This is a genomic window from Streptomyces sp. NPDC049813 (assembly GCF_044465085.1).
Taxonomy (GTDB): Bacteria; Actinomycetota; Actinomycetes; order Streptomycetales; family Streptomycetaceae; genus Streptomyces.
Genome location: NZ_JBITLI010000009.1, coordinates 176926 through 233538 on the forward strand (window position 1 = coordinate 176926; position 56613 = coordinate 233538).

Genomic DNA, 56613 nt, shown 5'->3' on the forward strand with positions numbered 1-56613 from the left:
GGTCCAGCCGTGCGACAGCACCACCGCGGGCGCGCCGTCGGGGCCGTGCACCTCGACGTGCAGCCGCGACCCGTCCGCCGAGACGGCGGTCAGCTCGCGGGCGGCGGCGGGCGGTGCGAAGGGCCCGGTCCTCATGTGCGTCAGCCGGCTCACGCGGCGCTCACTTCCTTCTCCGTCGAATCCTGCTCCGCCGGACCCGCCGCCGCGGAGGCCCGCGGCGCCGCGGCCGGCGGCCGCAGCACCTCGTACTCCCCCACGTCCACATGGCGCGTGGCCTGCCGGAACTCGGTCGTGGTGCCGGGCCACACGGTCGTGTTGCGCCCGTTCTCGTCGAGGTACCAGCTGGTGCAGCCGCCGGTGTTCCACACGGTCCGCCTCATCCGGTCCTGGACGCGGTTGTTCCAGCCGGCCACGGCGCTCGGGCGCGGGGTCAGCGCGGCCCGGCCGCCCAGCACGTGCAACTGCCGCAGATAGTCGGCCAGGTAGTTCAGCTGGGCCTCGATCATCAGGATCATCGAGGAGTTGCCGAGCCCGGTGTTCGGGCCGATGACCGTCATGAAGTTCGGGAAACCCGCCGCGGTGGCCCCGCGCAGCGCGGCCATCCCGCCCTTCCAGCTCTCGGCGAGGCTGACCCCGTCCACGCCGATGACGCGCTGCGCGATCGGCATGTCCGTGACGTGGAACCCGGTGCCGAAGACGATCGCGTCCACCTCGGCCTCACTGCCGTCGGCCGCCACCAGGGTGCCGCCGCGGATCTCGCGCAGGCCGGACGCGACCACGTCGACATTCGGCTGGGCGAGCGCCGGGTAGTACGTGTTCGACAGCAGGATCCGCTTGCAGCCGATGCGGTAGTCCGGGGTGAGCTTCGCGCGCAGCGCCGGGTCCTTGATCGCCCGGTACATGTTCCGCTTGGCCAGCTGCTCGACCACGCCCAGCTCGTCGGGCCGCTTGGTGAACGCCTGGACCTGCAACTCCCGGATGCCCCACAGCAGTCCGCGCCGCGCCTGCGTGGTGAAGGGCAGCTGCCGGTGCAGCCAGCGCTCGGCCCGGGTGATGGCACGGTCGGCGCGCGGCATGACCCAGGGCGGGGTCCGCTGGAAGAGGGTGAGGTGCGCGACGTCGCGCTGGATCGCGGGCACGATCTGGATGGCGGAGGCGCCCGTGCCGATCATGGCGACGCGCTTGCCGCGCAGGTCGTAGCCGTGGTCCCAGCGCGCGGAGTGGAAGACCTTGCCGGGGAAGGTGCCGATCCCCGGGACGTCCGGCGTCTTCGGGTCGGAGAGCGGCCCGGTCGCGGAGACGACGACGTCGGCGGTGAGCGTCCCGGACGCGGTGTCGACCTCCCACCACAGCCGCTCGCTGTCCCACCGCACCTCGTGCACTTCGGAGTTCAGCCGGATGTGCGCACGAAGCCGGAAGACGTCGGCGACGTGCTCCAGGTACTCCCGGATGCGCTCCTGCCCCGAGAAGGTGCGCGGCCAGTTGGGGTTCGGCGCGAACGAGAACGAGTACAGGTGGGAGGGCACGTCACAGGCGCAGCCCGGATAGCTGTTGTCGCGCCAGGTGCCGCCGACGGCGCCGGCCCGCTCCAGCACCACGAAGTCCGTGACGCCCTCGCGGCGCAGCCTGACGGCGGCGCCGAGCCCGCCGAAGCCGGACCCGATCACCGCCACCCGTACGTGCTCGTGCTCCCGCTCGGTCATCCCGGCGCCTCCCTTGCCGCGCGACTCTGCCAGTGAACACTGGCGTGATTCGGAGCGTAGAGCAGCTCCGTACTGATGGGTAGGGGTCCGGCCGAGGAAACTTACCCGCGGTACGGCATAGGGTTCCGGGGTGGCGAAAGAAGTGACGGAACCCGGCCGCGCGGCCGGCAAGGCCGACGAGCCCGGTGCCCACGGCGGCGCCGGCGCGCTCCGCGAGTTCCGGATGGAGGAGCTGGCGCGGGCGGCCGGCACCACGGTGCGCACCGTGCGCTTCTACCGCGAGCGCGGCCTCATCAAGCCGCCCCGCCGCGAGGGCCGCATCGCCTGGTACGACGAGACGCACCTGACGCGGCTGCGCACGATCGCCGCCCTCCTGGACCGCGGCCACACCCTCAACGGCATCGCCGAGCTGTCCGAGGCCTTCGACCGCGGCCGCGACGTCGGCGAGCTACTCGGCCTCGGCGGCCCCACCGAGGAGACCCCGGTCCGCCTCACCCCCGAGGAACTGGCCGACCACTTCGCCGGCCAGGACACCCCCGAGAACCTCCAGGCGGCCCTCGACCTCGGCTACCTGGGCACCGACGGCGAGGAGATCGTCCACGTCAGCCACCGCCTGCTGGAGGTCTCGGCCGCCCTGGTCCGCGAGGGCATCCCGCTGGCCGAGGTCCTCGCGGCGGCGAGCCGGGTCCGCGAGCACGCCGAGGCCATGGCCGCCCTCTTCACCGAGATGGTCCTCGCCCACGGCACCCGGCACGACGTCCAACGCCTGCGCCCGCTGGCCAAGTCGGTGGTGGAGGCGGAACTCTCGATGGCCCTGGACCGCCACCTGAACCCCCACCCCGAGACCTGACCCGGGCCGGGCTCAGCATCCGCGGCCGGCATCCCGCCCGGCCCCGGTCGCCCCCGACGTCAGCCATGCCCTGTTTCGAACTGGCGCCTGACGCGATCGCCGAACTCACCAAAGCGCTCACACCTTCGAGGTACATCACACCTGTTCGAACCTGAAGCGGCATGCGCGCACCGAGAGTTGAGCCGACTGACCCCGGCGGCTGTCCGACCAGCCCCGGGGCACGGCCGACACTCCCTGGAGTCCCGACATGCCCGAGCATAGTTCTGGCCCGCTCCCGCCGACACCGGCTCCGGAGGCACCTCACAGAGCCCTTGGCGTCGTGCGCCTCAGCAACGTCACCACGGTGACCACATCGCCCGGCAGGCAACGAACAGCCATCCAGCAAGGCGCGGCTCGACTCGCCTTGACCGTCATCGCCGAAGCAGCCGACCTCGGGGTCTCGGCACGAAAGACATCCCCCTTCGAACGGCCGGCCCTGGCACCGTGGCTGCGCAAACCCGACGAATACGACGCCATCGTCTGGTCCCACGTGGACCGCGCCGTGCGCTCCGTCAACCACATGTCCGAGCTGCTCGAATGGGCGGAGGAGCAAGAAAAGACCCTCGTGTTCGTCATGCCGGGGGAGGAACGACCTCTCGTCGTCACGCCTCTGAGTGACGGCAGGACCATCCGACGGTGCATGGACCTGGCTTACATCGCCGAGCAGGAGGCTCACGCCCTTTCGGCGCGCCTCACAGGCGCTCATGAGGCGCTGCGAGCGACCGGTCGATACGGCGGCCTTGTCCCGTTCGGGTACCGCAAAGCGCCCCATCCGTCGGGCACCGGCTGGTGCCTCGCCCCGGACGTCGAGTCAGCTGCCCTCGTGCGCCACATCGTGGACCGCGTCCACCAAGGGGACTCGCTCACGGCCATCGCCCGCGATCTCAACGACCGGAACACTCCCGTACCCCGCGACCACCACGCGCTGCTACAAGGCCGCTCCACCGGCGGCGTCCGACACGGACATACCTTCGACAGATTCCGTTGGACGTCGGGGACACTCTCGAAGGTCCTGCGCTCGCCCTCGCTGATGGGACACCGCCTTCATCGCGGGCGCTCGGTTCTCGACGAGGACGGCCGCCCGGTACTGATCGGCGCACCGGTACTGAGTCGAAGCGAGTTCCACACCCTGCAGGACCTCCTGACAGCTCGGTCCCCTGGCCCCAGGCGCTCCAGGGGCGCCGGCTCCCATCTGCTGACTCGCGTCGCGCATTGCGGTGCCTGCGGCGGCCGCATGTACTTCAGGCCGCGCAAGCCCTACATCTACGGGGACTACGTCTGCGCCGCACCCGCGAACGGCCTGCGGTGCCCAGCGGCAGCCGCCATGCGATCGGACTGGCTGGAGACTTACGTGATCGACGGCTACCGAGCGGCGACAGGAGCCGGCGGACCGGTGAGCCGGGCAGACCTCCAGGCCGCCGGAGCACGGGTCACGGTCACCAAGGGCCGCTGCGGTGGAGGCGTGGACGGGCTCTCAGGACCGGACACCTCACGACTGACCTTGGCGATGGGCGCACCTTCGGACCCTGCAGCCTGACCGGTACCCCCTGCGGGGCACGCGACCTGCGCGCCCCGCCCCTCACCGCCTACTTGTCGAACGCCACCGTCACAGGCGCGTGGTCCGACCAGCGCTCCTCATGAGAGGCGGCGCGCTCCACATAGGCCTTGACCGCCCTGGCCGCCAGCCCCGGGGTCGAAACGATCAAGTCGATCCGCCATCCTGCATCGTTGTCGAAAGCCCGCCCCCGGTACGACCACCACGAGTACGGCCCCTCCGTGTCCGGGTGCAGGGCCCGGACGACGTCGACGTAGCCGCCGTCCGCCGCGTCGAGGACCCGGGTCAGCCAGGCGCGCTCCTCGGGGAGGAAGCCGGAGTTCTTCTTGTTGGCCCGCCAGTTCTTCAGGTCGGCCTCGGCGTGGGCGATGTTCCAGTCGCCGCAGACGACGACCTCGCGGCCGTCGGCGGCGGCCCGCACCCGCAGCTCCTTGAGGTACTCCAGGAACTCGGCCATGAAGCGGATCTTCTCGTCCTGCCGCTCCGTCCCGACCTCGCCCGAGGGCAGGTAGAGGCTGGCGACGACGACGCCCGGCAGGTCGACCTCCACGTACCGGCCGCTCGCGTCGAACTCGTCCGACCCGAAGCCGATCCGCACCCGCTCCGGCGCGCGCCGCGTGTAGAGCGAGACGCCGGCCCGCCCCTTGGCGGTGGCCGGGGCGTGCACGACGTGCCAGCCCTCGGGCTCCCGCACCCCGGCCGGGAGCTGCTCCGGCTCGGCGCGCACCTCCTGGAGGCACAGCACGTCGGCTTCGGTCCCGGCGAGCCACTCGACGAAGCCCTTCTTGGCGGCGGCGCGGAGCCCGTTCACATTCACGGTGGTCACTGTCAGCACCGGGCCACGGTACCGGCACACTTGGCGGGTACCCCGTACCGACCAGCATAGAGATACGATCGATCGCATGAGTATTCATCCCGTGTCCGCCACCGCGCCCGTGCTGCGGCGCGTCTCCTTCGACCACCCCGACGCGCGCGCCCTGAACGACCGCGTCCAGCTCGAGTACGCGGAGCGCTACGGCGATGAGGGCGATGTCACACCGCTCGACCCGACGATGTTCTCCCCGCCGCGCGGCCTGTACCTGATCGCGTACGACGCGGACGGCACCCCGCTGGCGACCGGCGGCTGGCGCGCCCAGGACGCGAACGAGGAGGAGTACGCGGACGGCGACGCCGAGCTCAAGCGGATGTACGTCACTCCGGAGGCGCGCGGCCTGGGCCTGGCCCGGCGGATCCTCGCGGAGCTGGAGACGGACGCCCGCGCGGCGGGCCGCACCCGCATGGTCCTGGAGACGGGGACGAAGCAGCCGGAGGCGATAGCGCTCTACGTCTCCAGCGGCTACGAGCCGTGCGCCAGGTTCGGGCTGTACCGCTTCGAGGAGCTGAGCCGCTGTTACGCGAAGGCGCTGTAGCCGCTCGACGGACCGCACCGGCTCGGGTGGCCCCGGGCGGCCTGCTCCGGCGGGCCGCCTCACCGGACATGGCGAGAATCGCACCGGGCACAGCAAGAACCCCGCCGGGGTGACCCGGCGGGGTTCTCAATTGCGGTGGACCTGTGGGGATTTGAACCCCAGACCCCCTCGATGCGAACGAGGTGCGCTACCAGACTGCGCCACAGGCCCTTGCAACGAGTGAAACTCTAGCATCCCGATCGGGGTGCTTGGAAATCCGTTCCCTGGCAGGTCAGCCGGGTCACTCGTTGGCGGCCCGGGGCCGCCCGTCGGAACCGGCGGCGCCGGCGTCGTACTGGTCGAAGAGCGGGGTGCGCCCGCGCTCGCGGGAGCGGCGCGCGGAGGCGGCGCGGCGGGCGTCGCTGCGCCCGTCGTCGGCGGCCGGCTCCTGCGCGGGTTCCGCGGCGGCCGACTCCGCGGCGGAGGAGCGGGCGGCGCTCCAGGTCTCGGGGGCGCCGTAGTCGATGCCGCCGCCGGCCCGCGGGGCGACGGGGGCGGTGACGTACGTGGGCAGCGGGACGGGGACGGGGTCCCAGCTCTCGCCGGGGCCGGGCCGGTGCTGGCGCTCGCGCTGCTGGTCGACCCACTCGGCGTGGTCGGTCTGTTCGACGAGCGCGCGCCGGTCGGCGGCGAGGGAATCGAGCCCGGTGCCGGTGCCGGTCTCGGTGTCTGGACCGTCCTCCGCGTCGTCGGCGGCGCCGCGCCGGGCGGTGGGCTGGCGCCGGCGCGGCTGGCGCTCGCGCAGGCGCTGCGCGGCGATCTCGGCGCGGCGGCGGTCCATGACGTAGGCGAAGCGGCGTCGCTCCTGGGCCCGCAGGTAGACGATGTAGGTGCTGAGCAACAGGGCGGGTGCGGCGGGTGCCCACAGGAACGCGATGCCGCCGACTCCGGCGACGACGGCGCCGATGCTGAAGGCGATGAAGAGCAGCACGGTGGTGCGGCGGCGGCGCGCGAGCACCTTGGTGCGCCGGGCGCGGGCCTGGGCCTCGGCGGAGGAGACGCGGGGGCGGCGGGGCGTGGCCGCGGGCTCCGGCTGGTGCTCGGGCTCGTGGCGCGGCTCGGGGCGGGCCTCGGGATGCGCCTCGGAACGCGGCTCGGGCCGGGCCTCGGGGCGCGGTCGCTCGGCGGGCGGGGGTACGACGGGGGGCCGGACGTCCACCGCTTCGGTGATCGCGTCCGAACCGTCCGGGGCGCCGCGCCGCTCTTCCGTCTCCGGCGAGCGCGTCTGCAGGTCCTTGGCGTACCGGCGCTCCATGCCCGCCCGTCCGGACAGAAGTCGGATGGCGGTGCTGAAGCGTTCCGTCGGACGGGCTTCGTTCAGCTCGTCCTGCCTACGGAGCCACATCGGCACCAAGTAGGCGGCCCAGGCCCCGACGATGACTGCGTAGATGAGGCCGCTGCTGCTCACGCCTCACACCGTAGAGGGGTTTGCGGGAAGCCATCCGCCAATTGAGCCGGTGTGTCGCACGATCTGGCTGATATTTCGAGCTTTTTTTGCGACTGGTGCGATCAACTGGCCGCCCGGGACGGGAATTCAATGACTCCCGCGGTCGCCCGCCGATCAATTTCGAACATTTATTTTATTTTGAGGAGGCGCCGGGGTCGATGGCGTTGGAACCCCCGGGACCTGCGGAGTTGCCGCGCTGGGCGCGCCGCAGGCGGCGCAGCAGCCCCTCGGGCACCTCCTCGGCGGTGAGCGCGAAGACGAGGTGGTCCCGCCAGCCGCCGTCGATGTGGAGATACCGTGGGCGCAGCCCCTCCTCGCGGAATCCGAGTTTCTCCACGACCCGGCGGCTCGGCCCGTTCTCCGGACGAATGCAGACCTCGATGCGGTGCAGGCCCACCGTGCGGAAGCAGTGGTCGACGGCGAGCGCGACGGCGGTGGGCATCACTCCGCGCCCGGCGACGCCCTGGTCCACCCAGTACCCGACGTGGCCCGAGCACATGGAACCCCAGGTGATCCCGGCGACCGTCAACTGGCCGACGAGGCGGCCCTGGTACTCCACGACGAAGGGCAGCATGCGGCCCGCGTTCGCCTCCGCGCGCAGGTGACGCACCATCTGCCGGTAGGTCGGACGGTGCGCGATCGGGCCGCTCGGAGTGGGCGGCGGGATGGTCGCCTCCCAGGGGCGCAGCCAGTCGCGGTTGCGGCGGTTGACGTCCCGCCAGGCGCTCTGGTCGCGCAGCTTTATCGGGCGCAGGACGACGTCGCCCTCCACCAGGACGACGGGCCAGGACGGGCTGTTCAGCGCGCACCCCCCGGGTCGGCGTCGGGTCTGGGATGGTCACCGCCGCGGAGCTGGTCCACGGCGTGGACGAGCAGCGGCTCCAGGACCGCGAGGCCGTCCCGCACGCCGCCGCTCGACCCCGGCAGGTTGACGATCAGGGTGCGGCCCGCGACTCCGGCGAGGCCGCGCGAGAGCGCGGCGGTGGGCACGTGCTCGCGCCCGTACGCGCGGATCGCCTCGGGGATGCCCGGGACGGTGCGCTCGATGACGCGGGCCGTGGCCTCGGGGGTCCGGTCGGTCGGGGAGATCCCGGTGCCGCCGGTGGTGACGACGACGTCGTACGCGGCCTCGACCGCGGCCCGCAGCGCGGCCTCCACGGGGTCGCCGTCCGGCACGACCTGGGGGCCCTCGACGGCGAAGCCCGCCGCGCGCAGGGCCTCGGCGATCAGCGGGCCGCCCTTGTCCTCGTAGACGCCCGCGGCGGCCCGGTTCGAGGCGGTGACGACGAGGGCGCGGTAGGACCCGGTCATGACCGGTCCCCGCGCTGCCAGGTGCCGGACTTGCCGCCGGTCTTCTCCTCGACGCGCACGTCCGTGATGACCGCGCCCTTGTCGACCGCCTTGACCATGTCGACGACGGTGAGCGCGGCGACGGAGACCGCGGTGAGGGCCTCCATCTCGACGCCCGTGCGGTCCGTGGTCTTCACGGTCGCGAGGATCTCCACCGCGTCGTCGGCCACCGTCAGGTCCAGCCGCACGCCGGAGACGGCCAGCGGGTGGCAGAGCGGGATCAGGTCCGGGGTCCGCTTGGCCCCCATGATCCCGGCGATCCGGGCGGTCGCGAGCGCGTCGCCCTTCGGCACGCCCTCGCCGCGCAGCAGTTCGACCACGCGCGGCGAGACGACGACGCGGCCACTGGCGCGGGCGGTGCGCGCGGTGACGTCCTTCTGCGACACGTCGACCATGCGGGCGGCGCCCGCCTCGTCGAGGTGGGTGAGTCGGTCCTGCGAAGTGCTCATGGTGCTGTGGCGCTCCCGATCCGAGCCGTGCGCGGTGCGGCGCGCCGGACTGTTGTGCGCGACACGGTATCGCGGGCGCCGCGGGAACAGCGGGTCCGGGCCGCCGGGAACCGGACGCGGGGGCCCGGCCGGGCGACGGGGCGCAGACGGGGGCAGAGAGCGGACGGGGGTGCGACGGCAGGCTCTCAGCCCAGCGGGACGACCTCCACCTCGGTGCCGGGCTCCACCGACGTGACGTCCTCGGCGACCACGATCAGCGCGTCCGCCTGGGCGAGCGCCGCGATGAGGTGCGAGCCGGAGCCGCCGACCGGGGCGACCGTGCCCGCCTCGGCGTCGTAGGTGCCGCGCAGGAACTGGCGACGGCCCTCAGGGGAGGTCAGCGCCTTGTCGGTGGTGAGCACCGCGCGCGTGCTGGGGCGGCGCAGGATGGCGTCGGGCAGGCCCATCAGGGCGCGGATCGCCGGCCGGACGAACAGCTCGAAGGAGACGTAGCTGGAGACCGGGTTGCCCGGCAGGGCGAGCAGCGGGGTGTGGTCGGGGCCGACGGAGCCGAAGCCCTGCGGCTTGCCTGGCTGCATGGCGAGCTTGCGGAACTCGACGCCGCTGCCCGCGCCGATGCCGCCCTCCTCGTCCGGGTCGCCGATCGAGGAGAGGGCCTCCTTGACGACGTCGTACGCGCCGACGCTGACGCCGCCGGTGGTGACGACGAGGTCGGCGCGGATCAACTGGTCCTCGATGGTGGAGCGGAGGGTCTCGGCGTCGTCGGCGACCGCGCCGACGCGGTAGCCGATGGCTCCGGCGTCCCGGGCCGCGGCCGTCAGGGAGAAGCTGTTGGAGTCGAAGATCTGGCCGTGGCTCAACGACTCGCCGGGCTGCACGAGTTCGCTGCCGGTGGAGACGACGACCACTCGCGGGCGAGGGCGCACGCGTACGGTGCCGCGGCCGATGGCGGCGAGCAGGGCGATCTGCGGCGGTCCGAGGACCGTGCCCGCGGTGAGGGCGCGGTCGCCGGCCCGGACGTCGCTGCCCTGCGCGCGTACGTGGGCGCGGGCCTCGGCCGGGCGGTGGACGCGGACCTCGCCGGAGGCGCCCCCGGGGGCGCTGGAGTGGGCCGTCATGGTGGTGACGGGGCCCGCGCCGAGCCCTCCGTCGGTCCACTCCACGGGGACGACGGCCTCGGCGCCGGGCGGCAGCGGGGCGCCGGTCATGATGCGGGCGGCCTGGCCGGGGCCGACGGTGGGCTGCTCGCTCTGGCCCGCCGCGACGTCACCGATCACGGTGAGCACGGCGGGGTACTCCTCGCCGGCCCCGGCGACATCGGCGACGCGCACCGCGTACCCGTCCATCGAGCTGTTGTCGAACGGGGGCAGCGCGACCGGGACCGTCACGTCCTCGACGAGCACGCAGCCCTGGGCGTCGAGGATCTGCAGCTCGATGGGGTCGAGCGGGCGGACGGTGCTGAGGATGTCCTCCAGGTGCTCGTCGACCGACCACAGGTGCTGGCGGCCGACAGGGGACGAGGTGGTCGCGCTGCTCAAGGTGCTACATCTCCTCGGTGACGTAACTGCGAAGCCAGGACCGGAAGTCCGGTCCCAGGTCCTCACGTTCGCATGCGAGTCTGACAATGGCACGCAGATAGTCGCCTCGGTCGCCGGTGTCATAGCGGCGGCCGGTGAAGACGACGCCGTGCACCGGGCCGCCGATCTTCTCGTCCGCGGCGAGCTGTTGCAGGGCGTCGGTCAGCTGGATCTCGCCGCCGCGGCCGGGCTCGGTCGTGCGGAGAATGCCGAAGACGTGCGGGTCCAGGACGTAGCGGCCGATGACCGCGTAGTTCGACGGCGCGTCCGCCGGGTCCGGCTTCTCCACCAGGTCGGTGACCTTGACCACGTCGCCTTCCTCGGTGGCCTGGACCGCGGCGCAGCCGTAGAGGTGGATCTGCGAGGGCGCGACCTCCATGAGGGCCACCACGCTGCCGCCGTGCCGCTCCTGGATGTCGACCATCCGCGCCAGCAGCGGATCGCGCGGGTCGATCAGGTCGTCGCCCAGCAGCACCGCGAACGGCTCCTGGCCCACGTGCGGTTCCGCGCACAGCACCGCGTGCCCCAGCCCTCTCGGGTCGCCCTGCCGCACGTAGTGCATCGTCGCCAGGTCGCTCGACTCCTGCACCTTGGCAAGACGCGCGGCGTCGCCCTTCTTCTGAAGCGCCGACTCCAACTCGTAGTTGCGGTCGAAGTGGTCCTCCAGCGGCCGCTTGTTGCGGCCCGTGATCATGAGGACGTCGTCGAGCCCCGCGGACACGGCTTCTTCGACCACGTACTGGATCGCCGGCTTGTCCACCACCGGAAGCATCTCCTTGGGAGTCGCCTTCGTGGCCGGCAGGAACCGGGTGCCGAGACCTGCGGCAGGAATGACAGCCTTGGTGATCCTGGTGTGCGCGTCAGTCATGCCGTCACCATATCCGGCACGTATGGGCGGAATCTGTGGGTCCGCTATGCCGGTACACATATGTACGGAATAGGAGAAACCTGTGAGTCGGCCATGAACCGCCACCCAGAAAGCGCACGCGCGGCCAACCCTGACAAGCGCACCTTGCGCAGGGCTTTCCTGGCGGTGAGGAGGACATTGCCATCGGATGTCGTACGGGAGACGGGGCCGGCCCTCGCCGAGCGGGCCTTCGAGCTGCCCGAGCTGGCCGGGGCCCGCACCGTGGCCGCGTACGTCTCGGTCGGCTCCGAGCCCGGGACGGGGCCGCTGCTCGACGCGCTCCGCGCGCGCGGGACGCGGGTCCTGCTGCCGGCACTGCTGCCCGACAACGACCTGGACTGGGGGGCCTACACCGGGCCGGCCTCGCTCGTCGAGATGCGGCATCCGGGCCGCATCGCGCTGCTGGAGCCGGGCGGCGAGCGGCTCGGGCCCGAGGCGGTGACGGCCGCGGACGTCGTCCTGCTGCCCGGGCTCGCGGTGGACGCGCGCGGGATGCGGCTCGGCCGCGGCGGCGGCTCCTACGACCGGGTCCTCGCGCGGATCGAGGCGGCCGGGGCGCACCCCGCGCGCGTGGTGCTGCTCTACGACTCCGAAGTCGTCGCGCACGTCCCGGCGGAGGCGCACGACAAGGCCGTGCACGCCGTGGTGACGCCTTCGGGCACGCGCCGCTTCCCACAGGCGTAAGGCCCAAGGCGTAAGGCGACCTATGCGAGAAGGGGCCTCCACGCGCGCGTGGAGGCCCCTTTTCACTACCGCTGTCCTACGGCTTGAGCACCAGGGTGTCGGAGGTGTCGGCGGCGACGGCCTTGTCCGTGAAGCGCCACGGCAGCAGCTCGCCCTTGACCCACTTGTCGGTCTGGTCGGTGTAGTGGGCGCTGTAGGTGTGGCCCGAAGCGCCCGTGAGGTTGATCCACTTGGACTTGTCGAGGTCGTCCAGGTTGACCACCATGCGCATCGACGGCACCCAGTCGACGCCGTAGCCGCCCGCCGCGTTCCAGCCGGTGGCGTTCACCGCCGCCTCGCCGCCGCCGAGCTTCCAGGGGCCGCGGTTGAGCACGTACTGCAGCCAGCCGGGGCCCTCGGTGCCCAGGGTCTGGTTCTTCAGCTCCAGCTTGTGCAGCCGGCCCCAGCTCCAGGTGTCGATGTCCTTGCCCAGCTTGGCCGTCAGGTCCCAGCGGGCGTCGTCCATGGCCCGCTTGAACAGCTGGTCACGGGTGGTGGTGGGGTCGTTGTTGCGGCTGCCCGGCGTCTTCCACCAGCCGTTCTTCTCATCGTCGATGATCTTGCGCACGACCTCGAACCAGCGGTCGCCGCCGTCCGGCTGCGCCGAGTGGGCGTCGCGCTGGCCGCACTCGCGGACCTTGCGGTCCTCGTCGGCCGGGCCGGTGTTGTCGACCGGCGTGACATACAGGCACTGGCCCTCGACCCGCAGCTCCTTGGGCAGCTTGTTGCCGAAGGCGAGCTTGAGGATGTTGCGCCACACGGAGTTGAAGTACGCGGCCGCGGCCGAGTCCGGGTTCTGGGTGTAGTCCCAGTTCTCCAGGAGCTGCTGCGCCTGGCGGACGTACTTGTCCTTGACGTCGATCTTGAGCAGCTTGGGCACGAGCAGCTTGGCGATCTCGCTGCTGTTGTCCATCTGCATCAGGCGCATGTCGTCGGTGGAGATCTTGCCGCCGCCGTCGATCTTCGACTTGATGAGGTCGGTGATCCGCTGGCTGCGGGTGCCGTAGCCCCAGTCGGTGGTCAGCGTGTGCGGGTAGTCCTTGCCGACCACGGCCTGGTTGGCGGTCACGATGTAGCCGCGCTTCGGGTCGTACTCGTAGGGCAGCTCGGCCTGCTTGACGTAGCCGGTCCACTTGTAGTCGGCGTCCCAGCCGGGCGAGGGCAGCGAGCCGTCGCCCTCGCCGCGCAACGGGATGCGGCCGGGCAGCTGGTAGCCGATGTGGCCCTCGGTGTCCGCGTACGTGAGGTTCTGCGAGGGCACCTGGAAGTCGGCGGCCGCCGCACGGAACTCGGACCAGTCCTTCGCCTTGTCGATCTCGAAGACGGCGTCCATGGTGTTGCCGGGGTCGAGCGCGGTCCAGCGCAGCGCGATGCCGTAGCCGTCGCCGCGGTCCGGCGCCGTGGCGCCCACCGGGGCCTTCTTGCCGACCTTGACGAGTTCGTCGTTGCGGTCGGACAGCAGCGGCCCGTTGTTGGTCTCGCGCACGGTGATCGTCTTGGAGGCGCCGCCGGCGACCTTGATGACTTCCTCGTGCGTCTTGAAGGGGACCGTCTTGCCGTCGTACTGGTAGCCGTCGCCGTCGAACCGCTCCAGGTAGAGGTCGGTCACGTCGGCGCCCGAGTTGGTCAGGCCCCAGGAGATGGACTGGTTGTGGCCGATGACCACGCCCGGCATGCCGGCGAAGGTGTAACCGCTCACGTCGTACTGGCACTTCGCCGAGACGCTCGTGCAGTGCAGGCCCATCTGGTACCAGACCGAGGGCAGTTGCGGCGCGAGGTGCGGGTCGTTGGCGAGCAGCGGCTTGCCGGTGATGGTGTGGTCGCCGGAGACCACCCAGGAGTTGGAGCCGATGCCGTTGCCGTTGGGTCCCAGGCCCGCGGAGTCGGGGATCTGGTCCAGGACGTCGGCGAGGCCGCCCAGCTGGCTCTGGAGGCCGCTGGGGGCCTGTGTGCCGCCCGCCAGGCCCGTACCGGCCGCCCCGGAGGTGCCGCTCTGCGTCTGGCTGCCGGAGGCCGTCGGGTCGTACGTCTGCGTGACGCTGTTGTAGCCGCCCTCCTGCACGATCGGCTTGTGCCGGTCGTAGGGGTACTCCGGGTAGAGGTCCTTGATCTGCTTCGCGGTGAGGCGGCTCGTCATCAGGGACCGGTCGATCTCGTCCTGCATGTTGCCGCGCAGGTCCCAGGCCATCGCCTTCAGCCAGGCCACCGAGTCGACCGGGGTCCACTTCTGCGGCTTGTAGTCGTTCTCGAAGCCGAGCGCCACGTACTCCGCGGAGATCGCCTTGGCGCTCTTGCCGCCCAGGTAGGAGTTGACCCCCTTGGCGTACGCCTGGAGGTACTTCTTCGTCGCGGGCGAGAGCGTGGAGTCGTACTCGCGCTGCGCCACCCGGTGCCAGCCCAGGGTGCGCAGGAACTCGTCGGTCTTGACCTGACCCTTGCCGAACATCTCGGAGAGCCGCCCGGAGGTCGTATGACGGCGCACGTCCATCTCGTAGAACCGGTCCTGCGCCTGGACGAAGCCCTGGGCCATGAACAGGTCCTCGTCCGAGGAGGCGTAGATCTGCGGGATGCCGTAGCCGTCCCGTTTGACCTGTACCGGCCCGTCGAGACCGTCGAGTTCGACCGAGCCCGTCGTCTGCGGCAAGGAGGCGCGGACGCTGTCGACGCCCCAGTAGGCGCCGTATCCGATGCCCGCGACGACGGCCAACACGAGGACGATCACGAGCAGTCGGGCTCGGCGCCCCTTCTTCTTGCCGGACTGGCGACCGGAAGGAGCGTTCGTAGTGGAGGGCATCGCGATCCTTGCTGTCCTTCGCTAGCGGCTGGCTGGAGCAACCATACGAGCAGTGCGGAGCGGGCCCGGACGCGGAGTCGGGATGCGGGCACCGGGCACGCGGGGCCGGGCCGGGGCCCGAGCATCAAGAAAGCGTTAACGATTAGGTAAGGTAACGAAGTACCTCGCTCGCGGAAGGACCGGCCCCTGACTGTCCACCACCTCAACCAGCTCCTGCTCGTGAGCGCGCTCGTGCTGCTCATCGCGGTCGCCGCGGTGCGCGTCTCCTCGCGCAGCGGCCTGCCCAGCCTGCTGCTCTACCTCGGCATCGGCATCGCCATGGGCCAGGACGGCATCGGCGACGTCTCCTTCAGCGACGCCGAGTTGACCCAGGTCATCGGCTACGCCGCGCTCGTCGTGATCCTGGCCGAGGGCGGCCTGGGCACGAAGTGGAAGGAGATCCGGCCGGCGCTCCCGGCGGCCGTGGCCCTCTCGCTCGTGGGCGTCGCGGTGAGCGTGGGGGTGACGGCGGCGGGCGCGCACTACCTCGTCGGCCTGGAGTGGCACCAGTCCCTCATCATCGGCGCGGTGGTGTCCTCCACGGACGCGGCGGCCGTTTTCTCCGTCCTGCGTAAGGTGCCGCTTCCCACGCGCATCACCGGCGTCCTGGAAGCGGAGTCCGGTTTCAACGACGCACCTGTCGTCATCCTTGTCGTCGCCTTCTCGACGGCCGGCCCGGTGGAGCACTGGTACGTCCTGGTAGGCGAGATCGCCCTGGAGCTGGCGATCGGCGCCGCGACCGGCCTAGCGGTGGGCTGGCTCGGCTCCTACGGGCTGCGGCACGTCGCCCTGCCCGCCTCCGGCCTCTACCCGATCGCCGTGATGGCCATCGCCACCGTCGCGTACGCGGCGGGCGCCATGGCGCACGGCAGCGGCTTCCTCGCCGTCTACCTGGCCGCCATGCTCATGGGCAACGCCCGGCTGCCGCACTGGCCCGCCACCCGGGGTTTCGCCGAGGGACTCGGCTGGATCGCGCAGATCGGCATGTTCGTGCTGCTCGGACTGCTCGTCACGCCGCACGAGCTGGCCGACGACATCGTGCCCGCGCTCATCATCGGGCTCGTCCTCACGGTGATCGCACGGCCCCTGGAGGTGGTCGTGAGCCTGGCGCCCTTCCGCGTCCCCTGGCGGGAGCAGGCCCTCATGTCCTGGGCGGGCCTGCGCGGCGCCGTCCCCATCATCCTGGCGACCATCCCCATGGTGACGGGCGTCTCGGGCAGCCGGCGGATCTTCAACATCGTCTTCGTCCTGGTCGTCGTCTACACCCTCATCCAGGGGCCCACGCTGCCCTGGCTGGCCAGGAAGCTGCGCCTGGGCTCCTCGGAGACCGCCGCCGACCTCGGCATCGAGTCCGCGCCCCTGGAGCGGCTGCGCGGGCACCTGCTCTCCGTCTCCGTCCCGCGCGGCTCCCGGATGCACGGCGTGGAGGTCGGCGAGCTGCGGCTGCCCAAGGGCGCCGCCGTCACCCTGGTCGTCCGCGAGGGCACGTCCTTCGTGCCCGGCCCCACCACGGTGCTGCGGCACGGCGACGAACTCCTCGTCGTGGCCACCGACCCGGTGCGCGACGCCGCGGAGGCGCGCCTGCGGGCCGTCGCGCACGGCGGCAAGCTGGCGGGCTGGCTGGGCACGGGGGGCGAAACCGCCCGTTAACATGGTCCGGTAGACAAAGTTTCACGAACCACCGACTCTGCCTGACGTAGAGCCGGCGCGACCGCAAAGCGGCCGCGGTCCCCTTGCGGCACCACGCCCACCCGGCGTGCCCGTCGCATGGTCCAGGGCCTCTCCTGGCGCGGGCCGCTGGTATCACTCGGTTCCCGGCGCATGTGAGGACGGCTCTCGGTCCTGCGGCCCCTCGACCAGGAGGCCGGCGGACTACCAGGCGGCAGAAAGGCGAGAGCCGTGCCACAGAAGGCCACGGTTCCCGGCACCTCGACCACCCGCCCGGGCTACGGACAGCTGCTGCGCACGCGCGGAGCCTGGACGTTCCTGCTCCCCGGCTTCGCGGCACGCCAGCCGTTCGCGATGCTGACCATCTCCATCGTGCTGCTCGTCCAGCACACCTCCGGCTCGTACGGGACCGCGGGCGCGGTCTCCGCGACGACCGGCGTCTCCATGGCGCTGTTCGCGCCCTACGGAGGCAAGCTGGCCGACCGCTTCGGCCAGCGGGCCGTCCTGCTGCCCGGCGTCCTCGTGCACAGCGCCTCGGGGCTCGCCCTGACGGCGCTGGCCCTGTCCGGGGCGCCCACCTGGACGCTGTTCCTCGCCGCCGTGCCGACCGGCGCGTCCACGCCCCAGGTCGGGCCGATGGTGCGGGCCCGGTGGGGCGTCACCCTCCAGGGCTCGCCCCTGATGCAGACCGCCGCGGCCTTCGAGTCGGTCACCGACGAGTTCACGTTCGTGCTCGGCCCGCTGTTCGCCACGGCCCTGTGCACCGGCGTCAACCCGGCCGCGGGGCTCGTCACCGAGGCCGCGCTCACCCTCGTCGGCGGCCTGCTGTTCGCCGCCCAGAAGGGCACCCAGCCGACCCCGACGGCCGGCTCCCTCGACGCCCACGCGCGCGGGGAGCACGTCTCCGCGCTGCGCGTGCCCGGCGTACGGGTGCTGATCGTGACGTTCCTCGGCATCGGCGCCGTCTTCGGCGGCATGCAGGTCTCGCTCGCCGCCTACACCGAGGCGATCGGCGAACCCGGCCTGAACGGCGTCCTGTACGGCACCTTCGCCGCGGGCAACATGCTCTCCGGCCTCGTCTGCGGCGCCGTCGCCTGGAAGGCCGCGCCGCAGCGCCGGCTGCTCGTCGGCTACACCGCCCTGGCGCTGACCGCGTCCGGCCTGTGGGCGGCGCACTCCGTCCTGCTCCTCGCGGGGCTCGGCCTGCTGGTCGGCGTCTGCATCGCGCCCTCGCTGATCACCGGCTACACCCTCGTCGAGTCGATCGTCCCGGCGAACTCGCGCACCGAGGCCTTCACCTGGCTGACCGGGGCCGTCGCGCTCGGCCAGGCGGCCGCCGTCACAGTGGCCGGACAGCTGGAGGACCGCTTCTGGGACGGGGCCGGATTCCTCGTCCCGATGGGCGGCACGGTGCTCGCCCTGGTGGTGATGTTCCTGCTGCGCTCGCGGCTGGTGCCGCCGGCCCCGGGGCGGACCGTGGCGCGTGGCGTGGGTCACCGCGTACCGGCGGCAGTGGACTGATCTCGCGGAATAGGTCACTATGGATCGTCGTTAGCACTCATCGAGTGAGAGTGCCAGGAGGAAGACACAGTGCCGACTTACCAGTACCAGTGCACCGAGTGCGGCGAAGGCCTCGAGGCGGTGCAGAAGTTCACCGACGACGCTCTCACCGAGTGCCCCCAGTGCAAGGGCCGCCTGAAGAAGGTCTTCTCGGCCGTCGGCATCGTCTTCAAGGGCTCGGGCTTCTACCGCAACGACAGCCGTGGCTCCTCGTCGAGCAGCAGCCCGGCGTCCGCGAAGCCGGCCGGCGAGTCGAAGTCCGCGGAGACGAAGTCGACGCCGGACGCCAAGCCGAGCTCCGCCGGCTCGTCGACGTCCGCGAGCTCCGGCTCCAGCAGCTCCACCAGCTCTTCCAGCTCGTCGTCGGCCGCCTAGCCGCGCGTCTGTCGTCGCCGGCCGCCTAACCGCGCGTCCGTCATCGTCAGCCGCCTAGCCGCACGCTTTCGCGCGAGACGTCTTACGAGACCCTGTCGTCCCCGACGGCGGGGTCTTCGGCGTTCCCGCCCTTGGCTACTGTGCTGACCATGGCGACCACTACGCACACACGCCCCGACGCCGAGATCGGTGTGATCGGCGGCTCCGGGTTCTACTCGTTCCTCGACGACGTGACCGAGGTCCAGGTCGACACCCCCTACGGAGCGCCCAGCGACTCCCTCTTCCTGGGCGAGGTGGCCGGGCGCCGGGTCGCCTTCCTGCCCCGGCACGGACGCGGGCACCACCTGCCGCCGCACCGCATCAACTACCGCGCCAACCTGTGGGCGCTGCGCTCGGTGGGCGTGCGCCAGGTCCTCGGGCCGTGCGCGGTCGGCGGGCTCCGGCCGGAGTACGGGCCGGGGACGCTGCTGGTGCCGGACCAGTTCGTGGACCGGACGAAGTCACGGACGCAGACCTACTTCGACGGGCTGCCGCTGCCGGACGGCACCGTGCCGAACGTCGTGCACGTCTCGCCGGCCGACCCGTACTGCCCCACGGGCCGCGCGGCCGCCCTGCGGGCCGCACGCGGCAAGGAGTGGGAGGCGGTGGACGGCGGCACGCTCGTCGTGGTCGAGGGCCCGCGCTTCTCCACCCGCGCCGAGTCGCGGTGGCACGCGGCGATGGGCTGGTCGGTGGTGGGCATGACCGGCCACCCCGAGGCGATGCTCGCCCGGGAACTGGAGCTCTGCTACACGTCGTTGACGCTGGTCACCGATCTCGACGCGGGCGCCGAGAGCGGCGAGGGCGTCTCGCACGACGAGGTCCTCAAGGTCTTCGCGGCGAACGTGGACCGGCTGCGGACGGTGCTGTTCGACGCGGTGGCGGGGCTGCCGGCCACCGCGGAACGGGACTGTCTGTGCGCGGGGGCGCTGGGCGGGATGGACCCGGGGATCCGGTTGCCGTAAGGGGGCGCGGGGGCACGGGGGCGTTGGCGGGATGGATCCGGGGATCGGGCTGCCGTGAGGGCGCGCGGGTGGCACCGGCAGGGGTGACGGGGTTCTCCGCGGCGGGCGGGCACGGCACGAGCCCGGGCGGGGACGAGGGCGGCGGGGTGACCACGTTGTCCACAACCGGCGGGTAGTGCACGGGGCTCAGCGGGGGTGAGCCCGGCGGTGGATCGTGGTCGGCGAGACGGGCGCACGGCCCGTCCGCACCCGACCCGACCGATCGGTTCGCGCGTCTTTTCGCGACGCGGGCGACTCGACCGGCGCGACCCACAGGCGGTGACAGCCATGTCCGTGACGACTCCCCCGGCCCAGCTCAGCACTCCCCCCACCTCCGAGGTGCCGTCCTTCCCTCCCGTGCGCGTCCGCGGTGCGCGGGGCCGGACCGGGCGCCCGGGCCGCCGCCGGCGCGGGCCGGCCGTGGTCGCGGGGCTCGCCCTGTCCGCGGTCGCGCTGGCCGCCGCGGTGCCCTCGTCCGGCGCGGGCCGGGGCCACGAGCGGGCGCAGGCACCGCCCCGCGAGCGGGCCCGGGGCCCCGCCGTGACCGTGTCGGCGCCGGTGCGGATCGCGGACGCGGGGGCGGTGCGGCTGCTGCGGCCGGGCGACCGGGTGGACGTGGTGGCGGCGCGGGCGGACGGCCGCCCCGGCGTCCGGGTGCTGGCGTCCGGTGCGCGCGTGGCGTCGGTGCCGGAGGAGGGGACGGCGTCCGAGCAGCCCGGTGATCCGGCGGCCGGGGGCGGGTCGCTGGTGGTTCTGTCGGTGGGCCGGGCCACGGCCGTGCGGCTCGCGGGGGCGGGTGCCGGGTCCCGGCTGGCAGTGACCCTGTGGTGAGCGCCGCCGTCCCGGTGGTGCGGGCCGGAGCCGGGGTGGGCGCCGGTCCTGGGACGGAACCCGGTCCTGGGGTGAACGGTGCGCTGATCACTGGGGTGACGGCCCTGGCGTCAAGTCCCCCGATCGAGCTACCGAATTGGACAGGTCTGACCCGTGCTGTCGTAGGTTGCGACGTCGTTTGCTCCGCATCCTGTGCACGTGAAGAGAGGCCGTCCGGTGAGCGAGAAGAAGGATCTGAGTCTGTGGGAAGGCTTCAAGGCCTTCCTGATGCGTGGCAACGTGATCGACCTGGCGGTCGCCGTCGTCATCGGCGCCGCCTTCACCAACATCGTGAACGCGGTGGTGAAGGGCGTCATCAACCCGATCGTCGGCGCCTTCGGCACCAAGGACCTGGAGAGCTACAAGTCCTGCCTGAAGGCCCCGTGCACCGGCGACGACGGCATCGAGATCCTGTGGGGCTCGGTGCTCAGCGCCGCGCTCGGCTTCCTCATCACGGCAGCGGTCGTCTACTTCCTCATGGTGATGCCGATGGCCAAGTACCTGGCCCGGCAGGCCGAGCGCCGGGCGGCGAAGGAAGGCGCGCAGGAGACCGTCGAGGTCTCCGAGCTGGAGGTGCTCAAGGAGATCCGCGACGCGCTGGTGACGCAGCGCGGTGGTTCGGGGCCCGCCGGGACCTGACTCCGGGCGACCGCCGGGACCTGCTCCCGGCCACCGTGGCGGCCGCGGCGTCTCAGAGGTGGTGGGGCGGCTTCTCGTCCAGGAAGCGGGCGAGGTCGGCCGCGCTGTTGTCGCCGGCGGCGGGCCGCTCGCCCCATCCGCGGTCACTGTCGTCGGCGGACTGTGCCGTCAGCGGGTCGTCGAAGATCAGCGCGTTCTTCGGATCGCGCGGCTCGGGGCGCTCGGCGCGCTCGGGGGCGGTACTCATGCCTCCAGGGTACGTGGGCGGCGCGGGCCGGGGCCCGGGCCGCGGTGCGGGCGGGCGCGGGAGCGGCGGCGTTCCGATCGGGCCCGCGCAGTTCACCGCCGGGCCGCCTGATCTGCTGTCCTTGGACCATGACGTCCACGCCTGCCCCACACGCCGCGCCCGGCCCGGACCCCGCGCAGCACACCGCGCCCCACCACCCGCCCGTTCGGCGCCTGACGGAGAGGGCGCGGGACGAGAAGCACCGGGTCGCCTCGTCGCTGGAGCTCTTCTTCGACCTCTGCTTCGTCGTGGCGGTGGCGCAGGGCGGGGTGCAACTGGTCCACGCGATCGCCGAGGGCCATACGGGTACGGGCTTGATCGACTACGCGCGGGTCTTCTTCGCCATCTGGTGGGCGTGGATGAACTTCACGTGGTTCGCCTCGGCGTACGACAACGACGACGTGCTCTACCGCGTCGTCACCCTCGTCCAGATCGCGGGCGTGCTGGTGCTCGCGGCCGGGGTCTCCCGCGCCTTCTCCGACGACTTCACGGTGGTCTGGCTCGGCTACGTGATCATGCGGCTCGCCATGGTGGCGCACTGGCTGCGCGCGGCGCGGTCCACGAGCGGCGCCGAGCGGGCGGTCGCGTTGCGGTACGCGGGCGGGGTGCTGCTGTGCCAGGTCGGCTGGCTGGCGCTGCTGTTCATTCCGCACGGCGCGCAGAACTGGGTGTTCCTGGCGCTGGCGCTGCTGGAGATGAGCGTGCCGATGTACGCGGAGAGCCGCCGGAGGACGGCCTGGCACCCGCACCACATCTCGGAGCGGTACGGCCTGTTCACGATCATCGTGCTCGGGGAGACGATCGCGGCGGCGACGGTCGCGGTGAAGTCCGGCATCGAGGAGAACGACGCGCTGGGCGAGCTGCTGCCGATCGCGGCGGGCGGCGTCCTCATCGTGTTCGCGGCGTGGTGGATCTACTTCGCGGTGCCGATCCACGAGCGGCTGCGGACCAGCCGGGAGGCGTTCCTGTGGGGCTACGGCCACTACCTGGTCTTCGCGTCGGCGGCGGCGATCGGCGCCGGCATCGAGGTCGCCGTCGAGCAGGCGGTCGGCGAGGCGCACCTGTCCACGACGGCGGCGTCCGCGGCCGTGACGGTCCCCTCGGCGCTGTTCCTGCTGACGGTATGGGCGCTGCACGCGCGGTACTTCAAGGTGGGGACGGCGCAGCAGCTGACGTTGCCGGTGAGCGCGGTGCTGGTGCTGGCCTGCACGTTCGCCGGGCACTGGGCGGTATTGGCGGCGGGGCTCGTGACGGCGTGCACGGTGGCGGCGGGGGTGACGCTCTCGGCGAGGGCGGCGCGGCCGACGGAGCCGGGGCACGACTGACGGCGCCGCCGAGCGGGGTGGGCTGGCCGCCCCCGGGGGTTAGAGAGAGGCGCCGGGCGGCCGACCCGAGAGGTGGCAGATGGCGTCGCCGGGCGGCCGACCCGACAGGGAGGGCACGGGAGGGCGCCGGGCGGTCGACCCCGGGGTGGGAAGCTCGGGCGGCGGGAGGCGTGGCGTGCCGGGGTGCGTGGTACGCATGGGCCCATGACGACGACGTACAGCGGCGCTCTCACCGATGTGGACGGCGTACGGGTCGGGCACGCCAGCCGGGTCGGGGACGGGTTCCTGACCGGCACCACCGTCGTGCTCGCCCCAAAGGGCGGCGCCGTCACCGCCGTGGACGTGCGCGGCGGCGGCCCCGGCACCCGGGAGACCGACGCGCTCGACCCGCGCAATCTGGTGCGGCGCATCGAGGCGATCGTGCTGACGGGTGGCAGCGCGTACGGGCTCGACTCGGCGTCCGGCGTGATGGGCTGGCTGGAGGAGCAGGGCCGCGGCGTCCCGGTCGACGGGCCCGAGCGGGTCGTCCCGGTGGTGCCGGCCGCCTGCGTCTTCGACCTCGGCCGCGGCGGCGACTGGCGGGCCCGTCCCGACGCCGCCACCGGCCGCGCCGCGGTGGAGGCGGCGGCGGCGACGCGGCCGCGTTCCCCGGTGCCGGAGGGCGGCGTGGGCGCGGGCACGGGCGCGCTGGTGGGCCGGGTGCGCGGCGGCGTCGGCACCGCCTCCACGGTGCTCGGTTCGGGGGTCACGGTGGGCGCGCTGGTGGTCGCCAACGCGGCGGGGTCCGCGCTGGACCCGGCGACCGGCGCGCTGTACGGGGAGTTCTTCGCCGGGGACGGCCCGGTGACCTACCCGTCACCCGCGCTGCACGCGGCGGCCGAAAGGCGGCTGGCGGAGGCCGTCGCCGCGAACGGCCCGGCGCCGCTCAACACGACCCTCGCGGTCGTCGCCACCGACGTCGTCCTCAGCCGCGCCCAGGCGCAGAAGGTCGCGGGCACCGCGCACGACGGCATCGCGCGCGCCGTGCGCCCGGTGCACCTGCTGAACGACGGCGACACGGTCTTCGCCCTGGCCACCGGTGCCCGCCCGCTCGACACCGCGGACCCGCTCGCCCTGAACGAGATCCTCGCCGCGGGCGCCGACCTGGTGACCCGCGCGATCGTGCGGGCCGTGCGGGCGGCGGAGACGGTGCGGGGGCCCGGCGGCACGTTCCTGTCCTACAGCGACCTGTACGGGTCCCCGGCCGGCGCGGGGCCCGCGTGAGGACGTAACGGCGCCTTCACCTACGTAACAGAACGGTCCCTGTGTCGGCCTTCACAGCAAGCGGAAGGAACCCCTCCCACTCTCGCGGACTCTCTCCTCGTACCGGATCAACCCCCCGCAACACCGCAGAAGGAGCAGACCGTGAGAAGCCAGAACATAGCCGTCGCGTGCGCCGGCCTCGTCATCGGCGCCCTCACCCTCACGGCCTGCGGCGGCAGCGCCACCGCCGACGAAGACAAGGGTGGCGGCTCCGGTGCGAAGGACGCCCCGCGGATCACCATCTCCGCCAAGGACGGTTCGACCGGCGCGTCCATCAACGCGACGGGGGTCAGGGTCCGCGACGGCAAGCTCACCGGCGTGCGGATGACCGAGTCCGTCTCCGGCAAGCAGGTGCCCGGTTCGATCGCCGCGGGCGGCGCGAGCTGGAAGCCGAAGGACCAGCTGGAGCGCGGCACCAAGTACCGCCTCTCCGCGACCGCGGAGGACACGGACGGGCACAAGGCCGCGGCCAACTCGATCTTCACGACCGTCTCGACGGCGAACAGCTTCATCGGCACCTACACCCCGGACGACGGGACGACGGTCGGGGTCGGCATGCCGGTGTCGTTCACGTTCGACAAGGCGATCACGGACAAGAAGGCCGTGCAGTCGCACATCACGGTCAGCTCCAGCAGCGGGCAGCAGGTCGTCGGCCACTGGTTCGGCGCCCAGCGCCTGGACTTCCGGCCGCAGGACTACTGGAAGGCCGGTTCCAAGGTCACGATGAAGATCGCCCTGGACGGTGTCGAGGGAGCGAGCGGCGTCCACGGCGTGCAGAACAAGACGGTCACCTTCACCGTCGGCCGCAAGCAGGTCTCCACGGTCGACGCGGACACGCAGCAGATGACGGTCGTGCGCGACGGGCGGACGATCAGGACCGTGCCGGTCTCCACCGGCAGCGCCCAGCACCCCACGTACAACGGCCAGATGGTGATCTCCGAGAAGTTCGTGCAGACGCGGATGAACGGCTCGACGGTCGGCTTCGGCGGCGAGTACGACATCCCGGACGTGCCGCACGCGATGCGGCTGTCGCAGTCGGGGACGTTCATCCACGGCAACTACTGGAGCGCGCCGGGCATCTTCGGCTCGCAGGGCACCAGCCACGGCTGCGTCGGCATGCGCGACGTGAAGGGCGCGGGCGGGGACACGACCGCCAAGTGGTTCTACGACCACTCGCTCGTCGGCGACGTCGTCGTCATGAAGAACTCCCCGGACAAGACGGTCGCCCCCGACAACGGCCTCAACGGCTGGAACCTCAGCTGGAGCCAGTGGACGGCGGGCAGCGCCGGCTGACCTCCGCCGCACCCGTCCGCACCCGTCCACCGGGGCGGAAAGACACCGGCCGCGCGGGAACCTCCCGCGCGGTTCGGGCGTTGTCAGGGCAGGTTTCCCAAATCCCGTTCCCCGTTTGCGATTTCACGGACATGATGTCCGACACAGGGGCTACGGTATGCACCCACGAGGTGACATGCAGCAATGCCGGGAGGTGCCTTGAGCGTTCCGCACGACTACGAATGCGACGCAGCGTCCTCTGCGTCCTCCGCGTCGGCCGCACCGCCCACGGGGGCCGGGGTGTCGTTCCCGGACGCCGCGTCGGTCCCGGCGGTGCCGGGCCCCGGCCCTGGACCCGGCCCCGCCCTCGCCGCGCCCGCCGCCTCGCCCGACGAGCAGCTGGCCCGGCTCCTCGGCCGCGCGCTCAACTCCTTCGAGCTGCCCGACGAGACGCTCCTCCGGCTCGACAGCGCGCTGGCGTACGCCGGTTCGCTGCACTCGGCCCACCACAGCGCGGGGCGGTACCGCGAGACGTACCGGCACACCTGGCTCCTCGCCGACGGCAGCGCGCTCACCCTCTGGGAGCTGGTCCACAACACGGGCCGGGACGGCGGCGAGCAGCACGAGGTCTATGTCACGGAGGAGGAGCTGCAGTTGGCGACGGGCCGACTGCCGTTACCCCGGGAGGCCACCCCCGACTTCGCGTCGCAGGTGCCGCTCGTTCCCGTGCAGCTTCCGGCGGTTCCGCCCGAGCGGCGCCGGTTCGGGCCCGCCGACCCGGACAGCTCCGTGGACCACGCGCGCCGGCTGCTGCGCCGCGCGGAGAACCCGGACCCGGCGACCCGGCCGGGCCCCGGCACGGCCAGGCTGCTGCGCACGGCGTGCGCGCACCAGATCACGCAGGCGTTCGGCCGCCGCGTGAGCCAGGGGTTCGCGCTGTACGAGCACGCGTTCCTGCTCCGTGACGGGGCCGAGCTGAGCCTGTGGGAGGTCGAGCACACGGCGACGCCGGACGGCCGGCACATGTGCGAGGTCTACGCGACGCAGGACGCGGCCCGCGCGGCGATCGAGCGCCGGGTGGCTTCGCGCAGCACCAACGCCTGAGGCGGCGCCACCGGGTGGGATGCGGGGCCGCGCGGCGAGGCACGGGTACGGGTCGGCGGGCCCAGTGGCCCAGCGCCGGAGGCGGATCAGCGGGCCGCGCTGCCCGGCGGGGGGGGAGCCGGATCAGGGGCTGTGCGGCCCGGCCCCCGGGGGGATCAGCAGGCTGTGCGCTGCCCGGCGCGGGGCGGATTGGCAGGCTGTACGGCCCGGAGCGGGGACGGATCAGCCGCGCTGCCCGGCGCGAGGGCGGATCAGCAGGTTGTGCAGCCCGGCGCGGGGGCGGATCGGCAGGTTGTGCAGCTCGGCGCGGGGGCGGATCGGCAGGCTGTGCAGCTCGGCGCGGGGCGGATTGGCAGGCTGTGCGGCCCGGCGCGGGGGGCGGATCAGCCGCGCTGCCCGCTCCGGAGGGGGTCAGCCGCGGCTGAACTGGCGGACCAGGACCGCGAACGCGTCCTGTTCGTCGGCCGTCAGCGGGACCGACTCCAGCGCCGGCGGCCGCGCCTGACCCGGCAGCGAGCCCAGCGGGAGCGACCGCGGCAGCGGCCGGGGCGGCGGGAGGAGGACGATCCGCACCAGTCGGACCAGGCCGACCACCCATGCCACAGTGGCGACCGCGAGAACCGCCAGGCCTATCTGCTGCAGGAACGACACGTGCTCAGGCATGCGGTCCAGTGAACACCACGCTCCGGGCGTTTGGTGCCGGACCGTGACGTATCTCGCAGGAACGGACAGTTCCGGTCACGGGGTACGGGGCCAGAGGGCTGGGCGGCGACCGGGAGGTCCGGGTCACCGGCCCGTCGGGACGGGCGGTCACGTCGTCGCCGGGAGCTTTGGTTCGCCGGTCGAGGACGGCCTCGTACGGGCCGGGTCGTCGGCCGCGTCCGACGGCGTCCCGCGCAGGCCCTTCAGGGCGACGACCAGGGCCGTCGACACCCCGACCCCGGCGGCGATCGCGACCAGGTAGAGGAACGCGTCGCCGATCAGCGGGATGACGAAGACGCCGCCGTGCGGGGCCCGCAGCGTGCAGCCGAAGGCCATGGACAGGGCGCCGGTGACCGCGCCGCCCGCCATGGCGGCCGGGATGACGCGCAGCGGGTCCGCGGCGGCGAAGGGGATCGCGCCCTCGGTGATGAAGGACGCCCCGAGCACCCACGCGGCCTTGCCGTTCTCCCGTTCGGCCCGGGTGAAGAGCCTGCCGCGTACGGTCGTGGCGAGCGCCAGGGCCAGCGGCGGCACCATGCCCGCGGCCATCACGGCGGCCATCACCTTGAGCGAACCGTCTGTCGGATCGGCGAGGCCGCCGACCGCGAAGGCGTAGGCGACCTTGTTGAGCGGGCCGCCCAGGTCGAAGCACATCATGAGGCCGAGGATCAGGCCGAGGACGATCGCATTGGCGCCGGAGAGGGAGTTGAGCCAGTCCGTCAGAGCGCTCTGGAGGGCCGCGATCGGCTTGCCGATCACCACGAACATCAGGAAGCCGACCGCGACCGAGGACAGCAGCGGGATCACGACGACCGGCATGATGCCGCGCAGCACGGCCGGCACGGTGACCCGCTGGATCGCCATGACGACGCCGCCCGCGATCAGCCCCGCGGCCAGACCGCCGAGGAAGCCCGCGTCGACGGTGAGCGCGATCGAGCCGCCGACGAAGCCCGGCACGAGCCCCGGCCGGTCCGCCATCCCGTACGCGATGTAGCCGGCCAGGACCGGGACGAGGAAGGCGAACGCGGCCTGGCCGGTGTGGAAGAGCAGCGCGGCCCAGCTGGTCGTGGCGGACCAGTCGAAGTGGTCGAGGAGTGTCTCGACCTTGACGTCCGCGACCTCGTAACCGCCGATGGCGAACCCGAGCGCGATGAGCAGGCCGCCGGCCGCCACGAAAGGCACCATGTAACTGACGCCGGACATGAGCCACTTGCGCAGCTTTGTCCCGTAACCGTCTGTCACCTCGCCGGAGTTGTCCACAGGTGTGGAGGACGGTTCCGCGCCGGGGGCGGTCGTCTCGCCGCGGGCCGCCTTCTCGCGCACGTCCGCGATGAGGGCGGCGGGGCGGTTCACCCCGGCCTTCACGCCGACGTCGACCGTGGGCTTGCCGGCGAAACGGTCCTTCTCACGTACCGGCACGTCGTGGGCGAAGATCACGCCGTCCGCGGCGGCGATCACCTCCGGCGCGAGGCGGGTGAAGCCCGCGGAACCCTGGGTCTCGGCCACCAGCTCGACGCCGTCGGTGGCGCGGGCCGCGCTCTCCAGGGCCTCGGCCGCCATGTAGGTGTGGGCGATGCCGGTGGGGCAGGAGGTGACGGCCACGATCCTGAACGTCCGGGCGGCCGGGGCGGGTTGCGGCGGCGGCACCTCTCCCGCCGGGGCGTCGCCGCGGATCAGGCTCGCCGCCTGCTCGGCGCCGGTCGCCGTGCGCAGGGACGTCGTGAAGTCCTCGTCCGTCAGTTTCCGGGCGAGGGAGGAGAGGATCGTGAGGTGGGCGTCGTCCGCGCCCGCCGGGGCCGCGATCAGGAAGACCAGGTCCGCGGGGCCGTCCGGCGCGCCGAAGTCGATGCCGTGCGCGGCGCGGCCGAACGCGAGCGTGGGCTCGGTGACGTGCGCGCTGCGGCAGTGCGGGATGCCGATGCCGCCGTCGAGGCCGGTCGGCATCTGCGCCTCACGCGCGGCCACGTCCGCGAGGAAGCCGTCGAGGTCGGTGACCCGGCCCCGGGCCGCCATCCGCTCGGCCAGCGCGCGGGCGGCCTCGTCCTTGGTCGGGGCGGACAGGTCGAGATCGACCAGGTCCGCGGTGATCAGCTCCGTCATCGCGGGCTCCTCGGGGTGCGCGGCCGCCGGGTGCTTCCCGGCCGGGCGGGTAAGGGCGGTACGTCGTGGACGGGTGTGCGGGTACGCCGTGAACGGGTGCGCGGGTACGTCGTGAACGGGTGCGCGGGCCGTCGTGAACGGGTGTGCGGGTACGTCGTGAACGGGTGCGCGGCCACGCGGATCGGCGCCGGGCGCCTGCCTCACGTCACCGGTTCAGTGAGGGGCGGTCGAGCGGCACCCGCGCCGTGAGGGTCACCGCGTCCGGGTCCAGGTCCGTCGGGGCGGGCATCGCGCTGCCCGGCAACTGCACCGCGGCAGCGCCGTGGGCGACCGCCGACGCCAGGGCCCGGGGCCCCGCGCCGCCCGCGATCAGGAAACCGGCCAGGGAGGCGTCGCCCGCGCCCACGGTGCTGCGTACGGTCGCGGCCGGGGCGCTCGCGAACCAGGCGCCCGTGGCGTCGACGAGGAGCTGGCCGTCCGCACCGAGCGAGGCGAGGACCGCGCCCGCGCCCGACTCCCGTAGCTCCTCGGCCGCCTTGAGCGCGTCGCCGACAGTGGCGAGCGGGCGGCCGACGGCCTCGGCGAGCTCCTCGGCGTTCGGCTTCACCACGTCGGGGCACTCGCGCAGGGCGGCCAGGAGGGCGGGCCCGGAGGTGTCCAGGGCGATGCGGGCGCCCGCGGCGTGCGCGCGGGCCACCAACTCCGCGTACCAGGACGGCGTGAGGCCGCGCGGGAGGCTGCCGCAGCAGGCGATCCAGTCGGCGCCCGCCGAGCGCTCGCCGACGGCGCGCAGCAGCGATTCGGCTTCGCCGGCGGAGAGTTCGGGGCCCGGGGCGTTGATCTTCGTGAGGGTGCCGTCCGGTTCGGCGAGCGCGATGTTCGACCGGGTCAGGCCCGCGACGGGAACCGGGACCACGGGGATGCCCTGGCCGTCCAAGAGCGCGGTGACCAGGTCGCCCGGGGCGCCGCCGAGCGGGAGCACGGCCAGGGTGGGAGCGCCCGCGGCGGCGACGGCCCGCGAGACGTTGACCCCCTTGCCGCCCGGGTCCATGCGCTCGCCGGTGGCGCGGACGACCTCACCGCGGTCGAGGCCGGGCAGCTCGTAAGTGCGGTCGAGGGAGGGGTTCGGGGTGACGGTGAGGATCATGCCACGGGTCGCCGCTTCTGTGGGGTCCGTACGAGGGGGCGGGTGGGGGTGCCTCAAGAGGCGCGCCGGGGTGCCGGTGGAGCGGGGCTCACCTGGGGTGGGGCGGGGCGCCGAGGCGGCGGGGTCTCACGCGCGGATCACCTCCGTGCCCGCCGCCTCGATCGCCGCGGCGGCCTCCGGGGCGAGCCCGGCGTCCGTGATCAGCAGGTCCACGTCGGTGAGGCCGCCGAAGCGGGCGAAGTGCTCCTGCCCGTACTTGCCGGAGTCGGCGAGGAGCACGACCCGGCGGGCAGCGGCGACGGCGGCCCGCTTCACGGCGGCCTCGGCGAGGTCGGGGGTGGTCAGGCCCGCCTCGGCGGAGAACCCGTTGGCCGCGACGAAGGCGACGTCCGCGCGGATCTCCCCGTAGGCGCGCAGCGCCCAGGCGTCGACGGCGGCGCGGGTGCGGTGGCGGACCCGGCCGCCGATGAGGTGGAGCTGGATGCCGGGGTGGTCGGCGAGACGGGCGGCGGTGGGCAGCGAATGGGTGACGGCGGTGAGTCCGGACGCCGGCGGCAGGGCCGCGGCCAGCCGGGCCACGGTCGAACCGGCGTCCAGGATGACGCTGCCCTCGGCCGGCAGCTCGGCGAGAGCGGCGCGCGCGATGCGGTCCTTCTCGTCGGCGGCCGTCGACTCGCGCTCGGCGAGGTCGGGCTCGAAGTCGAGCCGGCCGGCCGGGATGGCGCCGCCGTGCACCCGGCGCACGAGGCCGGCCCGGTCCAGGGCCTTCAGGTCGCGCCGGACGGTCTCGGCGGTCACCTGGAACACCTCGGCCAGCGACAGGACGTCGACCCGGCCGCCCTCACGGGCGAGGCGGAGGATCTCCTGCTGGCGCTCCGGTGCGTACATGTCCGTGTACCTGTGTCCCTGCCGATGGATGTGCCCGAATCTGTGACTTCACCGCGAGGCTACGGCCGTTCGACGGGAAAGTAAACAGATTCGGGCATCATACGGACGCAAGCAGACACAGGAGGGGTGGGTCGTGCGTAGCCCGCGGGCGGGCCGGTCAGACCAGTTCCGGCCGCCGCTCGTCCTCGTCCCGGGCTGTCCCCCGGCCCTGCTCCTGGCCCTGCGGCGCCTCGGCGGGCGCCTCGGCGGGCGGCCCGGCGGGACCGGCCGCCGGCTTGCGCGGCAGCGCGAACATCAGCAGGAAGATGGCGACGAGGACGCCCGCGACCCACAGCAGCGCGCTGTGGAAACCGTCGGCGAAGGCGGCGCTGCCCGCACCGCGCTTCATGTGGTCCTCGACGACGTTGAAGAAGACCACCGAGACGAGGCTGAGCCCCAGCGCGTTGCCCATCTGCATCACGGTGTTGATGAGGCCGGACGCCGAGCCCGCGTGCTCGCGCGGCACCTCGGAGAGCACCGCGTCGGTCAGCGGCGCGACGATCAGCCCCATGCCGAGGCCCATCACGACGAGGGGCAGCGCCATCTGCCAGGAGCTGATGCCGAGGCCGTAGTGCCCGGACTCCCAGACGTAGACGAGCGCGCCCGCGGCCATCGTCAGCGCGCCCGCCTGGAGCACCTTGCGGCCGAAGCGCGGGACGAGCTGCTGCACGGAGAGGCCGGCCGCGAGCGAGACCGCGATGGAGAACGGCACCCCGGTGACGCCCGCCCGCAGCGCGCTCCAGCCGAGGCCGAGCTGCATGTAGAGCGTCCAGGTCAGGAAGAAGATGCCCATGGTGAGGCCGAAGACGGTCTGCACGGCGATGCCCGCCGCGAAGCTCTTGACCTTGAACAGGGACAGCTCGATGAGCGGGGAGCCGTCGCGGCGGATCTTCGCCTTCTCGTACGCGACCAGCGCGGCGACGATCACGACGGACGCGGCCATCATCACGTAGCCCCACAGCGGCCAGCCGTTCTCGCGGCCCTGGGTCAGCGGGTAGACCAGGGCCAGCATGGCAAGGGTGACGAGCACGACGCCCACCAGGTCCAGCTTCAGCGCCTTCGGTGCCTTCGACTCGCTGATCACGCGGGAGCCGAGGAGCAGGGCCGCGATCCCGACGGGCAGGTTGATCAGGAAGATCGGGCGCCAGGCGAGGCCCGCGATGTCCCACTCGGTCAGCAGCGCGCCGAGCAGCGGCCCGGTCACCGCGCCGAGCCCGACGATCGCGCCGAACAGGCCGAAGACCTTGCCGCGCTCGTGCGCCGGGAACGTGGCGTGCACGATCGACAGGACCTGCGGCACCATCAGCGCCGCCATGCCGCCCTGGAGGACGCGGGAGGCGACGAGCATCTCCGGGTTCGCGGCGAGGCCGCAGAGCGCGGAGGCGACGGTGAAGCCCGCGATGCCGAGCAGGAAGAGGCGCTTGCGGCCGAAGATGTCGCCGAGCCGGCCGCCGGTGATCAGCAGCGCGGCGAACGCCAGGGCGTAACCGGCGGTGATCCACTGGATCTGGCCGGTGGTGGCGCCCTCGTCGTGCTGGATGGTCGGCAGGGCGACGTTGACGATCGTGACGTCGACGAGGTCCATGAACGCGGCGACCATCACGATCGCCAGGGCGAACCAGCGGCGGCGGGACGTGGCCGACGGGGCGGGGGCTATCGCCGATGCCGGTGAGGCTTGTGCGGCCGGTGCTGTCGGCGTGGCCGGTGACGACGGCGCGGTCGGCCCGGTCGGCCCGGTCCGTCCGGTCGGTTCGGTCGGCTCGGTCGGCCCGGTCGGTTCGGTCGGTGAGGTCATGGCAGCAGTCTCGTCGCCATCTAGGTCAGGACGTGTCCTAGAAGGGCGGCATTCTGGAGGACATGACGACGACCAGTACGGACACCCCGGCCCGGTTGCTCCAACTCCTCTCGCTGTTGCAGACGCCCCGGGAGTGGCCCGGCGGTGAACTCGCCGACCGCCTCAAGGTCTCCCGCCGCACCGTGCGCCGGGACATCGACCGGCTGCGCGAACTCGGCTACCCCGTGCAGGCCTCCATGGGCGCCGACGGCGGCTACCGGCTGATCGCGGGCAAGGCGCTGCCGCCGCTCGTCCTCGACGACGAGGAGGCGGTGGCGATCGCGGTGGGGCTGCGGGCCGGGGCCGGGCACGCGGTGGACGGGATCGAGGAGGCCTCGGTGCGCGCCCTGGCCAAGCTGGAACAGGTGCTGCCGTCCCGGCTGCGGCACCGGGTGGCCACGCTCCAGGCCGCCACCATCCCGCTGACCTCGGGGGACGGCGCCATGATCGCACCCGAGACGCTGACCGTGATCGCGTCGGCGACCGCCGGCACGGAACGGCTGCGGTTCCACTACCGCGCGGCCGACGGGACGGAGACGCGCCGCCTCGTCGAACCGTTCCGGCTCGTCTCGACCGGGCGCCGCTGGTACCTGGTGGCCTACGACATCGATCGCGACGCCTGGCGCACCTTCCGGGTCGACCGGGTGTCGGAGCCGTTCGCCACGGGGGCCCGGTTCGTGCCGCGGGAGGTACCGGAGGGGGACGCGGCGGAGTATCTGCGGCGGTCCATGGAGGCGCGGGGCGGGGCGGCGTACGAGGTGGACGTGGAGTTCGCGGCGTCGGTGGAGGAGGTCGCCGCGCGGGTGCCTCCGGCGGTGGGGCGGCCCGAGGAGGTGCCCGGGGGTGGGTGCCGGGTGCGGGGGGTCGCGGCCGGGCCCGTGGAGTGGATGGCTGTGCGGCTGGCCATGACGGGGCTCGAGTTCCGCGTACGGGGGCCTGCGGCGCTTGTGGGGGCCGTGCGGGAGATGGGGGCGCGGATGAGTCGGGGCGGATCTTAGGGGGCCGGGGTGAGGCTGGCTCCGGGGCGGGTCGATGTGGGGCTCGCTCAGCGCGGCGCGGGTCGGTCAAGCTTGTCGCGCAGTTCCCCGCGCCCCTGAAAGGCGCACTAGGTGCGCCCCCTGTTTGTCTGCGAGCCCGGTGGGGGCTGAGCGCGCAGTTCCCCGCGCCCCCAGAAGGCGCACTGCGTGCGCCCGTTCGTGTGCACGCCCGGTGGGGGCTGGTCGCGCCGTTCCCCGCGCCCCTGAGAGGCGCACTTCGTGCGCGCTCTCCCCGGGGGCTGCGGCGAAGCCGCATGCTCCAGGGGCGCGGGGAACTGCGCGAGAAGCCCCCACCGAAGCCGCGGACGAAGTCTTTTCGGGGGCGCGGGGAACTGCGCGAGCAGCCACGACGGCGCGGCGGGGCGGATGGGACCGGGGACGGCGCGGGCGGCCAGCACACATGGGTGCGGGCCGCCCGGGGGCCTGGTGGGCGCGGAGCGCCTACGCCGCGGCGTCGAACCCCGTGTCCCGCGCAAGCTTCTTCAGCTCAAGAAGCGCATGCTTCTCGATCTGCCGAATCCGCTCCCGCGTCAGCCCATGCTCCTTACCGACCTCCGTGAGCGTCCGCTCCCGCCCGTCATCGATCCCGTACCGCATCTTGATGATGGACGCGGTGCGCTGGTCGAGCCGGCCGATCAGATCGTCCAGCTCCTCGGAGCGCAGCAGGGTCAGGACGGACTGCTCGGGCGAGACCGCGGAGGTGTCCTCGAGGAGGTCACCGAACTGCGTGTCGCCGTCGTCGTCCACCGACATGTTCAGCGAGACCGGGTCGCGCGCCCAGTCCAGGACGTCGACGACGCGCTCGGGCTTGGTGTCGAGCTCGGCGGCGATCTCGGTGGGCTCGGGGTCCCGGCCGTTCTTCCGGTTGAACTCGCGCTGGACCCGGCGGATGCGGCCCAGCTCCTCCACGAGGTGGACGGGGAGGCGGATCGTGCGGGACTGGTCGGCTATCGAGCGCGTGATGGCCTGGCGGATCCACCACGTCGCGTACGTGGAGAACTTGAAGCCCTTGCGGTAGTCGAACTTCTCGACCGCGCGCACCAGGCCCGCGTTCCCCTCCTGGATCAGGTCGAGCAGGGGGAGGCCGCTGCGCGGGTACCGGCGGGCCACCGCCACGACCAGGCGCAGGTTCGACCGGATGAAGATGTCCTTGGCCTTCTCCGCATCGGCGACCAGGGCCTCCAGCTCCTCGCGGGACGCCTTGCCCGCGGCTTCGCTGTCGGAGACCTCCCCGTCGAGGATCTGCTGGGCGTACACGCCCGCCTCGATGGTCTGGGAGAGGTCCACTTCCTTTGCGGCGTCGAGCAGCGGTGTCCGCGCTATCTCGTCGAGGTACATGCCGACCAGGTCGCGGTCGGCGATCTCCCCGCCTACGGCGCGAACACTGCGTGCCGCATCAGTCTCGCCGGTGGCGGACTTACGACGTGCTACGGCACGGGTTGCCATGCGTGCTCCCTTGCGATGGTAGATCGGCTGGGCCGGACGGCTCGCACACCCTCCCGGGTGCCCTGCTTCCGAAGGAAACAACGACTGGAATCCGGACAGAATTCCCATGCCGCCCCATCTTTTTTGTGATCATGCAGTACCCTGTGCGGCCACGCGCAACCAAAAGGGGAGGCATGTCATTGCCCGGGCCCACAGAGGTGCAGGTCAGGCCGGGAGTCGAGGGAGACCTCGAAGCCCTCACCGACCTCTACAACCACTATGTGCGTGAGACGCCGATCACCTTCGACACGGCCGTCTTCACTCCTGAGGAGCGCCGCCCGTGGCTGCTCTCCCACCCTGAAGACGGCCCGTACCGCCTTCTGGTTGCCCAGGAGCTGCGGGAGGGGTCTTTCGGCCCGCTCCTCGGGTACGCCACGTCGAGCCCCTTCCGCGCGAAGGCCGCGTACGACACCTCGGTCGAGGTCACCGTGTACTGCGCCCCGGACGCGGCGGGCCGCGGCATCGGCACCCTGCTCTACAAGGCCCTCTTCGAGGCGCTCGCCGACGAGGACCTGCACCGCGCCTACGCGGGCATCAGCCAGCCCAACGAAGCCTCGGTCCGCCTCCATACCCGTTTCGGCTTCACCTATGTAGGCACGTACCGAGAGGTCGGCCGCAAGTTCGACCAGTACTGGGACGTCGCCTGGTACGAGAAGCCGCTGCGCTCCGCGCCGGCGTCCTAGGGGCGGGGTCAGCCGAACTGGAGGGAGCGTTTGGCCAGGCCCAGCCAGAAGCCGTCGATCACCGAGCGTTGCGTGTCCCCACTCGCCTCCGCCGCACCCAGCGTGACGAAGAGGGGGGCGAAGTGTTCGGTGCGGGGGTGGGCCAGGGTGCCTGCCGGGGACTTGCGGGTGAAGTCCAGGAGGGCGTCCACGTCCCCCGCGTCCAGCGCCTCCCGCCCCCACGCGTCGAACTCGGCCGACCACGCGGGGACCCCGCCCTGGCGCAGCGCCGCGAGGTTGTGCGTGAAGAAGCCGGAGCCGACGATCAGCACGCCCTCGTCGCGCAGCGGGGCGAGCCGCCGGCCGATGTCCAGCAGCTTCTGCGGGTCGAGCGTCGGCATGGAGACCTGGAGCACCGGGATGTCGGCGTCCGGGTACATCTCCACCAGCGGCACGTACGCGCCGTGGTCGAGCCCCCGGTCCGGCACGTCCTGCACCGGCACACCGGGGCCGCGCAGCAACTTGCGTACCGCGTCGGCGAGTTCCGGGGCGCCCGGGGCCGCGTACCGCACCTGGTAGTAGTGCTCGGGGAAGCCCCAGAAGTCGTACACGAGCGGCACGGTCGTGGTCGCGCCGAGGGCGAGCGGGGCTTCCTCCCAGTGCGCGGAGACCATCAGGATGGCCTTGGGGCGGGGCAGGGCGGCCGACCAGGCGGCGAGCTGGCCCGGCCACAGGGCGTCGTCGGCGAGCGGCGGGGCGCCGTGGCTGAGGTAGAGCGCGGGCATGCGCTCGGGTGCGGGTGCGGTGGACACGGCGGCCTCCTGAACCTTTGAAGTTTCGAACCTTTGAAGTTTCAAGCTCCCTCGCGAGACAAAGTAACCCGCTTTTGTTTAATGTTCAAGGAGGGGCCCTTACTATGGCCCCCGATGCAACCGAGGGAGTCGATGGAGCCCATGGACGACGACGAGCGCGGCCACGCGGCGCCGGACGCCACGCGGTGGCTGAGCGCGGACGAGCAGCACGTCTGGCGCGCCTATCTGCACGCCACCACCCTGCTGGAGGACCACCTCGACCGGCAGTTGCAGCGCGACGCGAGGATGCCGCACGTCTACTTCGGGCTGCTGGTCCAGCTCAGCGAGGCGCCCCGGCGGCGGCTGCGGATGACGGAGCTGGCGATGAGCGCGAAGATCACCCGCTCCCGGCTCTCGCACGCCGTCGCCCGCCTGGAGAAGAACGGCTGGGTGCGGCGCGAGGACTGCCCCTCGGACAAGCGCGGCCAGTTCGCGGTCCTGACCGACGCGGGCCTCGACGTGCTGCGGCAGACCGCCCCCGGCCACGTCGCGGCGGTCCGCCAGGCGCTCTTCGACCGGCTCAGCCCCGAACAGCAGAAGTCCCTCGGCGAGATCATGCGGATCGTCGCCGAGGGACTTCAGCCGAAGGAGGCCGGGGCGGACCTCCCCTGGCTCAGGTAGCCGAGCCGGGCCGGCTCAGGTAGCCGGACCTCCCCTGGCTCAGGTAGCCGGGCCGGGCCCGTACCGTCCGGTCAGTGCGCGACCACCGGGATGCGGAACTCGTCCTCGGCGTCCTGCGCGCCCTCCGTGGAGCCGGAGGCCGTGACGGCGCCCGAGCCCGGAGCGCGGGTATTGATGAGCGCGAAGGCGATCGTGGCCGAGACGACCAGGATGCCGACCGCCCACCAGATGGCGTGGGTGTAGCCGCTGACCTGGGCCTGGGCCTGGAGCAGCTGGGCGTTGCGGGCGCCGGCCGCGTGGTCCGCCAGGTACGCGGTCGTGGCCGAGGCCGCGATCGTGTTCAGCAGGGCCGTGCCGATCGCGCCGCCGACCTGCTGCGAGGTGTTGACCATCGCGGAGGCGACACCGGCGTCCCGCGCCTCGACGCCGATCGTGGCGAGCGACATGGCGGGCATGAACGCCGTGCCCATGCCGAGGCCGAGCAGCAGCTGCCCGGGGAGGATCACCCCGGCGTACGACGTGCCGACCTCCAGCTGCGTCAGCAGCAGCATGCCGACCGCCGCGAGCAGGAAGCCCGGGCCCATCAGCAGACGGGGGCTGACGCGGGTCATCAGGCGGGCGCCGATCTGGGTGGAGCCCGTGATCATGCCCGCGATCATCGGCAGGAAGGCGAAGCCGGTCTTGACCGGCGAGAAGCCCTTCACGACCTGGAGGTAGTAGGTCAGGAAGAGGAAGAGGCCGAACATCGCGATCACGGCGAGGCCGAGGGAGGCGTAGACACCGCCGCGGTTGCGGTCGGCGATCACGCGCAGCGGCAGCAGCGGGTGCTTGACCCGGGCCTCGACCGCGACGAAGGCGAGCAGCAGCACGGCGGCGGCGACGAAGAGGCCGACGGTGGTCGCGTCGGACCAGCCGTTCGACTCGGCGCGCGTGAAGCCGTAGACGAGGGAGACCAGGCCGAGCGTCGACAGGACGACACCCGGGATGTCGAGCGGCGAGCGGTTGCGGCCGCCGGCCGGCTCCCGGATGACGAGGACGGCGCCGAGCGCGGCGACGGCCGCGAACGGGATGTTGACGAAGAAGGTCCAGCGCCAGTTCAGGTACTCGGTGAGGAAACCGCCGAGGATGAGGCCGACGGCGCCGCCGCCACCGGCGATCGCACCGTAGATGCCGAACGCCTTCGCGCGCTCCTTGGCGTCCGTGAACATCACGGCGAGCAGGGAGAGGGCGGCCGGGGCGAGCAGGGCGCCGAAGAGGCCCTGCAGAGCGCGGGCGCCGAGCATCATGGCCTCGTTCTGCGCGGCGCCGCCGATCGCGGAGGCGAGCGCGAAGCCGATCAGACCGGTGACGAAGGTCTGCTTGCGGCCCCACAGGTCGGCGATGCGGCCGCCGAACAGGAGCAGGCCGCCGAAGGCGAGGGCGTAGGCGGTGATGACCCACTGCCGGTTGCCGTCGGATATGCCGAGGTCGGTCTGGGCGGAGGGCAGGGCGATGTTCACGATGGTGGCGTCGAGCACCACCATCAGCTGGGCGAGCGCGATGAAGACCAGGGCCTTCCAGCGGCGCGAGTCGCCTTCGAGAGGGGCCGTTTTCGGCACGGGGGTACCCATAGCGGGACTCCAAGTCGTGACGTCGGGTGACGTGAAAGTCGGGAAGGTCGGGAAGGTCGATTGACGTAAAAGTCGTGGTTAAGGCTGAGAAATCGGTTCGGTACGGAGAGGGGCGCGGGCGCCCCGCACCGCCGGACGCGTGGGGGAAGGCGTGGCCGGGGGCGGCGGAGAGGTAGGGGCCGGACGGCGGAGGTGGGGCCGTGGGGGCCGCCGCGGGAGCGGGTCCCGGGAGGTCAGTCCCTGCGGAGGTCCTCCAAGGTCGCGGCCGCACCCGGGAGCCGGGAGCGGGCGGGTGCCATCAGGCCGTCCAGGAACAGCTGGAGATGGCGGTGGACGAAGCGGTCGAACTCCAGGCAGGCCGTGCCCGGCAGCGGCCGGGTGAGCTGGGAGAGGGCGACCATCAGATCGCCGACGCCGACGTCGGCGCGCAGCTCGCCCGCGGCGCGGGCGCGCCGCATCAGTTCCTCGATGCCGGCGGTCAGCCGGTCGAGGGCGGCGAGCACATCCGGATGGTCCTTGTCGAAGGTGGCGTGCAGCGTCGGGCAGAGCGCGCCGATGCGCTCGTCCGCGGCGGCGTGCACGAAGGTCCGCAGCGCGTCGAAGGCGCCGCTCTCGCCGGCTTCCTCGGCGGCGAGGGCCTTCTCGGCGTGGTCGGTGACACGGTCGGTGACGGAGAGGACGACGTGGTGCATCAGCTCGCCGCGGTCGCGGAAGTTCCGGTACAGCGTGGCGTTGCCGACGCCCGCGCGGCGGGCGGTCTCGTCGAGCGGGAGATCGGTCCCGTACTCCACGAGGAGCTCGCGCGCGGCCGCGACGATCCGCTCCCGGTTGCGCACGGCGTCGGCCCGCGGGCGCGGGTTGCGGCGCTGCGGCTCGGTGGGGGCGGCGGTGGCCACGGCTGTCTCCTTCTGTCGGCCGGTCCTCGGTCGGTGGCTTGCTCCGGACGGAAGTGGGGAGCGACTCCCCGCTTCGTGCGGACACAGGTCTAAACGGGGAGAGCCTCCCCGGTTATTTCCGGCGTCTTATGTGACCTGCCTCACAGCACGCTAGCCCACATCGCCTGTGGCCTGCCTCACACCTCCTCGGGGCTCCCCTCACACTTCCCCGTCCGCAGAACCACCCGACCGGCCCACCCAGCGCGCGTCCCGCACCACCCCGACACAGGGTGATCGAAAGGGACCCGAGGGTGAGGGCGGTTCGGATGCGCAAGCAGCGGATACGCAGGCGCCGACGCGGCGCGACACTCGCCGGGGCGACCGCGGTGGCCCTCGCCCTGACCATGACCGCCAGCACCGGACGGCTGCTCGACGGCACCCCGACCGCAGCGGGACCCGTCGCCCCGGCCCGGGCGGCCTCACTCGCCCCCTGCATGATCCGCGGCGCGATGGGCGTCCAGATGTCGGAAGGCGTGCCCACCGGCCCCGGTTACGCCCACTCCACTGGCACCGTCCACGCCCTCAACCTCATGATCGACTTCCCGGACGCGCCGGGCGAGGGCCGCGCGAAGGACCGGCTCAAGGAGTTCTTCCCCAAGACGCAGGAGTGGTTCCGCACCGGCTCCTACGGCCGCCTCACCTACGTCCCCGAGGCCCCGGTCACGCACTGGCTGCGGATGCCCAAGGCCTTCGCCGACTACGGGATAGACCGCGGCGCCCCCTTCGAGCCCGGCTACCGCGAACTGGTCGACGACATCGTGGCCGCGGCCGACCCGGACGTGGACTTCCGCCGGTACGACCTGGCGAACATCCTGGTCACGCCGAACGCGGGGCCCTCCGCGCTGGACACCGTCCTGTCGGTGACGTTCGCCGGCAACCGCGAGGCGCCCGTCGCCGACGGCGTCCCGCTGGCGAACGCCTCCTTCGTCTACTCGCGCCAGGACGACGGCTCCGGCTCCTACGCCGAGACCGGCTACCGCGTCCTGCCGCACGAGAACGGCCACGTCTTCGGGCTGCCCGACCTCTACACCCCGGACGGCGGCGGCGCCGTCGGGCACTGGGACATCATGAGCGAGGACTGGGGCGCCGGGAACGACCTGCTCGGCTGGCACAAGTGGAAGCTGGGGTGGCTCGACGACGCCCGGATCGCCTGCGCGGCGCGCTCCGGCACGACGGAGCGGCTGCTGGCGCCGCTCTCCCGCGACGACGGCGACTCCGGCACGAAGATGATGTTCGTCCCGCTGACCCCGACGACGGGGTACGCGGTCGAGGTCCGCACCCAGGAGGGCAACGACGACGCGGTGTGCCGTCCCGGCGTCCTGATCTACAAGGTCGACGCGGACGTGGACACCGGGCGCGGCCCCGTCACGGTGAAGGACGCCACCCCCGACAGCGGCGGCTGCACCCGCCGCCCGAACGTGCACGCGGAGCTGTCCGACGCGACGTTCCGGGCGGGGGACGTGTTCCGGGACCGGAAGGCGGGGGTGCGGATCTCGGTGGCGGGGGTGGACGGTGACGGTAACTACCGGGTCTATGTCACTCGGCGTTAGAGGGGCCTGTGGCCTGGCGGGGCGGGCGGGCCCCGGGGCCGGACGGGCCTGCCCCAGGACCTGAAGGGCCGGCTCCGGACGGGCCCGCCTCGGCGCCGGGTGGTTGCTCCCCGTCGGCGAACCGCCCCCGCACCTCCCGCTTGAGCACCTTCCCCGTGGCGTTGCGCGGTAGCTCCACGTCCTGGACCAGTACGTGCGCGGGCACCTTGAAGGCCGCCAGCGACGCCGCGGCGAACGCGCGCAGGGCCGCCGCGTCCACCCCGGATCCCGGCCGGGCGCGCACCACGGCGGCGACCTCCTCGCCGAGCACCGGGTGCGGCACCCCGACGACGGCCGCCTCCAGCACGTCGGGGTGGCCGTGCAGGCAGGCCTCGACCTCGACGCAGTACACGTTCTCGCCGCCGCGGATCACCATGTCCTTGATCCGGTCGACGACGCTGATCCGCCCCTCGTCCATGACGGCCAGGTCCCCGGTGCGGAACCACCCGTCGGCCGTGAACGCCGCCTCGGTCGCGGCCGGGTCCTGCCAGTACCCCCGGATCAGGCTCTGCCCGCGCAGCAGCAGCTCGCCGACCTCGCCCTCGGGCAGCGGCTCACCGCCGGGCCCGGCGATCCGCGCCTCCACGGCGGGCGCGGTCCTGCCCACGCTCGCGGGCCACCGGCGGTACTCGTCACCGAAGTTGGCGGTCACGCCGCCGAGCGTCTCGGTGAGGCCGTAGCCGTTACGGGGTTCGATGCGCTCGCCGTGCCGTTCGGCGAGACCCGCGACCATGTGCGGGGGCGCCGCCGCACCCCCGGTGTTGAACATGGTCAGGGTCGCCAGCGGGTCCCCCACCTCGGCGGCCCGCTCCAGGAGTTGCAGCGCGGTGGTGGGGACCCCGCCGAACGCGGCGACGCCGTGTTCGCGGATCGCCGCGAGCGCCGCGTCCGGGTCCCACTTGCGCAGCACCACGATCGTGCCGCCCGTGGCCATCGCTCCGTAGAAGCCGGTGAACGCCGCCACGTGGAAGAACGGGAAGGTCAGCAGCCCCACCGGGGCCGGCCCCTGCCCGGGCACGAGGCCGCGCGCGAGGGCGGAGAGCGCGGCGAAGTACCGGGGGTTGGCGATCGCCCCCATGTGGGCGCGGTGCGTGGCGACGGCGCCCTTGGGGCGGCCGGTCGTCCCGGAGGTGTAGAGGATGGTGGCGTCGGCCTCCGGGGCCACCTCGATGTCGGGCGGCCCGAGCAGCGGGTCGGCGGCGGGCAGTTCCGCGTACCGTTCGACGCGCGCTCCCGCGACGACCTGCCGCCCCTCCTCGTGGCAGACGAGGAGCCAGGGCGCCTTCTCCCCCAGTCCCGCCCGCCAGGCGGCGATCCGCTCGTACCGCTCCCCGTCGACGAGCAGCACGCCGGGCCGGCAGTCGTCGAGGGCGTAGGCGAACTCCTCCGCGGTCCACCAGGCGTTCAGCGGCACCGCCACCAGGCCCGCCAACTGGGCCGCCCAGAAGCCGACTTGCCATTCGGGGTGGTTGCGCATGGCGATCGCGACCCGGTCCCCGGGCCGCAGCCCGTACCCGCCCGCGTCCTCGGCGGCCAGGAAACGCCGGGCGAGCGCGCCGGCGGCGGCGAAGAACGCGCCGTACGTCATCCGCCCGCTCTCGGAGATCAGGAACGGGGTGGAGCCGAACGCCCACGTCGTCTCCACGAACTCCCGCAGGGTCCGCGGCCCTTCGGCGTAGGCGAGCCGGCCGTCCTCCCCCCGCTCCACGGCGAAGGGCGCACCCGGCGCGGTCAGCAACGCTTCCAGGGAATCCATCCCCGGACGCTACGTCCGCGGGCCGGGGCCCCGTCAAGACGGCCGACAGGGCGTACGCGTCGCCGCGCGGTGCTACTCGCGCGTGCCCGCCGGCTCCACCGGCCGGGTGCGCAGGGCGAGCGACGCGGGCAGGGTGGCCGCGAGGACCGCGAGCAGGGCGCTCGCGGCGATCACCGCGCCCACCGTCGGCCAGGGCACGACGACCGCGGAGCGCACGTCGAGCAGGCCGAGCGCGATGCGCACGCCGAGCAGGTTCACCGCCGAGACGGCGGCGCCGAGCACCGCGCCGACCACCACGACCAGCACCGACTCGACGGCGACCAGGCGCAGCACCTGCCACTTCGTGGCGCCCGTCAGACGCAGCGCGGCCAGCTCGCGGACCCGGTCGCCGGTGGCCATGACCAGGGTGTTGGCGAGCGCGATGCCGGTGTGGACGAGGGCGATGGCCAGGATCATCAGCAGGCCGAACCGGGTGGACTCGCTGGAGCGCGGGTAGTGCGCCCCGATCCACTGTCCGGCGCCGAGCACCTCGACGCCGCTCGCCGCCCCCGCCGCCCGCAGCCGCCGGTCGACGGCGGCCCGGTCCGCGCCCGCGGCGACCTTGATGTCGACGCGGTCGATCCCGGCGCCCGCGGCGTTGCGGGCGCTGACGTAGACGCCGTTGTCACCGGTACCGACGGCGAGGACCGCCGCGATCCGCAGGTCCGCCTTGCGGCCGTCGCCCAGCCATACGGACACCCGCTGACCGACGCGGGTGGTCAGCCACTCCTCGTTGACGACGATGCTGTCGTCGTCGAGGTCCGTCAACTCCCCCGCCACCACCGGCAGATGAGCCACTGTGGCGAGATCCGCGGCGCTGCCCACCGCGCGGGCCTCGGAGCGGACCAGGGCGGTGCCCTCCTCCAGGACCGTCACCCCGGTCGAGCGGGACGTGCTGACCGTCACGCCGGGGACGGAGCGGGCCGCGCGGACGAACCCGGCGGGCAGTGTCCGGCCCGCGTCTCCCGCCGAGACCACGTAGTCGGCCCGGGTCTGGGTGCGGGCCTCGGCGGCCTTCGCCTCGTTGACGGTTGCGGTGGTGCCCATCAGGGAGCAGGCGAGGGCGACGGTGATGATGACCGGCGCGGCGACGGCCGCCGTCCGGCGCACCCCGGCCGCCGCGTTCTCCCGGGCCAGCATCCCCACGGCGCCCGGCAACCGCGCCGGCAGCCAGGTCAGCAGCCGGGTCAGCGGTCGCACCAGGACCGGTGCGAGCAGCGCGAACGCCACGATGAGCAGCATCGGCTGGGTGAGGTACGTCTTGCGCTTGAGCACGTCGCCGGGGTTGTCCACCAGCGCCATGACCAGCAGCCCGAGCCCGGTGAGCAGCACGGCCCCGGCCACCGCGCGGCGGCTCCACGGCAGCGCGCCGCTGTCGACGGCCGACTCGCGCAGCGCCGCCGTCGGGCCGGTCCTGCCCGCCCGGAAGGACGCCACGACGACCCCGCACAGCGCCACCGTCAGGCCGGTCCAGAACGCGGCGTGCAGCGGCCAGGTCTGCTCCCCGATCCGGAACCAGGCCGGGGCGATCCCCTGCCCGGACATCCAGGAGGCGAGCCGCGGCGCGGCCCACCGCCCCAGCAGGCAGCCGGCGCCCGACGCGAGGACCCCGACCACCAGTGCCTCGGCGTACACCAGACGCCGCACCTGCCCGGGCGTCGCGCCCGCCATCCGCAGCAGCCCGAACTCCCGCCCGCGCTGCGCCACGGCGAAGGTGAACGTCGACGCGACCACGAACACCGAGACGAACGCGGTGATGCCGGCGGCGGTGCCGAGCAGGGCGTTGACGGAGACCAACGCCTCCTTGTCGCGATCCGGATCGGGGTCCGCGCGCCGCCGGTCGTCGCCGGTCAGCACGGTCATGCCGGAGTCGGCGTCGACGACTGCGCGGACCGCGGCCGGATCGGCGTCCACGGTGACGCGGTCGATGCGGGGCGCGAGGCGGGCGGCCTCGGCAGCGGTGAAGAACACCGCCGACTCGAACCCGGCCGCCGGCACCGTACCGACGACCGTACGAGGACCGGTGCCGTCCGGGGTGGCGACCTCGATCCGGTCGCCGGGGCGCACGCCCGCGCCAGGCCCGGTCGTGACGACGACCTCGTTGGGCGCGGTGGGGGCGCGTCCGGCGGTCAGACGGTAGGGCGTGGCCGCGGCGACGGCCCAGGAGTGGCCCACGAGCGCGGCGTCCGTGCCGATCCGCCGCCCGGCGTCCGGCACCGCCACCGGGAACGTACGGTCCTCGGCGACCGCGCCCACCGCCGCCAGCTCGCGCACCAGCTCCTCCGGTACGGGCCGGGGGTCGGTCAGGACCGAGGTGCGCTGCCCGATCGAGGTGTCGGCCGTCAGCTCGTCGGTGCCCTGCACCACGACGCGGGCCTCGGCGAACCGTTCCGTGCCCCGCTCCGGAGCGTCGAACGTCGCCGCGAGCGCGAGGCCCGTGGTCGCGATGAGCGCGACGCCGAGCGCGAGCGCGACGAACGAGCCGACGAAGGTGACCCAGCGGGTGCGCATGCCGCGCAGCGCGAGACTCAGCACGACGCCACCGCCCCGTTCCCGGCGGGACCGACGCTCGGCGCGGCCTTCGCGGGGACGGCGCTCAGCGCGGCCGTCCCGTGCGCCACCGACTCCGCCGGCACGCTCGGCTCGGCGCACGACGCCACCGCCCCGTTCCCCGCAGGACCGACGCTCGGCGCGGCCTTCGCGGGGACGGCGCTCAGCGCGGCCGTCCCGTGCGCCACCGACTCCGCCGGCACGCTCGGCTCGGCGCACGACGCCACCGCCCCGTTCCCGGCAGGACCGACGCTCGGCGCGGCCTTCGCGGGGACGGCGCTCAGCGCGGTCATCCGGTGAGCGACCTGCTCCGCCGTCGGCGCGTGCAACTCACCGTGGACACGGCCGTCGGCGAGGAAGAGCACCTGGTCCGCGTAGGAGGCGGCGACCGGGTCGTGCGTCACCATGATCACGGTCTGGCCGCGGTCGACCATCGCCCGCAGCAGGGCCAGCACCTCACGGCTCGTGGTCGAGTCGAGCGCGCCGGTCGGCTCGTCGCCGAAGAGCACCTCGGGCCGGGTGACCAGGGCGCGGGCGAGCGCCACGCGCTGCTGCTGGCCGCCCGACATCTCGCTGGGCCGGTGCCCGGCGCGCTCGCGCAGGCCGACCTGCTCCAGGACCTGAAGGACCTCGCCGCGCCGGGGGCGGCGCCCCGCGAGCCGCAGCGGCAGGGCCACGTTCTGTTCGGCGGTGAGCGCGGGCAGCAGGTTGAAGGCCTGGAAGACGAAGCCGATGCGCTGCCGGCGCAGCAGCGTCAGCTTCTTCTCGTTCAGCCGGGTCAGGTCGGTCTCCCCGAGGAAGACCTGCCCCGCGGTCGGCCGGTCGAGCCCCGCCGTGCACTGCAACAGGGTCGACTTGCCGGAGCCCGACGGGCCCATGACGGCGGTGAAGGTCCCGCGCGGGATGTCGAGACTGACCTGGTCGAGCGCGGTGAGCGCGTTCTCGCCGGTGCCGTAGGAACGGGTGACGGAGCGGAGCCGGACGGCTGCTGGGTTCATGACGTCCACTCAATCGGGGTTGCCCGGCGGGTACATCGCAGTGGGACGGAGTCTTGGGGGTGGAGGTAGCTCTACCCTTCCCGTGCGGGACAGGTGGACCCGGAAGTGGACCTATCGGGGTGGTCCTGGCGCCAGGGGGCGCCATAGCGTGCGCCGCATGCACCCGCACTCCCCCACCATCTGGGCCCGGCTCCACCAGCCCCGCTACCTCCGCGGCGGCTGGCCCTGGCGCGCGGCCCTGTACCTGCTCAGCAGCGTCGCCCTCGGCCTGGTCACCCTGGTCACGCTCGTACTGCTGGCCGTCGCGGGCGGCGTGCTCACCGTCGTGGTCGTGGGGCTCCCGCTGCTGCTGGCCCTGGTCCTCACCGGGGTGCCGCTGGCCTCGGTCGAGCGCCGCCGGCTGCGGCTGATCGACAGCGAACCGCTCGCCGACCCGCACCGCGAACCGGACCGCACCGGCCTCACCGCCTGGCTGCGCACCCGGCTCCAGGAACGGGCGACCTGGCGCGAGTTGGGGTACGCGGTGCTCTTCGCCTTCCTGCTGTGGCCCCTGGAGGCGCTTGTCGTGGGCTCGGCGCTCCTCATGTGCGGCGGGCTGCTCGCGACGCCGGTGCTCATGGCGTTCGACGGCGAGGAGGCGCGGGTCCTGAAGATGTGGATGGTGCACAGCTGGCCGGGGGCCCTCGGAACGGCCCTCGCCGGGCTGCTCCTGCTGCCCGTCCTCGCCTACCCGCTCGGCGCGATCGCCGCGGGCCGGGCCGCCCTGACCCGCTTCCTCCTGGCCTCCCCGGCCGGCGAACTCAGCAGCCAGCTAAACGAGTTGAGCAGCTCCCGACTCCGTATCGTGGACGCCTTCGAGGCGGAGCGGCGCCGGATCGAACGCGATCTGCACGACGGCGCGCAGCAGCGGCTCGTCGCCCTGTCGATGACGCTGGGCCTCGCCCGGCTCGACGCGCCGCAGGGCCCGCTCGGCGCGCTGCTGACCAAGGCGCAGGACGAGGCGGCCACCGCGCTCGTCGAGATCAGGGAGCTGATCCGCGGCATCCACCCCCAAGTCCTCACCGACCGGGGCCTGATGGCGGCCGTGGAGGATCTCGCGGACCGCGCCACGATCCCGGTCGACGTGGACGTCGAACTGCCGGACCGCCCCCCGGAGGCCATCGAGACGGCCGTGTACTTCGCGGTCAGCGAGGCCCTCGCCAACGTCGCCAAGCACAGCGGCGCGAGCCGGGCGACGGTCCGCGGCCGCCTGGAGGCGGGCCACCTGATGGTGGAGGTCGAGGACGACGGCGGCGGAGGCGCGGACACCGGCTCGGGGACCGGTCTGCTGGGCGTCGCCGATCGGCTCTCGGTCCTGAACGGCCGTTTGCTAGTGTCCAGTCCGCCCGGCGGCCCCACCCTGTTCCGCCTGCGGGTCCCCCTGCGATGAGGAAGAGCATGCTGCGCATCGTGCTGGCCGAGGACAGCGTCCTGCTCCGGGAGGGACTCGTCGGCCTCATGGAGCGCTTCGGCCACCAGGTGGTCGCCGCCGTCGGCACCGCGGACGAGCTCACGCAGGCCGTCCCCGCGCACGACCCGGACATCGTGGTGACCGACGTACGCATGCCGCCCGGCTTCTCCGACGAGGGCCTGCGCGCGGCCCTCGCGCTGCGCCGCGGCCGGCCGGGGCTGCCGATCCTGGTGCTCAGCCAGTACGTGCAGCGCTCCTACGCCGAGGACCTGCTCGACTCCTCCGACGGCACCGGCGTGGGCTACCTGCTCAAGGAACGCATCGGCCACGTCGAGGAGTTCATCGACGCGGTGCACCGGGTCGCCGAGGGCGGCACCGTCGTCGACCCCGAGGTGGTCCGCCAGCTGATCCGGCACCGCCGCGACCCCCTGGCCCGGCTCACCACCCGCGAGCAGGAGGTGCTCGCGCTGATGGCGGAGGGCAAGTCGAACGCGTCGATCGCGGCGGCGATGGTGGTCAGCGAGGGAACCGTCAGCAAACACTTCGGCTCGATCCTCACCAAGCTCGACCTCACCCTCGACGACACGACCAACCGCCGAGTCCTGGCGGTCCTCACGTATCTGCGGGGGCGGCCGGGGGCGGCGTAGGAGAGGGGTGCCGCGACAGGGCGGAGCACTCCGGACGCCGTGTGCCGGTGCCCTCGGCGCGGCGCCTGGACCGGTCCGCGGGGCGCCAGGACAGGCCTGCCGGACAAGTCGGCCCGACGGCCCTCGTCGTCAGGGTTCCGTCACGATCCGCGCCATGGCGTCCAACCGGCGCTAGCATCACCGGAGCTGGAATGATCACCGTCGGGGGGCGCAGGCATGCCGAGCTATCACGAAGTGGTGACCACTGATCTGTCGACGCTGACGACGGCGGCGCAGAATTGGGACGACATGGCGAAGGAGCTCCACGACACCGTGGAGCCCGCCTACCGCGACGACGTGCACGGCATCTCGCTGGGCGGGCCCATCTGGAACGGGCTGAGCGCGAGCGCGGCCCATGCCCGCTTCGACGTCACCCTCAAGGAGATCCAGGCCGCCCAGACCGAGGCCAAGGCGGTCGCCTCGCTGCTGCGGGACGCTCACACCCAGTTCGTCGACCTCAAGAAGGCCGTCGAGCGAGCCCGGGACGACGCCGTCAAGGCGGGCATGAAGGTCTCCGACCAGGGCGTGTGCCATTTCGACTTCTCGAAGGTCAGCGAGCAGGAGGCCTTCGCCATCCACCACGACCCGGATCTGCGCGAGACCGAGATGTCGTGGACCGCGCACATAGCCGCGGCGGTCAAGGCCGTCGCCGACGCCGACGACGGCGTCAGGATCGCCCTGAACGCGGTCGTCAAGGACACCGATCCCCTGCACGGCATGCCCGGCGGATTCAACGCCGGCGCCCAGGGCGACGTCGAGGTCTACGAGGCGGACGAGGTCGAGGACATCGCCCGGCGCGTCGCCGACGGCAAGAAGGTGTCGGACGCCGAGATGGCGGGGCTCCAGCGGGCGTTGCGTGACAACCACGACGACAAGGCGTTCGGCCAGGAGCTGATGCGCGACCTCGGCCCGCACAAGACGATCAAGCTGGGCAACGAGCTCAACGACCGCCTCCAGGACGCCGACGGGCCCCAGAGACTGCAGCTCGCGGAGGTCGAGAAGAACCTCGCGAACACCATGGCCACGGCGACCGCCGTACCCGGCAGCGTGAAGGACATGCCGCCCGGCTCACCCGCCTTCACCGCGTGGGTCAACAGCAAGGACGGCGCGTTCTACAAGGAGTGGACGGAGGGGATGAAGAAGGAGGGGACGAAGAACTTCGGCCCCAACACCAACCCCCAGTACGGCTACCAGTCCTACGTCAGCCTGATGCAGCACGCGGACCAGGACTTCGACGACCAGTTCCTGTACGACCTCGGTGACCAGACCATCAAGGCCGAGAAGGACCACCCGGGCATCTTCACCATGTGGGGCCCCGGCCACAAGGGCATCGAGACCGACGCCGTGGACGGCGTACTCGACCTCATGAGCCGCAATCCGGACGCCGCGACGGCGTTCTTCGACCCGGCGGGCAACGGCTCCGGCGCCGACCACGTCGGCAACGACCACCTCACGTACCTGGCGGGCAGCGGCGACGGCGCCCGCGAGTGGCCGAAGAACACCATCACCGGCTACGGCGTGACCGACTTCGACGACCCCACCAGCCGGCTGGGGCTCGGCCGGGCGCTGGAGGCGGCGTCCACCGGGCATGAGCCGCTGACGGAGGGCGAGTCGGGCGGCAGACCGGGGCCGCACACCGCCGCGCAGGCCCGGGTCATGCAGCACACGATCGAGGTGCTGGACGACGGCGCCGGCGGCGAGGACGTCCACGCCAATCTGCGCAAGCCGCTCGGTCACGCGATCGCCGACTACGCCATGGACAACCACAACATCCTCGCCGAGAACGGCACCAAGTACGGCAGCCCACAGGGCAAGGACGGCATCTGGACCGAGGGCGACCACGCGGGCATCACCGTCGGCAAGGACAGTCTCATGCGTGTCATGCGCGGCGTCTCCGCCGACGACCAGACGTACGCCCTCCTGCAGGACACCCAGCGCCAGTACGCCATGGACCAGATGACCCAGGCACCGGACTCCGCGGGCAGCGGCAACGACGCCTGGAAGAACCCGGCCCGTGACCTCGGCGCCGTGACCGGTGCGATGAACTCCATCGGCTCCGACGTCATCCTCGACGAGCGCGACGGCAAGATCTCGGCCGCCAACGACATGGCCAAGTACGCCTACCACGGCGCCGGCGCTCCCATCACGGGCCTGCCCGTCCTCGGCGACACGGCACAGCGCCTCATCGACGCGGGCACCTACGAGTGGTCCAAGGATGTCGCGGACGCGGCCAGTTCGCAGGCCCAGGAAGAGAACTCCGACCACTACTCCTCCGGCATCAACAGCACGTACGACATGATCGACCAGTGGGCCGCGGACCGGGGCGTGGACGTCGACGACGAGAACAACTCCCGGCACGACCCGAACTGGGACGCGTGGCAGGCGATGCGGGACGAGGCGAAGCAGTCGTACGGCACGTCGCGCGGTGACGCGGCTGTCTACCTGGGTTGGGAGTAGGGCACGTTGGAACAGCAGACACAGCCCCTCGACAGTGCGGCCGCGGACCCGGCGCCCCGCCGGCGTTCGCGGCGCGGCGCCTGGACCACCGCTGTCGTGGCGGTGGTCGTCCTGCTGGGTGGAGCGTTCGCGTACTTCAACACGAACGTCCTCAACTCCGCCCGTCTCTGCCATGGTTGGGTGAGCCCGGACGAGGCCGCAGCCGCTCTCGGCGGCGGTGCCGGCCGGGTCGTCGCCTCCGAGGACTCCGCCACCAGTTGCACGATCCGCCTGGAGAGCTGGCTGCCAGGACCGACCACGCAACTGAACCTGCGCGCCGTGGCGGAGCAGTCCGGCTTCCCGTTCCGCAAGGGCGCGTGGGAGGTCTCCGGCGCGCGGCACGTCCTGTCGGGCGGCGCGCACGGCGCGTACGACGAGTACGGCGGCTGGGCGCTGCTGCCGACGGCCTGCAAGAAGGCGACGGACGGGACCGGCCCGAGCCCCGTCCTGCGCGCCGCCGTCACCAGCAGGGACGCCGCGGGAGACGCGGCCGGCATGGGGCGGCTGCTGACCGGGGCGAGCGGCGCGCTCGCCGACGCGGCCGACTGCGCGGCACCGGGAGACGCAGCCGGCACGGCCCGCGACACCGCCCCCGCCGCCGTCAGGGCGGCCGACCTCGACAAGGTGTGCGGCATCAGCGGCTTCCGGCTCCCCGAGGCGCGCGGCCCCAAGGGCCGGCGCATCACCGAGCAGGTCACCGGAACGCTCCGGCAGGGCCTCTACTGCGACCTGTCCTTCGACGGCGACGAAGAAGGCCCCTTCGCGCGCCTCGCCGTCGTGCACGACGCGGCCCTCGTCGCGACCCTCGACCACCGTGACTTCACCCGTGCCCGGTGCGACGGCAAGAACACCGTCCTCGCCCACGACCTCAGGTACCTCGACGACTCCGCACGTGCGGCGACGCGGCTGCCGGACACCGCGGACTTCACCAGGACGTTCGACGAAGCGGCCCGCACGGCGATGTCCTGCGCCTGACAGGGGCCACCGACCACGGACACCCGATCCAGGGGGAGGCAGCACACGATGAGTGACATCGGCATGCGGCTCGACCACGTTCCGGCCGAGCCGGGCGGGAGCGGCGGCAACGGCGGCAACGGCGGCAACGGACCGTTGCAGGGCCCGTACCTCGCTTCGACACCGGAGGACAAGAAGAAGGCCGCCAAGTCCATCGAGCAGACCATCGAGCCGGGCACCCGCAAGGCCGGCGACCTGGCGGACGAGGCGACGAGCGCCGCGGTGAAGGAGTTCGGCCCGAAGGACGAGAACGGCTGGGTGACCTCACCGGCGCTCAAGACGGCGCACGACGCCTGGGACGACCAGATACAGGCCCTGCTGACCCGGCTGGGCGGCGAGAAGCAGTCCCTGCGCTCCGCGAACACCGTGCTCGGCGGCACCGATTTCCGGGTGGGAGCGAACTCCCAGCAGGTTCCGTCGCCGCTGGAGGGCTACTGACCTTCGCGGACTTGCCCGCCCCACGGCCCGTGCGGTCCGGGGGCCCTCGCGGCCCAGCTGCCGTTCCAGGCGGCGCCGGGCATCGGACGGGGTTGCCCATCCGCGGTGGCCCGGGTTTCCGGGGCAGGCCGGGAGCGCCTCTTCGACCCCGCCCGCCCATGTGGATCCGCTTCTCCGCCCTGGCCATCGCCCGGTAACCCCCCGAGCCTGCCCGCAGCCGTCGACACCCCCAGCCACCACCTGGGCTCACCCGCTACACTGACGCCGGTGCACAGCCTTCTCGGGCTGCGCACCACACGGCTCCAAGGGAAGATCACGGGACCTCGCGAACGTAACCGCGCTGCCCCACCCACCTCCCCAGAGCCCCGCCTCCGTAGCTCAGGGGATAGAGCACCGCTCTCCTAAAGCGGGTGTCGCAGGTTCGAATCCTGCCGGGGGCACAGCAAAACACCAGGTCAGGGGCCCTTTCGTCCATTGGACGGGAGGGCCTTCGTACTCGCAGCGCACATATCCTCGGCGCAGACGACCTCGCGGAGATGGGCGAGTCCACGACGAGCGGGAGGTACCCGAGGAGACCGAGGAGCTGGCCGGGGATACGGCCGCTGCTGCGATCGACCGGGCCCGGGAGGAATTTCGCCGACCGCGGCTGACCTGATCCGAAGGAGACACAAGGGGCCGTCCCACTGCCTCGGCGCGGTGGGACGGCCCCCTCGCTTACGGCTCCCGGCACGGATCACGCACACATCACACGGCGGCCGCCGCCACTTCATGGTTCCACCGTTCCCGCGGCGCCTTGCCCCCGGCCGCGTCCACGCGGACGTCAAACACTTGCAGAGACTCTTGAAGCGGGCCGAATACCTCGACCAGCTTGTTGTCGAGAGCGATCACTACGGCCCCAAGACCGGCCAAGCGGTCGCCAGAGTTAACCGGGAGCACCTTCTGGGCCGGCCCCCCACCCCCACCGACGATCCACGCATCACGCAGAAGGGCTGGGACGTCGTGTACCGCCTCGCCAGAGGCGGATGAGGGAAGGATCCCACCGCAATCCCGTCTCGGCCCGACGACCTCGGACCACCTGCCCGCCGCCTCCGGCCAGCCGCGCATCTACGTACCCCTGGCTGTACTCCACCGCTGCACACACAAGCTGCGAGGTTCGACGCATCCTTCACCTGCTGTGAATCAGCAGCTCTTCGAACTACGGGCCGACAACAGCCGACCAACCTGCGGGACACCACGGAGGCGCGCTCATCGGCTTCGGCGCCGGAGTCGCGTCCTCACATAGCGACCGAACGCAGGACACCGCGTATGCATGTGGACCGTGAGCCCCGGCCCCGACATGCTGATCTTCGCGTGACTTTCGAAGGTCTCACCTTGCCGAATCGGCCGGTCGCACCGCCAACAGATCATCACCGGCACACCTCGCGCATCCCATGCAACGTCCTCGAAAGGGCTCTGCGAGTGGGGCACGCGCGCCAGTTCGCCCGGCAGCGCGTGCATGTCGTCACGTGATCGAGCAGGGCTCGATAGGCCAGGGACATTGCCGGGTTCGCCGGCGACGAGGCACCGGCTCGGTCTGTTCTCTCGGCCACGTCGTCTCCCATCCGTCGGCCGTTCCCGGCGCCGTTCGCGCGGGCGCCGGAACCTCCGTGTCTCCTGATCGTCGACCCGGTCGCCAGGACGTAGGAACCACCGCCATTCACCACTTCAGGACGTCCCAGGTGGGGTACAACGTCCCTGCACACAGGCGAAGGAGGTGCCGGATGCCGAATGAGCGATTACGCGCGGCCATGGCGACCGGAGGGTGGACGTACGGCACACTCGCCGCAGCAACTGGCATCGACCCGAAGAGCGTCGAACGATGGGTGAACAAAGACCGGGTACCGCGGCAACAGACAGCGCACCAGGCAGCTGAGATCCTCCAAGAGGACGTGCATGCGCTATGGCCGGCGCTGCGCCAGCCGCGTAAGGCACGCACCATCAGCCCCGAGCTCTCGGCGCTGCACCCACGACGCGCCGATCTGCCGATAGCGGCCTACATCGATTTGTTCGGCCAGGCTCAGACCCAGGTCGACATCCTCGTCTACGCAGGCGTGTTCCTGCACGAGGGCTGGCCTCTCCTGAACGAGCTGCTGGCCGACCGGGCACGCGACGGCTGCCGCCTGCGCATCGCGCTCGGCGACGCCGACAGCACCGCCGTGCAACAACGCGGCCGCGAGGAGAGGTTCGGGCACGGCATCGAGTCCCGGTGCCGCCTCGCGCTGCTGCACTACCGGCCGCTGGTCGAGGTGCCCGGGGTGGAGGTCCGCACCCACGCGACCACGCTCTACAACTCCATCTACCGGGCCGACGACCAGATGCTCGTGAACGGGCACGTGTGGGGCGTCAACGCCTACCGCGCCCCAGTCTGGCATCTACGCCGAGCCGAGGACGGTGGGCTCTTCGACACCTATGCCGCCAGCTTCGACGCCGTGTGGGCCACCGCGAGCCCAATTGAGGAGTCGGCATGACCCGTACCGAGTACTACGACGATCCCGACGCGCCCCCGCCGAACTCGCTGGTGGTCGCCGCGTCCGCCGTCGTCTGTGACGAACAGGGCCGTGTCCTCATGCAGCGCCGTCGGGACAACGATCTGTGGGCGCTGCCGGGCGGCGGTATGGAGATGGCGGACAGCCTGCCCGGGACCGCCGTGCGCGAAGTCAAGGAAGAGACCGGTTTCGACGTCGAGGTCACGGGCCTGGTCGGTACGTACACCGACCCGCGGCACATCATCGTCTACACCGACGGCGAAGTGCGTCGCCAGTTCAACGTGTGCTTCCGGGCCCGGATCCTCGGCGGCGAGCTGGCCGTCTCGGACGAGTCGACCGAGTTGCGCTTCGTCGACCCGGCCGAGTTCGGAGGACTGCCGATGCACCACACCCAGCGGCTGCGCCTCCAGCACTTCCTTGAGGACCGTTCCTCGCCGTACCTGGGCTGACAGCGACGCCCGGGGTCGGCCGTAGTGCGGTGCGCAGGGCGACTCCAGGACGCCGCCATGGTGACTGCGATCGTTCGTGAGAGGCGGGACGAGCAAGGCCGGGGTGGTCTCGGTTCCGATTTTCGGTAGGAGGGCGGGCAGGGCCGCAGGTGCGGGCCAGGCAGGAGTCCGTCCGGCCGTCAGGCCCCGGCCGGACCCCGCTGCACCCGTGTCGCGTCGCCTCACCCCGCCCCGCCAACCCCCTCGCCCCCGAACCCCCGGCCCCCGGCCCCGCGGGTCCCCGTCAGTGCTGTCGCCAGGGCCGAGATCGCTGCCGTTGCTGCCAGGGTGCCCAGCATGACCATCGCCACGCCCACCGCGAAGAGGCCGCTGGCGTCGTCCGACCAG

General features: G+C 72.6%; 48 protein-coding genes, 2 tRNA genes and 2 pseudogenes (2 of these 52 cut by a window edge). 26 read left to right on the forward strand and 26 right to left on the reverse strand.

The genetic code is table 11. The features are described 5' to 3' along the window. Positions 1–153, reverse strand: partial view of an alpha/beta fold hydrolase gene (locus tag ACIBW6_RS20095; protein ID WP_399061340.1) — the 5' portion only. The gene continues 795 nt to the left of window position 1, outside the view; 153 of the gene's 948 nt are visible here — the first part of the coding sequence; its start codon is at positions 151–153; its stop codon lies off the left edge, out of view. Next, positions 150–1703, reverse strand: coding sequence for a flavin-containing monooxygenase (locus ACIBW6_RS20100; RefSeq protein ID WP_399061343.1), 1554 nt, complete (start codon positions 1701–1703; stop codon positions 150–152). The genes ACIBW6_RS20095 and ACIBW6_RS20100 overlap by 4 nt, the downstream gene beginning before the upstream one ends. A 223-nt stretch (positions 1704–1926) precedes the next feature. Here ACIBW6_RS20100 and ACIBW6_RS20105 point away from each other — a divergent pair, with 223 nt between their 5' ends. Next, positions 1927–2553, forward strand: coding sequence for a MerR family transcriptional regulator (locus ACIBW6_RS20105; RefSeq protein WP_399061534.1), 627 nt, complete (start codon positions 1927–1929; stop codon positions 2551–2553). 319 nt (positions 2554–2872) lie between these two features. Then, complete coding sequence (locus ACIBW6_RS20110) at positions 2873–4129, forward strand: recombinase family protein (protein WP_399061345.1); 1257 nt, start codon at positions 2873–2875, stop codon at positions 4127–4129. 49 nt (positions 4130–4178) lie between these two features. On the opposite strand, the gene ACIBW6_RS20115 is transcribed toward ACIBW6_RS20110, so the two are convergent. Continuing rightward, entirely contained in the window at positions 4179–5003 is an 825-nt protein-coding gene (locus tag ACIBW6_RS20115) for an exodeoxyribonuclease III (protein WP_399061347.1), read from the reverse strand. A 46-nt stretch (positions 5004–5049) separates the two neighbouring features. On the opposite strand from ACIBW6_RS20115, the gene ACIBW6_RS20120 reads away from it, so the two are divergent. After that, complete coding sequence (locus tag ACIBW6_RS20120; RefSeq protein ID WP_399061349.1) at positions 5050–5556, forward strand: GNAT family N-acetyltransferase; 507 nt, start codon at positions 5050–5052, stop codon at positions 5554–5556. A 136-nt stretch (positions 5557–5692) separates the two neighbouring features. Here ACIBW6_RS20120 and ACIBW6_RS20125 read toward each other — a convergent pair. From ACIBW6_RS20125 to galU, 7 genes are all read right to left on the reverse strand, one after another. After that, positions 5693–5766 (reverse strand) — tRNA-Ala (locus tag ACIBW6_RS20125). A gap of 70 nt (positions 5767–5836) precedes the next feature. Beyond that, positions 5837–7003 (reverse strand): gephyrin-like molybdotransferase receptor GlpR, encoded by a 1167-nt coding sequence (gene glpR / locus ACIBW6_RS20130; protein ID WP_399061351.1) that lies wholly within the window; start codon positions 7001–7003, stop codon positions 5837–5839. Positions 7004–7175: 172 nt separating this feature from the next. Further along, positions 7176–7844 (reverse strand): GNAT family N-acetyltransferase, encoded by a 669-nt coding sequence (locus ACIBW6_RS20135; protein ID WP_399061537.1) that lies wholly within the window; start codon positions 7842–7844, stop codon positions 7176–7178. Further along, positions 7841–8353, reverse strand: a complete 513-nt coding sequence (locus ACIBW6_RS20140) for a molybdenum cofactor biosynthesis protein B (RefSeq protein WP_399061352.1) — start codon at positions 8351–8353, stop codon at positions 7841–7843. The genes ACIBW6_RS20135 and ACIBW6_RS20140 overlap by 4 nt, the downstream gene beginning before the upstream one ends. Continuing rightward, on the reverse strand, positions 8350–8841 hold the full coding sequence (gene moaC, locus ACIBW6_RS20145; RefSeq protein WP_399061354.1) for a cyclic pyranopterin monophosphate synthase MoaC: 492 nt from the start codon (positions 8839–8841) through the stop codon (positions 8350–8352). The genes ACIBW6_RS20140 and moaC overlap by 4 nt, the downstream gene beginning before the upstream one ends. Before the next feature lie 185 nt (positions 8842–9026). Continuing rightward, the gene (gene glp / locus ACIBW6_RS20150) at positions 9027–10379 is read right to left on the reverse strand and encodes a gephyrin-like molybdotransferase Glp (protein ID WP_399061356.1); all 1353 of its coding nucleotides are present in this window, start codon (positions 10377–10379) and stop codon (positions 9027–9029) included. 4 nt (positions 10380–10383) lie between these two features. Next, complete coding sequence (galU, locus tag ACIBW6_RS20155) at positions 10384–11286, reverse strand: UTP--glucose-1-phosphate uridylyltransferase GalU (RefSeq protein ID WP_399061358.1); 903 nt, start codon at positions 11284–11286, stop codon at positions 10384–10386. A gap of 93 nt (positions 11287–11379) precedes the next feature. Between galU and ACIBW6_RS20160 the strand changes: the two genes are divergently transcribed. Then, the gene (locus ACIBW6_RS20160) at positions 11380–12009 is read left to right on the forward strand and encodes a 5-formyltetrahydrofolate cyclo-ligase (protein ID WP_399061360.1); all 630 of its coding nucleotides are present in this window, start codon (positions 11380–11382) and stop codon (positions 12007–12009) included. Positions 12010–12085: 76 nt separating this feature from the next. On the opposite strand, the gene ACIBW6_RS20165 is transcribed toward ACIBW6_RS20160, so the two are convergent. Then, on the reverse strand, positions 12086–14842 hold the full coding sequence (locus tag ACIBW6_RS20165) for a penicillin acylase family protein (RefSeq protein ID WP_399061361.1): 2757 nt from the start codon (positions 14840–14842) through the stop codon (positions 12086–12088). Positions 14843–15061: 219 nt separating this feature from the next. On the opposite strand from ACIBW6_RS20165, the gene ACIBW6_RS20170 reads away from it, so the two are divergent. The 6 genes from ACIBW6_RS20170 (at position 15062) to mscL (ending at position 21036) form a co-directional block, all read left to right on the forward strand. Then, complete coding sequence (locus ACIBW6_RS20170; protein WP_399061363.1) at positions 15062–16531, forward strand: potassium/proton antiporter; 1470 nt, start codon at positions 15062–15064, stop codon at positions 16529–16531. A 249-nt stretch (positions 16532–16780) separates the two neighbouring features. Further along, on the forward strand, positions 16781–18070 hold the full coding sequence (locus ACIBW6_RS20175; RefSeq protein WP_399061365.1) for an MFS transporter: 1290 nt from the start codon (positions 16781–16783) through the stop codon (positions 18068–18070). A gap of 69 nt (positions 18071–18139) precedes the next feature. After that, entirely contained in the window at positions 18140–18484 is a 345-nt protein-coding gene (locus ACIBW6_RS20180; RefSeq protein WP_399061367.1) for an FmdB family zinc ribbon protein, read from the forward strand. A gap of 149 nt (positions 18485–18633) precedes the next feature. Continuing rightward, complete coding sequence (locus ACIBW6_RS20185) at positions 18634–19488, forward strand: S-methyl-5'-thioadenosine phosphorylase (RefSeq protein ID WP_399061369.1); 855 nt, start codon at positions 18634–18636, stop codon at positions 19486–19488. Positions 19489–19815: 327 nt separating this feature from the next. Next, positions 19816–20358 (forward strand): RcpC/CpaB family pilus assembly protein, encoded by a 543-nt coding sequence (locus ACIBW6_RS20190; protein WP_399061371.1) that lies wholly within the window; start codon positions 19816–19818, stop codon positions 20356–20358. Between the two features lie 198 nt (positions 20359–20556). Then, on the forward strand, positions 20557–21036 hold the full coding sequence (mscL, locus tag ACIBW6_RS20195) for a large conductance mechanosensitive channel protein MscL (protein ID WP_399061373.1): 480 nt from the start codon (positions 20557–20559) through the stop codon (positions 21034–21036). Positions 21037–21088: 52 nt separating this feature from the next. Here the strand turns inward: mscL and ACIBW6_RS20200 are convergent, their stop codons facing one another. Then, positions 21089–21283 (reverse strand): hypothetical protein, encoded by a 195-nt coding sequence (locus tag ACIBW6_RS20200; protein ID WP_399061376.1) that lies wholly within the window; start codon positions 21281–21283, stop codon positions 21089–21091. Between the two features lie 128 nt (positions 21284–21411). Between ACIBW6_RS20200 and ACIBW6_RS20205 the strand changes: the two genes are divergently transcribed. The 4 genes from ACIBW6_RS20205 to ACIBW6_RS20220 all read left to right on the forward strand — a co-directional run bounded on the left by ACIBW6_RS20205 (position 21412) and on the right by ACIBW6_RS20220 (position 26325). Beyond that, a complete protein-coding gene (locus ACIBW6_RS20205) occupies positions 21412–22647 on the forward strand; it encodes a low temperature requirement protein A (protein ID WP_399061378.1) in 1236 nt (411 codons plus the stop codon). A gap of 204 nt (positions 22648–22851) precedes the next feature. Further along, the gene (locus tag ACIBW6_RS20210; RefSeq protein ID WP_399061380.1) at positions 22852–23910 is read left to right on the forward strand and encodes a P1 family peptidase; all 1059 of its coding nucleotides are present in this window, start codon (positions 22852–22854) and stop codon (positions 23908–23910) included. Between the two features lie 141 nt (positions 23911–24051). Then, entirely contained in the window at positions 24052–25242 is a 1191-nt protein-coding gene (locus tag ACIBW6_RS20215) for an Ig-like domain-containing protein (RefSeq protein WP_399061381.1), read from the forward strand. A 312-nt stretch (positions 25243–25554) separates the two neighbouring features. After that, a complete protein-coding gene (locus tag ACIBW6_RS20220; RefSeq protein ID WP_399061539.1) occupies positions 25555–26325 on the forward strand; it encodes a DUF6227 family protein in 771 nt (256 codons plus the stop codon). 411 nt (positions 26326–26736) lie between these two features. Here the strand turns inward: ACIBW6_RS20220 and ACIBW6_RS20225 are convergent, their stop codons facing one another. The 5 genes and pseudogenes from ACIBW6_RS20225 to ACIBW6_RS20245 form a co-directional block, all read right to left on the reverse strand. Continuing rightward, a complete protein-coding gene (locus ACIBW6_RS20225; protein ID WP_399061383.1) occupies positions 26737–26988 on the reverse strand; it encodes a hypothetical protein in 252 nt (83 codons plus the stop codon). A 147-nt stretch (positions 26989–27135) separates the two neighbouring features. Next, positions 27136–29127 (reverse strand): fructose-specific PTS transporter subunit EIIC, encoded by a 1992-nt coding sequence (locus ACIBW6_RS20230; RefSeq protein WP_399061385.1) that lies wholly within the window; start codon positions 29125–29127, stop codon positions 27136–27138. A 200-nt stretch (positions 29128–29327) separates the two neighbouring features. Then, a pseudogene (gene pfkB, locus ACIBW6_RS20235) lies at positions 29328–30274 on the reverse strand (1-phosphofructokinase). Positions 30275–30400: 126 nt separating this feature from the next. After that, the gene (locus ACIBW6_RS20240; RefSeq protein ID WP_399061387.1) at positions 30401–31162 is read right to left on the reverse strand and encodes a DeoR/GlpR family DNA-binding transcription regulator; all 762 of its coding nucleotides are present in this window, start codon (positions 31160–31162) and stop codon (positions 30401–30403) included. Between the two features lie 157 nt (positions 31163–31319). Continuing rightward, entirely contained in the window at positions 31320–32996 is a 1677-nt protein-coding gene (locus tag ACIBW6_RS20245; RefSeq protein ID WP_399061389.1) for an MFS transporter, read from the reverse strand. 62 nt (positions 32997–33058) lie between these two features. On the opposite strand from ACIBW6_RS20245, the gene ACIBW6_RS20250 reads away from it, so the two are divergent. Then, on the forward strand, positions 33059–34033 hold the full coding sequence (locus ACIBW6_RS20250) for a helix-turn-helix transcriptional regulator (RefSeq protein ID WP_399061391.1): 975 nt from the start codon (positions 33059–33061) through the stop codon (positions 34031–34033). Between the two features lie 480 nt (positions 34034–34513). On the opposite strand, the gene ACIBW6_RS20255 is transcribed toward ACIBW6_RS20250, so the two are convergent. Continuing rightward, positions 34514–35518, reverse strand: coding sequence for an RNA polymerase sigma factor RpoD/SigA (locus ACIBW6_RS20255; RefSeq protein ID WP_399061393.1), 1005 nt, complete (start codon positions 35516–35518; stop codon positions 34514–34516). A gap of 173 nt (positions 35519–35691) precedes the next feature. Between ACIBW6_RS20255 and ACIBW6_RS20260 the strand changes: the two genes are divergently transcribed. After that, positions 35692–36240: a GNAT family N-acetyltransferase gene (locus ACIBW6_RS20260; protein WP_399061395.1), complete on the forward strand. Its 549-nt coding sequence runs from the start codon at positions 35692–35694 to the stop codon at positions 36238–36240. A gap of 8 nt (positions 36241–36248) precedes the next feature. On the opposite strand, the gene ACIBW6_RS20265 is transcribed toward ACIBW6_RS20260, so the two are convergent. After that, on the reverse strand, positions 36249–37004 hold the full coding sequence (locus ACIBW6_RS20265; protein ID WP_399061541.1) for a dioxygenase: 756 nt from the start codon (positions 37002–37004) through the stop codon (positions 36249–36251). Between the two features lie 159 nt (positions 37005–37163). Between ACIBW6_RS20265 and ACIBW6_RS20270 the strand changes: the two genes are divergently transcribed. Further along, positions 37164–37691 (forward strand): MarR family winged helix-turn-helix transcriptional regulator, encoded by a 528-nt coding sequence (locus ACIBW6_RS20270; RefSeq protein ID WP_399061543.1) that lies wholly within the window; start codon positions 37164–37166, stop codon positions 37689–37691. A gap of 71 nt (positions 37692–37762) precedes the next feature. Here the strand turns inward: ACIBW6_RS20270 and ACIBW6_RS20275 are convergent, their stop codons facing one another. Both ACIBW6_RS20275 and ACIBW6_RS20280 read right to left on the reverse strand, forming a co-directional pair. Beyond that, a complete protein-coding gene (locus tag ACIBW6_RS20275) occupies positions 37763–39301 on the reverse strand; it encodes an MFS transporter (RefSeq protein ID WP_399061397.1) in 1539 nt (512 codons plus the stop codon). Positions 39302–39534: 233 nt separating this feature from the next. Continuing rightward, on the reverse strand, positions 39535–40197 hold the full coding sequence (locus ACIBW6_RS20280; protein WP_399061399.1) for a TetR/AcrR family transcriptional regulator: 663 nt from the start codon (positions 40195–40197) through the stop codon (positions 39535–39537). A 305-nt stretch (positions 40198–40502) separates the two neighbouring features. Here ACIBW6_RS20280 and ACIBW6_RS20285 point away from each other — a divergent pair, with 305 nt between their 5' ends. Then, complete coding sequence (locus ACIBW6_RS20285) at positions 40503–41786, forward strand: M6 family metalloprotease domain-containing protein (protein ID WP_399061401.1); 1284 nt, start codon at positions 40503–40505, stop codon at positions 41784–41786. On the opposite strand, the gene ACIBW6_RS20290 is transcribed toward ACIBW6_RS20285, so the two are convergent. The 3 genes and pseudogenes from ACIBW6_RS20290 to ACIBW6_RS20300 form a co-directional block, all read right to left on the reverse strand. Continuing rightward, positions 41773–43581, reverse strand: coding sequence for a class I adenylate-forming enzyme family protein (locus tag ACIBW6_RS20290; protein ID WP_399061403.1), 1809 nt, complete (start codon positions 43579–43581; stop codon positions 41773–41775). The genes ACIBW6_RS20285 and ACIBW6_RS20290 overlap by 14 nt on opposite strands. A gap of 72 nt (positions 43582–43653) precedes the next feature. After that, positions 43654–46155 carry an FtsX-like permease family protein gene (locus ACIBW6_RS20295; protein ID WP_399061405.1) on the reverse strand — a complete coding sequence of 834 codons (2502 nt, stop codon included), beginning with the start codon at positions 46153–46155 and terminating at the stop codon, positions 43654–43656. 284 nt (positions 46156–46439) lie between these two features. Continuing rightward, positions 46440–47168: pseudogene (locus ACIBW6_RS20300) on the reverse strand (ABC transporter ATP-binding protein); the annotation flags it as partial. Positions 47169–47325: 157 nt separating this feature from the next. On the opposite strand from ACIBW6_RS20300, the gene ACIBW6_RS20305 reads away from it, so the two are divergent. The 6 genes from ACIBW6_RS20305 (at position 47326) to ACIBW6_RS20330 (ending at position 53692) form a co-directional block, all read left to right on the forward strand. Beyond that, positions 47326–48597: a sensor histidine kinase gene (locus ACIBW6_RS20305; protein WP_399061407.1), complete on the forward strand. Its 1272-nt coding sequence runs from the start codon at positions 47326–47328 to the stop codon at positions 48595–48597. Between the two features lie 8 nt (positions 48598–48605). Further along, on the forward strand, positions 48606–49265 hold the full coding sequence (locus ACIBW6_RS20310) for a LuxR C-terminal-related transcriptional regulator (protein ID WP_399061409.1): 660 nt from the start codon (positions 48606–48608) through the stop codon (positions 49263–49265). 216 nt (positions 49266–49481) lie between these two features. After that, positions 49482–51761, forward strand: coding sequence for a hypothetical protein (locus ACIBW6_RS20315; protein ID WP_399061411.1), 2280 nt, complete (start codon positions 49482–49484; stop codon positions 51759–51761). 6 nt (positions 51762–51767) lie between these two features. Next, a complete protein-coding gene (locus ACIBW6_RS20320) occupies positions 51768–52775 on the forward strand; it encodes a hypothetical protein (protein ID WP_399061412.1) in 1008 nt (335 codons plus the stop codon). 48 nt (positions 52776–52823) lie between these two features. Continuing rightward, positions 52824–53252, forward strand: a complete 429-nt coding sequence (locus ACIBW6_RS20325; protein WP_399061414.1) for a hypothetical protein — start codon at positions 52824–52826, stop codon at positions 53250–53252. Between the two features lie 367 nt (positions 53253–53619). Next, positions 53620–53692, forward strand: a tRNA-Arg gene (locus tag ACIBW6_RS20330). A gap of 304 nt (positions 53693–53996) precedes the next feature. On the opposite strand, the gene ACIBW6_RS20335 is transcribed toward ACIBW6_RS20330, so the two are convergent. Further along, positions 53997–54140, reverse strand: coding sequence for a hypothetical protein (locus tag ACIBW6_RS20335; RefSeq protein ID WP_399061415.1), 144 nt, complete (start codon positions 54138–54140; stop codon positions 53997–53999). Positions 54141–55012: 872 nt separating this feature from the next. On the opposite strand from ACIBW6_RS20335, the gene ACIBW6_RS20340 reads away from it, so the two are divergent. Together ACIBW6_RS20340 and ACIBW6_RS20345 are read left to right on the forward strand one after the other, a co-directional pair. Continuing rightward, positions 55013–55759: an XRE family transcriptional regulator gene (locus tag ACIBW6_RS20340; protein WP_399061417.1), complete on the forward strand. Its 747-nt coding sequence runs from the start codon at positions 55013–55015 to the stop codon at positions 55757–55759. Beyond that, positions 55756–56226: an NUDIX domain-containing protein gene (locus ACIBW6_RS20345; RefSeq protein WP_399061418.1), complete on the forward strand. Its 471-nt coding sequence runs from the start codon at positions 55756–55758 to the stop codon at positions 56224–56226. Before ACIBW6_RS20340 ends, ACIBW6_RS20345 begins: the two co-directional genes overlap by 4 nt. A gap of 221 nt (positions 56227–56447) precedes the next feature. Here the strand turns inward: ACIBW6_RS20345 and ACIBW6_RS20350 are convergent, their stop codons facing one another. Then, positions 56448–56613 carry the 3' portion of a hypothetical protein gene (locus tag ACIBW6_RS20350; RefSeq protein WP_399061420.1) on the reverse strand. The gene runs 290 nt beyond the window's last position, so 166 of the gene's 456 nt are visible here — the last part of the coding sequence; its start codon lies off the right edge, out of view; the stop codon is at positions 56448–56450.

Bases quoted from the DNA above. Each gene is read 5' to 3' on its own strand.
- ACIBW6_RS20345 (WP_399061418.1), top strand. From the start codon at position 55,756: ATGACCCGTACCGAGTACTACGACGATCCCGACGCGCCCCCGCCGAAC.
- ACIBW6_RS20100 (WP_399061343.1), bottom strand. From the start codon at position 1,703: ATGACCGAGCGGGAGCACGAGCACGTACGGGTGGCGGTGATCGGGTCC.
- moaC (WP_399061354.1), bottom strand. From the start codon at position 8,841: ATGAGCACTTCGCAGGACCGACTCACCCACCTCGACGAGGCGGGCGCC.
- ACIBW6_RS20230 (WP_399061385.1), bottom strand. From the start codon at position 29,127: ATGACGGAGCTGATCACCGCGGACCTGGTCGATCTCGACCTGTCCGCC.
- ACIBW6_RS20255 (WP_399061393.1), bottom strand. From the start codon at position 35,518: ATGGCAACCCGTGCCGTAGCACGTCGTAAGTCCGCCACCGGCGAGACT.
- ACIBW6_RS20185 (WP_399061369.1), top strand. From the start codon at position 18,634: ATGGCGACCACTACGCACACACGCCCCGACGCCGAGATCGGTGTGATC.
- ACIBW6_RS20250 (WP_399061391.1), top strand. From the start codon at position 33,059: ATGACGACGACCAGTACGGACACCCCGGCCCGGTTGCTCCAACTCCTC.
- ACIBW6_RS20140 (WP_399061352.1), bottom strand. From the start codon at position 8,353: ATGACCGGGTCCTACCGCGCCCTCGTCGTCACCGCCTCGAACCGGGCC.
- ACIBW6_RS20165 (WP_399061361.1), bottom strand. From the start codon at position 14,842: ATGCCCTCCACTACGAACGCTCCTTCCGGTCGCCAGTCCGGCAAGAAG.
- ACIBW6_RS20245 (WP_399061389.1), bottom strand. From the start codon at position 32,996: ATGACCTCACCGACCGAACCGACCGGGCCGACCGAGCCGACCGAACCG.
- ACIBW6_RS20210 (WP_399061380.1), top strand. From the start codon at position 22,852: ATGACGACGACGTACAGCGGCGCTCTCACCGATGTGGACGGCGTACGG.
- ACIBW6_RS20200 (WP_399061376.1), bottom strand. From the start codon at position 21,283: ATGAGTACCGCCCCCGAGCGCGCCGAGCGCCCCGAGCCGCGCGATCCG.
- ACIBW6_RS20325 (WP_399061414.1), top strand. From the start codon at position 52,824: ATGAGTGACATCGGCATGCGGCTCGACCACGTTCCGGCCGAGCCGGGC.
- ACIBW6_RS20225 (WP_399061383.1), bottom strand. From the start codon at position 26,988: ATGCCTGAGCACGTGTCGTTCCTGCAGCAGATAGGCCTGGCGGTTCTC.
- ACIBW6_RS20305 (WP_399061407.1), top strand. From the start codon at position 47,326: ATGCACCCGCACTCCCCCACCATCTGGGCCCGGCTCCACCAGCCCCGC.
- ACIBW6_RS20285 (WP_399061401.1), top strand. From the start codon at position 40,503: ATGCGCAAGCAGCGGATACGCAGGCGCCGACGCGGCGCGACACTCGCC.
- ACIBW6_RS20105 (WP_399061534.1), top strand. From the start codon at position 1,927: ATGGAGGAGCTGGCGCGGGCGGCCGGCACCACGGTGCGCACCGTGCGC.
- ACIBW6_RS20190 (WP_399061371.1), top strand. From the start codon at position 19,816: ATGTCCGTGACGACTCCCCCGGCCCAGCTCAGCACTCCCCCCACCTCC.
- ACIBW6_RS20120 (WP_399061349.1), top strand. From the start codon at position 5,050: ATGAGTATTCATCCCGTGTCCGCCACCGCGCCCGTGCTGCGGCGCGTC.
- ACIBW6_RS20160 (WP_399061360.1), top strand. From the start codon at position 11,380: ATGAACCGCCACCCAGAAAGCGCACGCGCGGCCAACCCTGACAAGCGC.
- ACIBW6_RS20290 (WP_399061403.1), bottom strand. From the start codon at position 43,581: ATGGATTCCCTGGAAGCGTTGCTGACCGCGCCGGGTGCGCCCTTCGCC.
- ACIBW6_RS20315 (WP_399061411.1), top strand. From the start codon at position 49,482: ATGCCGAGCTATCACGAAGTGGTGACCACTGATCTGTCGACGCTGACG.
- ACIBW6_RS20260 (WP_399061395.1), top strand. From the start codon at position 35,692: ATGTCATTGCCCGGGCCCACAGAGGTGCAGGTCAGGCCGGGAGTCGAG.
- galU (WP_399061358.1), bottom strand. From the start codon at position 11,286: ATGACTGACGCGCACACCAGGATCACCAAGGCTGTCATTCCTGCCGCA.
- ACIBW6_RS20310 (WP_399061409.1), top strand. From the start codon at position 48,606: ATGCTGCGCATCGTGCTGGCCGAGGACAGCGTCCTGCTCCGGGAGGGA.
- ACIBW6_RS20240 (WP_399061387.1), bottom strand. From the start codon at position 31,162: ATGTACGCACCGGAGCGCCAGCAGGAGATCCTCCGCCTCGCCCGTGAG.
- ACIBW6_RS20275 (WP_399061397.1), bottom strand. From the start codon at position 39,301: ATGGGTACCCCCGTGCCGAAAACGGCCCCTCTCGAAGGCGACTCGCGC.
- ACIBW6_RS20265 (WP_399061541.1), bottom strand. From the start codon at position 37,004: ATGCCCGCGCTCTACCTCAGCCACGGCGCCCCGCCGCTCGCCGACGAC.
- ACIBW6_RS20340 (WP_399061417.1), top strand. From the start codon at position 55,013: ATGCCGAATGAGCGATTACGCGCGGCCATGGCGACCGGAGGGTGGACG.
- ACIBW6_RS20270 (WP_399061543.1), top strand. From the start codon at position 37,164: ATGGAGCCCATGGACGACGACGAGCGCGGCCACGCGGCGCCGGACGCC.
- ACIBW6_RS20205 (WP_399061378.1), top strand. From the start codon at position 21,412: ATGACGTCCACGCCTGCCCCACACGCCGCGCCCGGCCCGGACCCCGCG.